Source organism: Mycobacterium simulans, from assembly GCF_900232995.1.
Classification (GTDB): Bacteria; Actinomycetota; Actinomycetes; order Mycobacteriales; family Mycobacteriaceae; genus Mycobacterium; species Mycobacterium simulans.
Genome location: NZ_OCVX01000003.1, coordinates 772,978 through 830,648, shown reverse-complemented (window position 1 = coordinate 830,648; position 57,671 = coordinate 772,978). Strand labels below are relative to the sequence as shown.

45 protein-coding genes and 3 pseudogenes (1 of these 48 running past the window's edge) are annotated in these 57,671 nt (G+C 65.1%); 31 read left to right on the top strand and 17 right to left on the bottom strand.

The window, feature by feature from the left end; genetic code table 11:
• On the bottom strand, window positions 1-1,958 hold the 5' portion of the coding sequence (locus tag MSIMFI_RS04515; protein WP_191496301.1) for a M13 family metallopeptidase. Its footprint begins 40 nt before the window's first position; the window shows 1,958 of its 1,998 coding nt (coding positions 1-1,958); the start codon lies at window positions 1,956-1,958; its stop codon lies beyond the left edge, outside the window.
• A 42-nt stretch (window positions 1,959-2,000) separates the two neighbouring features.
• On the opposite strand from MSIMFI_RS04515, the gene MSIMFI_RS04510 reads away from it, so the two are divergent.
• Window positions 2,001-2,642 carry a hypothetical protein gene (locus MSIMFI_RS04510; RefSeq protein WP_191496300.1) on the top strand — a complete coding sequence of 214 codons (642 nt, stop codon included), beginning with the start codon at window positions 2,001-2,003 and terminating at the stop codon, window positions 2,640-2,642.
• Window positions 2,639-3,328: a hypothetical protein gene (locus MSIMFI_RS04505; RefSeq protein WP_191496299.1), complete on the top strand. Its 690-nt coding sequence runs from the start codon at window positions 2,639-2,641 to the stop codon at window positions 3,326-3,328. The genes MSIMFI_RS04510 and MSIMFI_RS04505 overlap by 4 nt, the downstream gene beginning before the upstream one ends.
• Before the next feature lie 7 nt (window positions 3,329-3,335).
• On the opposite strand, the gene MSIMFI_RS04500 is transcribed toward MSIMFI_RS04505, so the two are convergent.
• Together MSIMFI_RS04500 and MSIMFI_RS04495 are read right to left on the bottom strand one after the other, a co-directional pair.
• Entirely contained in the window at window positions 3,336-3,863 is a 528-nt protein-coding gene (locus tag MSIMFI_RS04500; RefSeq protein ID WP_191496298.1) for a helix-turn-helix domain-containing protein, read from the bottom strand.
• Window positions 3,860-6,802, bottom strand: coding sequence for an MMPL family transporter (locus MSIMFI_RS04495; protein WP_191498024.1), 2,943 nt, complete (start codon window positions 6,800-6,802; stop codon window positions 3,860-3,862). The genes MSIMFI_RS04500 and MSIMFI_RS04495 overlap by 4 nt, the downstream gene beginning before the upstream one ends.
• Window positions 6,803-7,018: 216 nt before the next feature.
• On the opposite strand from MSIMFI_RS04495, the gene MSIMFI_RS04490 reads away from it, so the two are divergent.
• Entirely contained in the window at window positions 7,019-7,537 is a 519-nt protein-coding gene (locus tag MSIMFI_RS04490) for a hemophore (protein WP_191496297.1), read from the top strand.
• Here MSIMFI_RS04490 and MSIMFI_RS04485 read toward each other — a convergent pair.
• Window positions 7,534-8,740: pseudogene (locus MSIMFI_RS04485) on the bottom strand (lysylphosphatidylglycerol synthase transmembrane domain-containing protein). The gene MSIMFI_RS04490 and the pseudogene MSIMFI_RS04485 sit on opposite strands and share 4 nt — an antisense overlap.
• A gap of 138 nt (window positions 8,741-8,878) precedes the next feature.
• Between MSIMFI_RS04485 and MSIMFI_RS04480 the strand changes: the two are divergent.
• Complete coding sequence (locus MSIMFI_RS04480; RefSeq protein ID WP_191496296.1) at window positions 8,879-10,015, top strand: AI-2E family transporter; 1,137 nt, start codon at window positions 8,879-8,881, stop codon at window positions 10,013-10,015.
• 124 nt (window positions 10,016-10,139) lie between these two features.
• Here MSIMFI_RS04480 and MSIMFI_RS04475 read toward each other — a convergent pair whose 3' ends face one another.
• From MSIMFI_RS04475 to trmB, 3 genes are all read right to left on the bottom strand, one after another.
• Window positions 10,140-13,040 (bottom strand): MMPL family transporter, encoded by a 2,901-nt coding sequence (locus tag MSIMFI_RS04475; RefSeq protein ID WP_191496295.1) that lies wholly within the window; start codon window positions 13,038-13,040, stop codon window positions 10,140-10,142.
• A 66-nt stretch (window positions 13,041-13,106) separates the two neighbouring features.
• Window positions 13,107-13,835: an NYN domain-containing protein gene (locus tag MSIMFI_RS04470; RefSeq protein ID WP_191496294.1), complete on the bottom strand. Its 729-nt coding sequence runs from the start codon at window positions 13,833-13,835 to the stop codon at window positions 13,107-13,109.
• A gap of 16 nt (window positions 13,836-13,851) precedes the next feature.
• Window positions 13,852-14,646 carry a tRNA (guanosine(46)-N7)-methyltransferase TrmB gene (trmB, locus tag MSIMFI_RS04465; protein WP_191496293.1) on the bottom strand — a complete coding sequence of 265 codons (795 nt, stop codon included), beginning with the start codon at window positions 14,644-14,646 and terminating at the stop codon, window positions 13,852-13,854.
• 156 nt (window positions 14,647-14,802) lie between these two features.
• Here trmB and MSIMFI_RS04460 point away from each other — a divergent pair, with 156 nt between their 5' ends.
• The 3 genes from MSIMFI_RS04460 (at window position 14,803) to MSIMFI_RS04450 (ending at window position 19,276) form a co-directional block, all read left to right on the top strand.
• Window positions 14,803-15,795, top strand: coding sequence for a hypothetical protein (locus MSIMFI_RS04460; RefSeq protein WP_191496292.1), 993 nt, complete (start codon window positions 14,803-14,805; stop codon window positions 15,793-15,795).
• Window positions 15,792-17,270 (top strand): hypothetical protein, encoded by a 1,479-nt coding sequence (locus tag MSIMFI_RS04455; RefSeq protein WP_224770075.1) that lies wholly within the window; start codon window positions 15,792-15,794, stop codon window positions 17,268-17,270. Before MSIMFI_RS04460 ends, MSIMFI_RS04455 begins: the two co-directional genes overlap by 4 nt.
• Window positions 17,271-17,458: 188 nt before the next feature.
• Window positions 17,459-19,276, top strand: a complete 1,818-nt coding sequence (locus tag MSIMFI_RS04450; protein WP_191496291.1) for a phosphoenolpyruvate carboxykinase (GTP) — start codon at window positions 17,459-17,461, stop codon at window positions 19,274-19,276.
• A gap of 21 nt (window positions 19,277-19,297) precedes the next feature.
• On the opposite strand, the gene soxR is transcribed toward MSIMFI_RS04450, so the two are convergent.
• Entirely contained in the window at window positions 19,298-19,744 is a 447-nt protein-coding gene (gene soxR / locus MSIMFI_RS04445) for a redox-sensitive transcriptional activator SoxR (RefSeq protein WP_191496290.1), read from the bottom strand.
• A 64-nt stretch (window positions 19,745-19,808) separates the two neighbouring features.
• Between soxR and MSIMFI_RS04440 the strand changes: the two genes are divergently transcribed.
• The 4 genes from MSIMFI_RS04440 to MSIMFI_RS04425 are packed head-to-tail and all read left to right on the top strand — an operon-like array spanning window position 19,809 to window position 24,050.
• On the top strand, window positions 19,809-20,522 hold the full coding sequence (locus tag MSIMFI_RS04440) for an SDR family NAD(P)-dependent oxidoreductase (protein WP_191496289.1): 714 nt from the start codon (window positions 19,809-19,811) through the stop codon (window positions 20,520-20,522).
• Window positions 20,519-21,580, top strand: a complete 1,062-nt coding sequence (locus MSIMFI_RS04435; protein WP_191496288.1) for an S-adenosylmethionine:tRNA ribosyltransferase-isomerase — start codon at window positions 20,519-20,521, stop codon at window positions 21,578-21,580. The genes MSIMFI_RS04440 and MSIMFI_RS04435 overlap by 4 nt, the downstream gene beginning before the upstream one ends.
• A complete protein-coding gene (gene fadD4, locus MSIMFI_RS04430) occupies window positions 21,549-23,066 on the top strand; it encodes a fatty-acid--CoA ligase FadD4 (RefSeq protein WP_191496287.1) in 1,518 nt (505 codons plus the stop codon). The genes MSIMFI_RS04435 and fadD4 overlap by 32 nt, the downstream gene beginning before the upstream one ends.
• Window positions 23,067-23,069: 3 nt before the next feature.
• Complete coding sequence (locus tag MSIMFI_RS04425) at window positions 23,070-24,050, top strand: enoyl-CoA hydratase/isomerase family protein (protein ID WP_191496286.1); 981 nt, start codon at window positions 23,070-23,072, stop codon at window positions 24,048-24,050.
• Window positions 24,051-24,219: 169 nt separating this feature from the next.
• Here the strand turns inward: MSIMFI_RS04425 and MSIMFI_RS04420 are convergent, their stop codons facing one another.
• Window positions 24,220-24,657: a CD225/dispanin family protein gene (locus MSIMFI_RS04420; protein ID WP_191496285.1), complete on the bottom strand. Its 438-nt coding sequence runs from the start codon at window positions 24,655-24,657 to the stop codon at window positions 24,220-24,222.
• A 149-nt stretch (window positions 24,658-24,806) separates the two neighbouring features.
• On the opposite strand from MSIMFI_RS04420, the pseudogene MSIMFI_RS04415 reads away from it, so the two are divergent.
• From MSIMFI_RS04415 to MSIMFI_RS04400, 4 genes and pseudogenes are all read left to right on the top strand, one after another.
• A pseudogene (locus MSIMFI_RS04415) lies at window positions 24,807-25,050 on the top strand (enoyl-CoA hydratase); the annotation flags it as partial.
• A gap of 477 nt (window positions 25,051-25,527) precedes the next feature.
• A complete protein-coding gene (locus MSIMFI_RS04410; protein ID WP_191496284.1) occupies window positions 25,528-26,805 on the top strand; it encodes an MFS transporter in 1,278 nt (425 codons plus the stop codon).
• A gap of 273 nt (window positions 26,806-27,078) precedes the next feature.
• Entirely contained in the window at window positions 27,079-27,516 is a 438-nt protein-coding gene (locus MSIMFI_RS04405; protein WP_191496283.1) for a PIN domain-containing protein, read from the top strand.
• 380 nt (window positions 27,517-27,896) lie between these two features.
• The gene (locus MSIMFI_RS04400) at window positions 27,897-29,096 is read left to right on the top strand and encodes a radical SAM family protein (RefSeq protein WP_191496282.1); all 1,200 of its coding nucleotides are present in this window, start codon (window positions 27,897-27,899) and stop codon (window positions 29,094-29,096) included.
• Window positions 29,097-29,122: 26 nt separating this feature from the next.
• On the opposite strand, the gene MSIMFI_RS04395 is transcribed toward MSIMFI_RS04400, so the two are convergent.
• Window positions 29,123-30,280: an acyl-CoA dehydrogenase family protein gene (locus MSIMFI_RS04395; RefSeq protein WP_224770074.1), complete on the bottom strand. Its 1,158-nt coding sequence runs from the start codon at window positions 30,278-30,280 to the stop codon at window positions 29,123-29,125.
• Between the two features lie 48 nt (window positions 30,281-30,328).
• On the opposite strand from MSIMFI_RS04395, the gene MSIMFI_RS04390 reads away from it, so the two are divergent.
• The 3 genes from MSIMFI_RS04390 to MSIMFI_RS04380 are packed head-to-tail and all read left to right on the top strand — an operon-like array spanning window position 30,329 to window position 33,842.
• Window positions 30,329-31,354 (top strand): MaoC family dehydratase, encoded by a 1,026-nt coding sequence (locus tag MSIMFI_RS04390; RefSeq protein WP_191496281.1) that lies wholly within the window; start codon window positions 30,329-30,331, stop codon window positions 31,352-31,354.
• Window positions 31,355-31,386: 32 nt separating this feature from the next.
• Window positions 31,387-32,544, top strand: coding sequence for a CoA transferase (locus MSIMFI_RS04385; RefSeq protein ID WP_191496280.1), 1,158 nt, complete (start codon window positions 31,387-31,389; stop codon window positions 32,542-32,544).
• The gene (locus tag MSIMFI_RS04380) at window positions 32,538-33,842 is read left to right on the top strand and encodes an amidohydrolase family protein (RefSeq protein WP_191496279.1); all 1,305 of its coding nucleotides are present in this window, start codon (window positions 32,538-32,540) and stop codon (window positions 33,840-33,842) included. The genes MSIMFI_RS04385 and MSIMFI_RS04380 overlap by 7 nt, the downstream gene beginning before the upstream one ends.
• A gap of 7 nt (window positions 33,843-33,849) precedes the next feature.
• On the opposite strand, the gene MSIMFI_RS04375 is transcribed toward MSIMFI_RS04380, so the two are convergent.
• Window positions 33,850-34,743 carry an alpha/beta hydrolase gene (locus MSIMFI_RS04375; protein ID WP_191496278.1) on the bottom strand — a complete coding sequence of 298 codons (894 nt, stop codon included), beginning with the start codon at window positions 34,741-34,743 and terminating at the stop codon, window positions 33,850-33,852.
• A gap of 125 nt (window positions 34,744-34,868) precedes the next feature.
• Here MSIMFI_RS04375 and MSIMFI_RS04370 point away from each other — a divergent pair, with 125 nt between their 5' ends.
• From MSIMFI_RS04370 to MSIMFI_RS04345, 6 genes are all read left to right on the top strand, one after another.
• Entirely contained in the window at window positions 34,869-35,498 is a 630-nt protein-coding gene (locus MSIMFI_RS04370; protein WP_191496277.1) for a class I SAM-dependent methyltransferase, read from the top strand.
• Window positions 35,495-36,784 carry a molybdopterin-dependent oxidoreductase gene (locus MSIMFI_RS04365; RefSeq protein WP_224770073.1) on the top strand — a complete coding sequence of 430 codons (1,290 nt, stop codon included), beginning with the start codon at window positions 35,495-35,497 and terminating at the stop codon, window positions 36,782-36,784. The genes MSIMFI_RS04370 and MSIMFI_RS04365 overlap by 4 nt, the downstream gene beginning before the upstream one ends.
• A gap of 1 nt (window position 36,785) precedes the next feature.
• The gene (locus tag MSIMFI_RS04360; RefSeq protein WP_191496276.1) at window positions 36,786-37,289 is read left to right on the top strand and encodes a hypothetical protein; all 504 of its coding nucleotides are present in this window, start codon (window positions 36,786-36,788) and stop codon (window positions 37,287-37,289) included.
• 66 nt (window positions 37,290-37,355) lie between these two features.
• Window positions 37,356-38,558: an alpha/beta hydrolase gene (locus tag MSIMFI_RS04355; RefSeq protein ID WP_191496275.1), complete on the top strand. Its 1,203-nt coding sequence runs from the start codon at window positions 37,356-37,358 to the stop codon at window positions 38,556-38,558.
• Window positions 38,559-38,601: 43 nt separating this feature from the next.
• On the top strand, window positions 38,602-40,011 hold the full coding sequence (locus MSIMFI_RS04350) for a WS/DGAT/MGAT family O-acyltransferase (RefSeq protein ID WP_191496274.1): 1,410 nt from the start codon (window positions 38,602-38,604) through the stop codon (window positions 40,009-40,011).
• Between the two features lie 38 nt (window positions 40,012-40,049).
• A complete protein-coding gene (locus tag MSIMFI_RS04345; protein WP_191496273.1) occupies window positions 40,050-40,826 on the top strand; it encodes a crotonase/enoyl-CoA hydratase family protein in 777 nt (258 codons plus the stop codon).
• A gap of 8 nt (window positions 40,827-40,834) precedes the next feature.
• Here MSIMFI_RS04345 and MSIMFI_RS04340 read toward each other — a convergent pair whose 3' ends face one another.
• The gene (locus MSIMFI_RS04340) at window positions 40,835-41,425 is read right to left on the bottom strand and encodes a TetR/AcrR family transcriptional regulator (RefSeq protein WP_191496272.1); all 591 of its coding nucleotides are present in this window, start codon (window positions 41,423-41,425) and stop codon (window positions 40,835-40,837) included.
• An 80-nt stretch (window positions 41,426-41,505) separates the two neighbouring features.
• Between MSIMFI_RS04340 and MSIMFI_RS04335 the strand changes: the two genes are divergently transcribed.
• The 3 genes from MSIMFI_RS04335 to MSIMFI_RS04325 all read left to right on the top strand — a co-directional run bounded on the left by MSIMFI_RS04335 (window position 41,506) and on the right by MSIMFI_RS04325 (window position 43,925).
• A complete protein-coding gene (locus MSIMFI_RS04335; RefSeq protein WP_224770072.1) occupies window positions 41,506-42,033 on the top strand; it encodes a methyltransferase family protein in 528 nt (175 codons plus the stop codon).
• 69 nt (window positions 42,034-42,102) lie between these two features.
• Window positions 42,103-43,632 carry a class I adenylate-forming enzyme family protein gene (locus tag MSIMFI_RS04330; RefSeq protein ID WP_191496271.1) on the top strand — a complete coding sequence of 510 codons (1,530 nt, stop codon included), beginning with the start codon at window positions 42,103-42,105 and terminating at the stop codon, window positions 43,630-43,632.
• A complete protein-coding gene (locus tag MSIMFI_RS04325) occupies window positions 43,629-43,925 on the top strand; it encodes a hypothetical protein (protein ID WP_186241240.1) in 297 nt (98 codons plus the stop codon). The genes MSIMFI_RS04330 and MSIMFI_RS04325 overlap by 4 nt, the downstream gene beginning before the upstream one ends.
• A 1-nt stretch (window position 43,926) precedes the next feature.
• Here MSIMFI_RS04325 and MSIMFI_RS04320 read toward each other — a convergent pair whose 3' ends face one another.
• From MSIMFI_RS04320 to MSIMFI_RS04310, 3 genes are all read right to left on the bottom strand, one after another.
• The gene (locus MSIMFI_RS04320) at window positions 43,927-44,550 is read right to left on the bottom strand and encodes a TetR/AcrR family transcriptional regulator (protein WP_191496270.1); all 624 of its coding nucleotides are present in this window, start codon (window positions 44,548-44,550) and stop codon (window positions 43,927-43,929) included.
• A gap of 434 nt (window positions 44,551-44,984) precedes the next feature.
• Window positions 44,985-46,454 carry an aldehyde dehydrogenase gene (locus MSIMFI_RS04315; protein WP_191496269.1) on the bottom strand — a complete coding sequence of 490 codons (1,470 nt, stop codon included), beginning with the start codon at window positions 46,452-46,454 and terminating at the stop codon, window positions 44,985-44,987.
• 44 nt (window positions 46,455-46,498) lie between these two features.
• On the bottom strand, window positions 46,499-47,266 hold the full coding sequence (locus tag MSIMFI_RS04310) for a class I SAM-dependent methyltransferase (RefSeq protein WP_191498019.1): 768 nt from the start codon (window positions 47,264-47,266) through the stop codon (window positions 46,499-46,501).
• Window positions 47,267-47,486: 220 nt separating this feature from the next.
• On the opposite strand from MSIMFI_RS04310, the gene MSIMFI_RS04305 reads away from it, so the two are divergent.
• A complete protein-coding gene (locus tag MSIMFI_RS04305) occupies window positions 47,487-48,641 on the top strand; it encodes a glycosyltransferase family 4 protein (RefSeq protein ID WP_191496268.1) in 1,155 nt (384 codons plus the stop codon).
• Between the two features lie 69 nt (window positions 48,642-48,710).
• Here MSIMFI_RS04305 and MSIMFI_RS04300 read toward each other — a convergent pair whose 3' ends face one another.
• Both MSIMFI_RS04300 and MSIMFI_RS04295 read right to left on the bottom strand, forming a co-directional pair.
• Window positions 48,711-50,387 (bottom strand): hypothetical protein, encoded by a 1,677-nt coding sequence (locus MSIMFI_RS04300; RefSeq protein ID WP_191498018.1) that lies wholly within the window; start codon window positions 50,385-50,387, stop codon window positions 48,711-48,713.
• A gap of 16 nt (window positions 50,388-50,403) precedes the next feature.
• Window positions 50,404-51,675 carry a DUF3068 domain-containing protein gene (locus MSIMFI_RS04295; protein ID WP_191496267.1) on the bottom strand — a complete coding sequence of 424 codons (1,272 nt, stop codon included), beginning with the start codon at window positions 51,673-51,675 and terminating at the stop codon, window positions 50,404-50,406.
• 177 nt (window positions 51,676-51,852) lie between these two features.
• Here MSIMFI_RS04295 and MSIMFI_RS04290 point away from each other — a divergent pair, with 177 nt between their 5' ends.
• The 3 genes and pseudogenes from MSIMFI_RS04290 to MSIMFI_RS04280 all read left to right on the top strand — a co-directional run.
• Window positions 51,853-53,016: an acyltransferase family protein gene (locus MSIMFI_RS04290; RefSeq protein ID WP_191496266.1), complete on the top strand. Its 1,164-nt coding sequence runs from the start codon at window positions 51,853-51,855 to the stop codon at window positions 53,014-53,016.
• A gap of 229 nt (window positions 53,017-53,245) precedes the next feature.
• Window positions 53,246-53,638: pseudogene (locus tag MSIMFI_RS04285) on the top strand (PE family protein); the annotation flags it as partial.
• A 926-nt stretch (window positions 53,639-54,564) separates the two neighbouring features.
• Window positions 54,565-57,671: type I polyketide synthase (locus MSIMFI_RS04280; protein WP_191496265.1), on the top strand; the 3,107-nt coding region annotated here is incomplete at its 3' end.

The following is a 57,671-nucleotide window of genomic DNA, read 5'->3' as shown; positions in this document are numbered from 1 at the left end:
AGCGCGTCATTCTCGGCGACGTCGAAGGCCTCGTAAAACGCGTCGACGTTACGGATGACGCCGTTGCAGCGGAACTCCGGCGGGGAGTGCGGATCCACTGCGAGCCGCCGGATCGCCTCAGCATCACGCGATTTGGACCGCCACACCTGTGCCCAGCCGAAGAAGACGCGCTGCACGCCGGTGAGGCCGTCGATCACCGGAGCCGGCTCACCGTTCAGCGACAGCTGGTAGGCCAGCAACGCTATGGATAACCCACCCAGGTCGCCGATGTTTTCGCCGACGGTGAACGCGCCATTCACGTGGTGGCTCTTGTCGAGAGCCCGGGGCGTGTACGCCTCGTACTGCTCGATCAGCGCCTTGGTGCGGGCGCCGAACTCGGTGCGGTCGTCGTCGGTCCACCAGTCGACCAGGTTGCCGTCGCCGTCGTACTTGGCGCCCTGGTCGTCGAAGCCGTGCCCGATTTCGTGTCCGATCACCGCACCGATGCCGCCGTAGTTGGCGGCGTCGTCGGCCTCGGCGTCGAAGAATGGAGGCTGCAAAATCGCTGCGGGAAAGACGATTTCGTTCATACCGGGGTTGTAGTAGGCGTTCACGGTCTGCGGGGTCATGAACCACTCGTCCCGGTCCACCGGGCCACCGAGCTTGGCGAGCTCGCGGTCGTGGTTTACCGCGTGGCCGCGCTGGTAGTTGCCGTAGAGGTCGTCGCGGTCGATCACCAACTTCGAGTAGTCCCGCCACTTGGCTGGATAGCCAACCTTCGCGGTGAACTTGGCCAGCTTGGCCAGCGCGCGTTCCCGGGTCTGTGGTGTCATCCAGTCAAGTTCGCTGATGCTGATCCGGTACGCCTCTTGCAGGTTGTGTACCAGGGCGTCGATGCGAGCCTTGGCTCCCGGCGGGAAATGCCGTTGCACATAAAGCTTTCCGACGGCGTCGCCCATCAGGCCCTCCACCAGCGCCACCGCCCGCTTCCAGCGGTCACGGATCTGCTCGGCGCCGGTCAACCTGCGGCCGTAGAAGTCGAAATCCGCTGCGACGAGCTCGCGGGTCAGCCAGGGGGCGCGGACGCGGATCAACCGCCAACGGGCCCAGCGCTTCCAGTCTTCGAGATCTTCGCCGGTCCACAACTGGGCGAAAGCGGTGAGGTAATCAGGTTGGCGCACAATCAGTTCGGAGACATCTTCCGGAGCGCTGCCCAGTGCCGTCACCCAACCGGCCCAGTCGAAGCCCGCCCCTTCGGTTTGCAAATCCGCGAAGGTGCGCAGGTTGTAGGTGAGCTCGGCGTCGCGGCGCTTGACCACATCCCAGTGCGCCGCAGCGAGTTTAGACTCTAGCGCAACGATGCGGGCAGCTGTTCCGGCGTGGTCTTCGCTTTCGCCCCCGTATACGAGGCTGAACATCCGGGCGATGTGCCGAGGGTAGTCGGCCAGTATGTCGGCGTGCTGCTCGTCGCGGAAGTAGGACTCGTCCGGCAACCCGATGCCGGACTGAGAGAAGTGCACCAGGTAGCGCGTCGAGTCCTTGGCGTCGGTATCGACGTATAGTGCGATGCCGCCGCCCATTCCGGTTCGTTGCAGGGCGCCGATGGCAACCGCCAGTGCATCGTGGTCGGCGGCGGCGTCGATCGTGGCCAGTTCGTCGAGCAGCGGTTGCACGCCCGCGCGCTCGACGGCTTCCTCGTCGAGGAAGCTGGCGTAGAGGTCGCCGATGCGCTGTTCGTCGGTGCCTAGCGCGGAGTCTGAGGCATCGCTGGCCCGGCTAGCTTCAGCGATGAGCTCTCGCACCTGCTCTTCGGCACGGTCGAACAGGGCACGGAAGGCGCCGTCGATGGCGCGATCTGCAGGTATCTCGTATTCGCTGAGCCAGCGACCGTTGACATGACCGTAGAGGTCGTCTTGAGGCCGGGCGCCGGCGTCGACATGGCTCAGGTCGATGCCCGAGTGAATGGCCGCATACGTCACCCCGCCATCCTTCCATCTCGTTTCGGGTGCGACGATCGGGCCATGTCAGACGATCCAGAGCCCTCGTTAGGGCCGGCCGAGGAGTCCGATAAGGCGGAGCCGGATACGTCGGTGCCCGAATCGTCGGACGGGGCGATGTTCTCCAGTTACGGCATCGCCTCGACCGTTCTCGGTGTGGTGTCGGTGGTCGCGGTCGTGCTTGGGGTACTGATCTGGCAGGGGCATCGTGACGACGCAGGCGAGCGCGCTTATCTGACCCGGGTCATCCGGACCGCCGCCGAATGGACCGATGTGCTGATCAACATGAACGCCGGCAACGTCGACGCCAGCCTGCAGCGACTGCACGACGAAACGGTCGGACAACTCAACACCGACTTCGACGCCGCTGTACAGCCCTACCGCCAGGTGGTGGAGAAGCTGCAGACACGCAGCACGGGCCGGATCGAGGCGGTGGCGGTCGAAACGGTGCACCACGACCTGGACACCCAGCCGGGCGCCGCTCGGCCCGTGGTGATTACGAAGCTGCCGCCGTTCGCCACCCGGACGGACTCGGTGATGGTCGTGGCGACGTCGATTGCCGAAAATGCCGGCGCCAAGCCACAGACGGTGCACTGGAGCCTGCGACTCGATGTCTCCAGCGTGGACGGCAAGCTGATGATCTCCAAGCTGGAGTCAATCCGATGAGAAACGCATGGCGGCTTGTGGCCTTCGACATCCTCGCACCACTGGCCGCGATCGCGGCGCTGCTGGCGATCGGAGTCGTGCTCGGCTGGCCGCTGTGGTGGGTTTCCACGTGTTCGGTGCTGGTGCTGCTGATCGTAGAAGCGGTGGCGGTCAATTTCCTGCTGTTTCGCCGCGATGCGGTGACCGTTGGCACCGACGACGACGCGCCCGGACTGCGATTGGCCGTTGCCGTGCTGTGCGCGGCCGCAGTCTCGGCGGCCGTGATGACCGGGTACTTGCAGTGGACGACACCGGATGAAGACTTCAAACGGGATTCCCGAACGGTGGTACAGATTGCAACCGGGATGGCGGAAGCGGTGGCGTCGTTCTCTCCGACCGCCCCGACAGCCTTCGTCGACAAGGCCGCGGCGATGATGGTGCCGGAACGGGCGGGCGCGTTCAAGGAGCAGTACGCCAAGTCCAGCGCCGACCTGGCACAGCGGAAGGTGACCGCACAGGCCGCCACACTGTCAGCTGGCGTCGAGGCCCTGGGGCCGGCGGCCGCCAGTGTCGCGGTGATTCTGCGAGTTACCCAGGACACGCCCGGCCAGCCGACCAGCCAGGCGGCACCCGCAGTGCGGGTGACGCTGACCAAGCGGGGCAATGACTGGCTGGTGCTCGACGTAACGCCGATCAGCTCGCGCTAACTCACGCTTAATTGGAGTCGGCGGTGCCCGAGTTCTTTACCCGTACGAACCGGTCGGAGAGCCGGCGCATCCGGATCATCAGCGAAGCCGATGGGCTGACGCTGCCATCGAGGTAGGCGGCCAGGTCCGGCGTGGTCACGCCGATGCGCGAGGCGAATTCCTGCTGTTCGAGACCCGAACGATCCAGGAGAAGCCTCACGTGACGGGCCACCTCGGCACGCTCGTTGGCCTCTAGGTGAGCGCGGGCGCGGTCCAGCACCTCCCACAGCGCTTTGGAGATGCCATATCGTGCGCCGTCTAGGACTTCCTCGACTTGGCGCGCCGTGCGCCCGTAGGGGTCGCGTTTCAGGGCGGCGGCAATGCGTTTCCAGGTGGCGATGTCGCCGCCCTCCAGCGCGGATCGGATAGCGGCGGTGGGCCAGAACTCCACCGGTTGGTCCGGGTCGTGGGAACTCGGGTTCGCCTGGGGTCTTTGCAAGGGCCCCTGTGGCGGCGATGCGGGCGCAGGCTTTCGCTGGTCGGCTGCCAACGTCACCTCGCCTCCTCCAACATCGCCACGGCCACCGACAGGCAGCGCTGCCTGACCTCCTCCCAGTTTGCCCTGGCATCCGGTTCGATCTCCCCATTATCGAGGTCAGACGGATGTGGATCCGCCAGTCGTCGAACCAATTGGGTAGCCATCCACTGCCGCCTTGAAGACTGGCCGAGTGGTTGACAACAGTAATACCTGTCCATTCCGGCCAGCACCACTGCGACGGTCTCGGGTTCCATCGTGTCGACCATGTCAGCGAATTCGGCAAAGTCGCGGCTGCTGTTACGGCACATGATCAAGTAGCCCTTGAGACGTAGGGTTTCCGCGCCGGTCGGAATTCGGAGTCTGTCACCGGTGGGCAATTGCACCTTGGTGGTCTCAACCGGGCTGCGGCGCTCAAATGTGTCGCGAGCCGTCGCAGTGGTCTGCAATGCATCGAGGGCGACCGATAACCGGCCCCGCCAGACGGTGACCGGGTGAACCGGCCGCTCGGCCCACGACATCGCTCGGGCGATGCCGTTACGGTAGGCAAGGCCGACCTTGCTGGCCGCTGACGCGAGTGCGGCACCTTCTTGTAGAACCTGCTCCGGCTCGTCCGTGTTACGTCCACAACCGGTGAAGGCGAGCGGATCCGCCACGCAAATGGCATCGGGCGCAAGGTGTTTGAGCTTCGCCGCCGACTTGATCACCATGCGCAGGTCGGCGCTGGGCGCTATCGCCGCGGTGATGTCCTCGGGGATGACCACGACGTCGCCGAGGTCGACCTCGGGCAGCGGCCTGTCGAAGTCGACGGACGGCAAGACCCGGGCCAACCATCCTGGCAGCCACCAATTCCACTTGGCGAACATCGCCATCAACGCCGGCACCAATATCAGCCGCACAATGGTGGCGTCGACGGCAATCGCGACCGCACACGCCACACCGATCTCGGCGACCAGCGGCATGCCGGCGAACGCGAACCCACAGAACACCGCGATCATGATCAGCGCGGCGCTGGTGATCGTGCGCGCGCTGGTGCTCACGCCGTAGGCAACGGCATCCCGGGTGTGGCCGGTTTGTAGGAAGCGTTCGCGGATCCGGGTGAGCAGGAAGATCTCGTAGTCCATCGACAGCCCGAACGTCATCGCCAGCACCAATGGGGGCACCGTGCTGTCGATCGAACTCAGGTGCGGGAAGCCGAGTCGTTCTGCCCAGCCCCACTGAAAGACCATCACCAGGCTGCCGTAGGCGGCCGCAACCGACAGCAGGGTCATCAGGACGCCCTTGAGCGCCAACAAAACCGAGTGGACCGAGATCAACAGCATGAGAAACGCGATCAGTGCAACGAAGATCAGCACCAGCGGTTCGGTTGCCGACACTCGGTCGTCGAAGTCCTTGATCAGCGCTGTCGGACCGCCGACGTCGACGCGAGCGGAACCGCCGTCGGCGACCTTGGGCAGCTGGGATCGCATCCAGTCCACCGTCTGCCGGGCACCCATGTCCTCGGGATCGACCGACAGGACCGCACTGAGCAGGGCGCTGCGGTTGTTGTCGGCAAATTCGGGCGGTGCCACCGACGCGACGTTGGGTGCCTGCGCCATACGCTCGCGGATCGCGGCAAGCGTTTGGGCATGTTCGGGTGCGGAGGCTTGGATATCAGGACTGTGCGGAAATCGGACCAGCACCTGAACCGGCCCCAGGGCGCCGGGGCCGAGCGCCTGGGACGCCGCTGCCACTCCGGCGCGGATCTCGTGTGACGAGTCGAACTGGCGCAGCAAGCTATTGCCCAGCACCATCGATGTCGCCGGTAGGGCCGTGACGATCAAGACGGCCGATGCCGCCAACGCCGACATCCATGGCCGGCGCATAACCCATCCGACCCAACGCGTCCAGAACCGAGACACCGTGGTTTCAGGACGGCGCGACCAGTGCAGCAGCGCTGACCTTTTGGCCGCTGCCCTGCCGAACGTCGCCAGCGCCGCCGGCGTCAAGGTGGCCGACGTCAGCATCGCGACAGCGACCGCCAGAATCGCTCCCGTGGCCATCGACTTCAGTGCCGGGGTGTTGATCAGATAGATGCCGGTAAGGGAGGCGATGACGGTCAGGCCCGACAACACGACCGCGAGCCCCGACGTTGCCATCGCGGCGTCCACGGCATCGGCAGGCTGACGGCCGGAACGCAGCTCCTCGCGAAAGCGCATCAAGATGAATAGCGAGTAGTCGACGGCGAGCGCGATGCCGAACATGGACACCGTCGATGTCACGAACACCGACATGGTGGTGTGCATCGACAACAGGAAGACCAGGCCCATCGTGACGACGACCGTGCAAACCCCGAGCGCAAGCGGGATCGCCGCGGCCGCCAGCGAACCGAACACCGCGAGCAAGACGATCAGGATGATCGGCAGGTTCCAGCGTTCGGCGGCGGCGATGTCGTGTTTGGTGTTTGCCGCCGCCGCGGCGGACAGCGCGCCCTGCCCGATCACATAGAGCCGCACATGGCCATTCGCGGTCTGTCCGGACTGATCGCCCGTGACGCCGACTCGTTGGCGGAGCTTTTTGGCAACGTCGCTGGTGCCGGCGTTGCGCGCGTCCAAGCGTAGCGACACCACATAAGGCCGGTCGGGTCGTGGGGGCCGTTGGGTGGGGTTGGGTACCTCCGAAACGCCGGGAAACTCGCCGGCGATTTGTCGCAGCTGGGCGACGGCGTCATTGATGTCTTGATAACTGGCGTCGGCGCGGGGCGCGGCCACCAGCGCCAACGAGGAGGCTCCCAGGTCGGGATAGGCAGCGATGAGCTCGTCATGGACAAAGATCGACTGCGACCCGGCTACCTCGAAACCGCCGCCGGTGAGATTCCCCGACTGCGTTAGTGCCAAGTAGATCGCCGGTACCAGCGCGAGCAACCAGCCGGCGAAGACGAACCAGCGGAACCTGCGCAGGTTGCGGCTCAGGCGCATCATGAACTGCTGGATGTCGGTCTCCCCGTATTTGTCGCGCAACGCGTGCCCGCGAGCCTACCGCAGAGCACTGTGCATTATGTCGGCTTCTCGGTTGCTGAGCTGCAACGATTCGGCCGCGGTGAAGCCCCTGTGGCAGGATGACGGATGGCCGTGTGGGGCCTCGTCTTCGGGGGTCGGGGGGCCGCTATTGATGATCGTCGCACCAAGGAGCTATCCATGAAGCCGACCACTACAACCGTGCGCCTCGGGCTGTTGGCAGCACTGATCGCCGCTGCGCTGCCGGGCGCGGGGATCGCCGTGCCGCCGGCCAGGAGTGCGTCGGATCCATGTGCCGCCAGCGAAGTGGCCAGGACGATCGGTTCGGTCGCCAAGCAAACAGGTGACTATCTGGACTCGCATCCCGAGACCAACCAAGCGATGACCGCGGTATTGCAGCAGCCGGCAGGGCAGGGATCATTGGGATCGCTGGGATCGCTGAAAAGCTATTTCGAGGCCAATCCCAAGGCCGCCGGCGACTTGCAGTCGCTTGCGCAACCGTTGACCCATTTGTCCACGCAGTGCAAGCTGCCGGTCACGCTGCCGCAGGCGCTCGGCATCGCTCAGGCAGCTCAAGGTGCGGGTGGCCTGCCGGGTCTGCCGGCCGGCATTCCGGGCGGTACGGCCGGGACCCAGGCGACCCCGCCCGCGGCGACCGGGCCGCTTCCGGGGCCGACGCGGTCAAACCACGCGAACTAGCCGCGATCGTCGCCGTCGCGATCTCGGTCAGGCGGCAGCGGACCTTGCAGGGCGGTTTCGGCCGGGTCCTCGAAGGGCTCGAAAGGGTTGCCGAGGCTTTGGATCGGCAACCGCAGATCCGGGTCGGTGGGCGGGTCGTCGCCGGTGTCTGCGTCGGCGGCTTTCTCGGTGCGGAACATGAAGAAAAACACGACCCAGCCGATCGCGGCGATAAATAGCCAGCTGATCAGCCGGTAGATCAGCATCGCCGAGATAGCGTTCGGCAAGGCCATGCCGCTGGATACCAGGCCAGGAACCAGCACCGCCTCGACGACCAGTAGACCGCCCGGCATCAGCGGGATGGTGCCGACCGCGCGGGCTGCCGCGTAGGCCACCGTCAATCCTGCGAGTGAGGCGTGGTCGCCCGCGGCGTAGGCGGCGCAGGCAAGGCAGGCTACGTCGGCGATCCAGTTGAAAAGCGACCAACTGAACGCGAGCCCCAGGTCGCGCCGGCTCAGGCTGACCGACTCGAGTTGCATGAGTATCTGCCGCCACTTGTCCAACCCGGTGTCGACCGGCCTGCCGCGGATCGAGTTGACCCACGACAACACCCGGCTGCCGATCCCTTCGATGAGCTCCGGCCGCGACGCCACCGCCTGGGCCAACAGCAACAACGCGACGAAACCACCGAGGGTGAACAGCAGCGAGAACGGATTGTTCTTGGCGCCCAGGAAGAAGGCGCCGCCCAGCCCCAGCAGGCCCCAGCAGTGCCAACCCCACCGCCTGCAGCAGCCCCGACATCACCAGCTGCCACGACGCCACGACCGATGAGGCACCCCAGATGCGTTGTTGGCGGAGCAGGAACGTCGCCGACAACACCGGCCCGCCCGGCAGCGTGGTGCTCAGCGAGTTGGCGGCATAGAACGCGGCTTCCGACCGCAACTGTTTGACGTGCACACCGGCCGACCGCAACAACGTGCGCTGGATCTGGGCAAAGCTGTGCATCGACGCTGCCGCCGCTAGCATCGCGGCAACCAGCCACCACCAGTTGGCCTGGTACACACTCATCCAGGCCTTGGCGAGCTGGTCCCAAACCAGTGCCACCTCTACGCCGAGAACGATCGCGACGATGGATAGGACCACCCATCGCAGCCACCAGTACTTGCCGCGCGAAGCCTCCGGGCGCTGGGCGAGGAGCTTGCGGGCAGGCGCGTCGTGCGACACCTGATTAGGGTAACGGTGCAGGTGGCGCCGCCATCGCCGCACGTCGCCGACTGTGTCGGGCTCGTAACCGGATCGTGCCAGCTATGACGTGACCTCCGATGACCTCCGATCCACACGGTCCCCAGATACGCTTGCCCGATGTCGGCAAGCCTCGACGATGCTTCGGTAACACCCCTGGTTCGCAAGGCGGCGGCCTGGTCGTGGCGGTTGTTGGTCATCCTGGCCGCTGCAGTCGCGGTTTTGTGGGTCATCAAGAAGCTTGAAGTCATTGTCGTTCCGGTGTTGCTGGCGATGATGGTGAGTGCGTTGCTGGTGCCGGTGGTGGACTGGCTGGACAAGCGCGGGCTGCCGCGCGGTGCCGCTGTGTCGCTGGTCATCCTGGGTGGTTTCGCGGTCCTGGGCGGTCTGCTTACGTTCGTCGTCACCCAGTTCATCGTCGGCTTGCCCGATCTGGTGAAGCAGGTCGAGCACAGCATCGACTCAAGCCGCAGATGGCTGATCGAAGGGCCGGCGCATTTGCGCGGCGAGCAGATCGAAAACGCGCACAACGCCGCCATCCAAGCGCTGCGCAACAATCAAGCGAAGCTGACCAGTGGCGCGCTGTCCACTGCGGCCACCATCACCGAATTGGTCACCGCAGCGGTATTGACACTGTTCACGCTGATTTTCTTCCTATACGGCGGACGAAACATCTGGCAGTACGTCGCCAAGCTCGTCCCTGCCCACGTCCGGGACCGGGTTCTGCAGGCCGGGCACGCCGGATACGGGTCACTGATCGGATACGTGCGCGCCACGTTTCTCGTGGCGTTGACCGATGCGATCGGCGTCGGCACCGGGCTCGCGATCATGGGCATACCGCTGGCGCTACCGCTGTCCTCGATCGTGTTCCTTGGCGCCTTCATTCCGCTGATCGGTGCCCTAGTGTCTGGCTTGCTGGCGGTGGTGGTTGCCCTGCTCGCGAAGGGGTTGGTCTACGCGCTGCTCACCCTTGGTTTGCTAATCGCGGTGAACCAACTCGAAGCCCATTTGCTGCAGCCGCTGGTGATGGGTCGCGCGGTCTCGATTCACCCGCTGGCGGTGGTGCTGGCCATCTCCACCGGCGGGGTGCTTGCCGGCATCGTCGGTGCCTTGCTGGCCGTCCCGACGGTCGCGTTTTTGAACAACGCGGTGCAGGTATTGCTCGCCAGGGAGCCGGCCGTCGAGGCCGAAGAGCAGACCGAGGACGACGATAAGGCCATCGTGACCGCGGAACCGGATAAGCCCGACGAGGGCTAAGTGCTTTGACTGTGAATCCTGGGTTCTGAGGGTGAAACGTGGGCGGCGAAATTGCGGCAACTCGACCGTGAGCTCACGCTCGAAGCCGCCAGTTCACACTCGCGGCTAGATACGGCCCTCGCGCCTAGATGCGGCCCTCGCGACGCAGCAGATCCTGCGCGCTGACCCCGCCGCCGCCTGCGCGACGGCGCCGCGTCTGGTCGGTGCCTTTGTCGGTGCCATTGTCGGTCTGCCCACGGGAATTCAGCTTCTCGGTGGCCGCCTCGGAGTCAGCTCCTTCCGATCGCTGGATCGGGAGCGCGGCGGTCTTATCGGCCGGGTCGCCCTGGGCCGCGTCGGGCCCGTTTCCCGGAATCGGCATGGCACGGGTCTGGCCGGCAGACGGGGTCGACGGCCCCGGCGGCGGCGCCGCCGGCGGTGTCTGAGTCGACGACGGCCGTTCCCGGTTGGGCACGGGCTGCGTGCCCTGCTTGCCGGGTGCGGTCAGGCGGGTCGTCGGGGCCTCCGTGGAGGCCTGTTGACTCGAACGGGTTTGTATCTGTGTGGTTTTCGCGCCGGACGGCCCGTTGGGGTTGGGTTTGGTTTCCGGCAGGGCGGCCGGGACCGAGCGTGTCAGCCGGGGCGTCTCGGTCGTGGCAGGGTGAGTGGGGTCGTGGGGTGCGCGCGGGCCCCCAGCGGGGCTTGTGGCAACCAACCCGGCCGTGACCGGAGGCCGCGCGGTTCGCCCGTTGCCGGCGGGGCGTTTGCGCTCGTCGGGCAGGTGAATCTCACCCAGCCCGATGCGGGTCTGCACCCGTCGCATCCAGCGCGGAGCCCACCAGCAGTCGTCGCCGAGCAGCTTCATCACCGACGGCACCAGGAACATCCGCACCACGGTCGCGTCGAGCAGCAGCGCCGCCATCAAACCGAAGGCAAGGTACTTCATCATCACCAGATCGGAGAACACGAACGAACCGGCGACCACGGCTAGGACCAGCGCCGCGGCGGTGATCAAGCGACCGGTGGTCGCGGTGCCGATCCGGATCGCCTCCTGGGTCGACATGCCATGTTCTCGCGCCTCGACCATGCGGGAGACCAGGAAGACCTCGTAGTCGGTGGCCAACCCGTACCCGACGGCGACAACCAGCGCGATTACCGGCGCGGTCAACGGCGTGGCCGTGAAATTCAGCCACTTCGAGAAGTGTCCGTCGACAAATATCCACGTCAGAATGCCCATGGTGGATCCAAGGGTCAACGCGCTCATCACCGCTGCCTTGATCGGCAGCACCACCGAACCGAAGGCCAGGAACATCAACAGCGTGGTGGCGGTGAGCAGGATGACCAACATCGCCGGCATGTTGTCGAACAGGCTATGGATGGAATCCTGTTCCAGCGCGGGGGTGCCGCCGACGAACACCTCGAGCCCCTTGGGGGCTGAGATCGCGCGTAGCTCTTCGAGTTTCTTCGACGCTTCACCCGGATTCTTCAACCCGTTCTGCAGGACCCGCACCGACGGATCCTTCGATGCGCCCGGCGCGTAGCTGCGCTCCTGCCACATGTTGTCTGGGTTGTTGTCCGGTTCGATGAACCCGCTAATCGCCATCGCTTTGCTGCGGATGTCGGCGATCTGTTGATCGGTGACCGGCTGGTGGTTGGTGGTTTGAATCACCAGCGTCAGCGGATTGGTGCGGTAGCCGGGGAAGAGCTGGTCGAAATGCTCCTGCGACAGCCGAACCGCATTGTCGGGTGGCAGATACTTCTCGCTCATGCCGCCGAGTGACAGGTTGAACAACGGGATGACCAGCAGGATCATGCCGAAGACGATCGGGATCGCGAAAACCAGCGGCCGCCTCATCACCCAGTTGACGAGCTTGCCCCAGAAGCCGGCCTCGACCTCTTCGCGGGTCTTGGTCTTCTGCAGCCGGTCGGCGAGCCAGTTCAGGTAGGCCCGCGACACCTTCCAGTTCCGCAGGAACGGCACCCGGAACAGGGTCCGCACTCCGAGCGCGTCGACGTGGCGACCGAGGACACCCAGGCACGCCGGAAGCAGGGTGATGGACAGCAGGGCGGCCAACCCGACCGCTGCGAGCAGCGCGTAGGTCAGCGACTTGACGAAGCCCTGCGGCAACATCAGCAGACTCGCCCCGGAGGCCATGATCAGCACCGCCGAGAAGGCGACAGTCCGCCCGGCGGTCATGACGGTACGTCTTACCGCGGCCTCGGTGTCGTAGCCCTCCGCGATCTCTTCCCGGAACCGGCTCACCACGAAAAGTCCGTAGTCCACCGCGATGCCCAACCCGATCAGCGAGACGACGGGCTGGGCGAAGAAGTGCACCGGCCCAAACACCGCGACCAACCGCAGGATGCCCAAGGCGCCGAGGATGCTCAGGCCGCCGACCATTACCGGTAGGCAGGCCGCAATCACGCCGCCGAACACCAGGAACAGCACCACGGCCACCAACGGCAGCGCCAGCACCTCCATGCGTCGTTGGTCGGTGGCGATGGTGCCGGTCAAGGCCTCGGCCACCGGCTCGAGGCCGGCGAGTTGGACGGTGCCGCCGTCCAGCTTCTGTAGGGCCGGCTGAATGGCCTTGTAGTTATTGAGGATGGTGTCGTCGTCGTCGCCCTTGAGCGGGATGGACACGAAGGTGTACTTCTTGTCGTCGGTGGCCATGCCCTTGACGACCGCGTTGGTGGTGTCGGGCGCTCGCAGATACCCGGCCCATCCGAGCACTTCGTTGGTATGGTCGTGCTGGAATTGGTTGAGCTCATCGGTGATCTTCTTCGACCACGCCGGGTCATTGACGGTCTTGCCGTCCGGGGCTTTGAAGATCGCGACGATGTGACCGCTTCGGTCGCGGCCGTAGACCTTGTCGCCGAGCACCGACGCCTTTACCGATTGACTGCCGTCGTCATAGAAGCCGCTCTGTGTGACGTGCTTACCCAGGCTCAGCCCAAAAATGCCGCCGCCAAGGCACAGAGCGACCATGACCCCGATTACGATGAACCGGTAGCGGTACACAGTTCGACCCCACCAGGCGAACACGTAAGCTCCTTACTGGATCGTTAACGACCCGCGCATTTGCTCTTCAGTTTTAAGACGCGCCGGTCGTCACACACGCGAGGTCAGCAGCGAGGACAGCGGCCGGAACGGCTGCAGCCAAGCCCCCTGCTCAGGTAGCGAGTCGAGCCCGATTCGCGGCAGCGGCTCCCGGAAAACACCTGCGATGTCCTCCAGGTCGACAAACTCCAAGCTATCCGACGCTAGCGCCCAACTAGCGTGTTCACGAAATCCGAGGACTTGAACAGGGGTTCCGCCGCGGGCGATTTCCTCCAGCGGCTGGCGAAACGCCTGACCGTCGGCCGAAGCCACCACCAGGGCCGCCAGGCCCTCCTGGTACCGCTGGTCGATATGAGCGAGCATGTCGCGGTCGACGTCGCTGTCCTCGTCAACCTTCGGTTTGGCGAATACCGCAAACCCGACGTTGCGCAGCGCGTCCACCCAGGGCCGCACTACTTCGGCACTGCCGGGTGCGATATTGGTGAAGACGGTGGCCTCGGGTTCCACCGTGACCCCCGGGCGACCGGCCGCGACATCGGCGGTCCGGGCCAGTAGCCAGCGACCCAGCGCGTCGAAACGAGGTCGTTCCAGTGCCGTCGGCCGGCGGCCCAGGATGGAGCCCAGACCCATGTCGAGGTTCGGGGCGTCCCATACCAGCAGGACCCGTGCTACCGGTGCTGCGAAGCCGGTCAGGCCGGCCTGCGACAAATCCCCCGCCACCACCGGCGGCGGGGGCACTGGTCCGGAGGTGTGGGTGGTCACTTCTTCGGTCAGGCTCATTTACGCAATGTCTTTTCTACTTTTCTAAGTCATTTCCAGATCGCTGCCAGAGCAATTCGGTGACGGCACTGCCCGCATGCTGGGCTTTCGTTTCGTACTTGGTCGTTGGGCGAACGACGGAGATCGGCAGTGGTTCGGTGCTGGGATCGACGCGGGCCAGGCGAGGTTCGGCGTCCCCAGCAGCTGCGATGTCCTCGGCGTACCCGGGATGGTCGGTCGCGGCGTGCAGGACACCACCGGGGAGTAACCGGTCTGCGATGAGGGCAATCGTGCTCGGTTGCAGCAACCTGCGCTTGTGGTGGCGCGCTTTGGGCCACGGATCGGGAAAAAACACTCGAACACCGGTCAACGACTGCGGGGCAATCAGGTTTTGCAGCACGTCGAGCCCGTTGCCGCGGATCAATCGGATATTGGGTACCTGGTCACGGTCGATCGCGCAAAGCAGCTGCGCTAGGCCCCGGCGGTAGACCTCCACAGCTATCACGTCGATATCCGGCTCCGACCGCGCCATCGCCAGCGTCGACGCGCCGCTGCCGCAGCCGATCTCCAGCACTAGCGGCGCGTCGCGGCCGAACCAGGCACGCGTGTCCAGGGGTGTCCCGGCCCGCGGCAACGCTTCCGTGCCCAGCTCGGGCCAAAGCCGCTCCCAGGTCTGACGTTGGGCATTGGACAGAGCGGAGCGTCGCGACCGAAAGCTGGTTGCGGGCAGATAGCCCCAGGAGCCTCCCTGGTTTCCTGAGTCGAAGCTTGCCGGCGTGTCGGGAGGCACCTCCACCCCGGTTCGCGCATGCATTCGTCCATGGTGGCTCATGAACCGCGGGTGTAGCCGCCTCTGGTCCAGATTGATACCCAACAGTTGCCTTTGGCTGGTAACGCGGAGCGGTGGCTCGCGTCTCGACGGCGCAGGTGCCACCATGCGATGGGGCCAACCGATCGTCGCCAGTGAGGCGGCCGAGCAGGGCGGGATATGAGGGGACACGGGCATCAGATTTTCGTTGACGAGCTGACGCAATTCGCCGCCGGGGCTGGTGACCAGCGGGTAAAGGCGATCGCCGAGCGAGTCGCCGAACCGTTGCGGGTGGCGGTCAGGGGGCGTCGCGGCGTGGGTTGTGCGACGGCGGCGCGTGCCCTGGACCGGGTGACACCGGGCATCACGGTGACACCGCCTGAGTGTGCCGATGTGGAGCTGTATATGACGGTCGAGGTCCTCAAACCCGAAGACCGGGAGGCCCTGGCCGGCGCGCGGCGTCCCGTGGTGGTGGTGCTGAACAAGGCCGATCTGGCTGGTTTCGGCTTAGTCGCGCAGGCTCGGTGTGCGCAGCTCGTCGCCATGGTCGGAGAGCCCGTGCGGCCAATGATCGGATTGCTCGCCGACGCAGCGCTCGACGACCTCGACGCCGAATCGTGGGCCGCGCTGCGAGTGCTGGCCGGCCATCCCGGCGGCTCTAAATGCCTGGATAGCGGGCACGAGGGTTTTCTGGCGGCGCAGCTTCCGGTGCCGAACGAGGTCCGGGAGCGTTTGCTGCAAACTCTCGATCTATTCGGCACCGCGGTTGGCATTGCGGCCGCCCAGCGGGGTAGAAGCGCCGCGCAAATCAGGGCCTTGTGGCGGCGTGTCAGCGGCATCGACGCCGTCGTCGACCAGGTCATTGCCGCGGGCGCCGAAGCGTTATACCGCCGCGTGTGCTGGGCAGTCGCGGAACTGGAAGCGCTGGCCGTCTCCGACCCGGACATCAGCGAGTTCCTGTCCCGCGACGACACCGTGATCGCCAGGATGGCTACCGCCGTCGACGTAATCCGGGCGTGCGGGCAAGAGCTCGGACCGGCCGCACCACTGCCGCGGGCCCGGTACTGGCGCCGTTACAGCGGGGCCGCGGCGAGTGACCTGCAACGGGCGTGCGGCGCCGATATCACGCGGGGATCACTGCGGCTTTGGTCGCGAGCAGGGGAGGCGCTGTGACCGGTGACGATCCGGCCGCACGGGTGGACGCGCTGGTGGCGGCGATCGGCGCCCGGCTGGATTCGCCGACCATTAACCGTCGCGACGTGGTCCTCGTGATCGGTCCGTGGCTGGCCGGCGTCAGTAGTGTCGTCACCGCGCTGCGTGACCGGCTGCCGCAACACACGTTTGTCGAGGCGCCGGACCTGGCAGCCGGTACTGCGCCCCTGGCGGTGGTGTTTGTTGTTTCCGCCGCAGCTGGACTGACCGATTCCGACTGCACACTGCTGGACGCCGCGGCCGAGCACACCGATGTGGTGGTTGGTGTGGTGTCCAAGATCGACGTGCACCGCACCTGGCGTGCGGTGCTGGCCGGCAACCGCGACAAACTGGCCGCACACGCACCCCGCTACCGGCGGGTGCCCTGGGTTGGGGCGGCCGCCGCGCCTGAGGTGGGCGAGCCGTGTATGGACGAGCTGGTCGCGATCGTGCCGGAGCGGCTTGCCGACTCGGATATAGCGCGACGAAACAGGCTGCGGGCGTGGGAATCTCGGCTCCAGACGGTCGCACAGCGGTTCGATCGTGACGCGGCGAGCGCCGGCAGGCGGGCCCGGGTCGACGCATTGCGGCGGGAGCGCAGCGCCGTGTTGCGGCACCGGCGCCAGTCGAAGTCGGAACGCTTCATCACGCTGCGCGGTCGGATCCAGCAGGCTCGGGTTCAGCTGTCCTACTTCGCGCGCAACCGTTGCTCGTCGGTTCGCAACGAGCTGCAGGAGCACATCGCGAACCTGCCGCGGCGCAACGTCGCCGGGTTCGAGGCTTATGCCTGTGGCCGGGTCGGGGAGGTTGTCGCCGAGGTGGCCGCGGGAACCACCGCGCAGCTGTCCGACGTCGCACAGGTGCTGGGCGTGCGGGCGCAGCCACCACCTCTCGACAAGCTGCCGACCGTCGCGGTTCCGGCCACGCCGCTGAAGTCGCGACGGCTGGAAACCCGGCTGATGATGCTGTTGGGCGCCGGATTCGGACTGGGTACAGCGCTGACGCTGAGCCGCCTGGTGGCCGGCCTGGCTCCGGGCCTAGCTGCCGGACCAGTGGGCTTCGGCATCGTGGCATGTGTCGCGGTCGGACTGGCAGTGACCGTCTGGGTGGTCTCCACCCGTGGCCTGCTCCATGACCGTGTTTTGCTGGACCGCTGGGCGGGCGAGGTCACGGCGTCGCTGCGTTCGGTGGCGGAGCAGTTGGTTGCCAGTCGCGTGCTGATCGCCGAGTCATTGCTGAGCACTGCGCTAAGTGCACGTGATGAGGCAGAGAACGCCCGGGTTGCCGACCAGGTCAGTGCCATTGACAGCGAACTGCGCGAACACGCCATTGCGGCGGCGCGGGCCGCGGCAGTGCGGGACCGGGAGATGCCGGCGATCCAGGCCGCGCTCGATGCGGTGCGTGCAGAACTCGGGGAACCGGGTATACCCGAACGAACGATTAGCGCCGGAAACTGAACCTTCTGAATCGGTCCTGTGAGGAGGCTTATACCCGTCCAGACCTTCCGCGACAAGTAATGCACGATAATCTGTAAGAAAGCGTTAAGGGTGTTAACAGCCGCGCCTGGCACATGCACTAGTGATTCACCCGATCCGACAAGCCGAAAACCGACCGATAGCCAAGCAGCAGAATTCAGGAGAGTTCGATGACCTCAGCGACCATCCCCGGTCTGGACACCGCACCGACAAATCACCAGGGGCTGCTGTCTTGGGTAGAGGAGGTCGCCGAGCTCACTCAGCCTGACCGGGTGGTGTTTGCCGACGGCTCCGACGAGGAGTTCCAGCGCCTCTGCGACCATTTGGTCGAGGCCGGCACGTTCAAGCGGCTCAACCCGGCAAAGCACCAGAACTCCTACCTCGCATTGTCCGACCCCTCCGATGTCGCGCGGGTGGAATCTCGGACGTTCATTTGCTCTGAGCGCGAGATCGATGCCGGCTCCACCAACAATTGGATGGACCCCTTCGAGATGCGGACCGTCCTGACGTCGCTGTACCGCGGCTGTATGCGCGGCCGCACCATGTATGTGGTGCCGTTCTGCATGGGCCCACTCGGCGCCGACGACCCCAAGCTCGGGGTGGAGATCACCGACTCGGAGTACGTCGTCGTCTCCATGCGCACCATGACCCGCATGGGCAAGGCCGCGCTGGAGAAGATGGGTGACGACGGCTTCTTCGTTAAGGCGCTGCACTCGGTGGGAGCCCCCCTAGAGGAGGGCCAGTCCGACGTGCCGTGGCCATGCAACGAGACCAAGTACATCACCCACTTCCCGGAGACCCGCGAGATCTGGAGCTACGGCTCGGGGTACGGCGGCAACGCATTGCTGGGCAAGAAGTGCTACTCATTGCGGATCGCCTCGGCGATGGCCCATGACGAGGGCTGGCTGGCCGAGCACATGCTGATCCTCAAGCTGATCTCACCGGAGAACAAGGCTTACTACTTCGCTGCGGCGTTCCCGTCGGCGTGCGGTAAGACCAACCTGGCGATGCTGCAGCCGACGATCCCTGGCTGGCGCGCCGAAACCCTCGGCGACGACATCGCCTGGATGCGGTTCGGCAAGGACGGCCGCCTGTATGCGGTCAACCCAGAGTTCGGGTTCTTCGGGGTAGCGCCGGGCACCAACTGGAGTTCCAACCCGAATGCCATGCGTACCATCGCCGCCGGCAACACCGTATTCACCAACGTCGCGCTCACCGACGACGGTGACGTGTGGTGGGAGGGCTTGGAAGGCGAGCCCCAGCACCTGATCGACTGGAAGGGGCGGGATTGGACACCCGAGTCCGATGAGAAGGCGGCCCACCCGAATTCGCGGTACTGCACCCCGATGTCGCAATGCCCGATCCTGGCACCCGAGTGGGATGACCCGCAGGGCGTGCCGATTTCGGGGATCCTCTTCGGCGGCCGTCGCAAGACCACGGTCCCGCTGGTCACCGAGGCACGCGACTGGCAGCACGGCGTGTTCATCGGCGCCACCCTGGGCAGCGAGCAGACCGCCGCGGCCGAGGGCAAGGTCGGCAACGTGCGCCGCGACCCGATGGCCATGCTTCCGTTCCTGGGTTACAACGTCGGCGACTACTTCCAACACTGGATCAATCTGGGCAAGAACGCCGACGAGTCCAAGCTGCCAAAGGTGTTCTTCGTCAACTGGTTCCGCCGCGGCGACGACGGCCGCTTCCTGTGGCCGGGATTCGGCGAGAACAGCCGGGTGCTGAAGTGGATCGTCAACCGGATCGAGCACAAGGCCGGCGGCCGGACCACCCCGATCGGCACCGTTCCGGCTGTCGAGGACCTTGATCTTGAGGGCTTGGACGTTGACGCCGCCGATGTGGCCCAGGCGTTGGTGGTTGACGCCGAGGAATGGCGCCAGGAACTGCCGCTGATCGAGGAGTGGCTGCAGTTCGTCGGCGAGAAGCTGCCGACCGGAGTCAAGGACGAGTTCGACGCGCTCAAGGAACGGCTAAGTTAGGTTTGCGACTGTTCGCGCGCGTTAGCGGCGCAGCGATCTCGGTAGGTAGACGGCGCCGGGTCCGGCGACCGCTGCCGAATCGCCGGGATTAGAAATGGCACACCGCTTCAGCGATAGGCAGCCGCAGCCGATGCACGAGTCCAGGTTGTCGCGCAGCGCTATTAGCCCCGCGATCTGATCGTCGAGGCGCGCGCGCCAGCCTTTGGACAGCCGAGCCCAGTCGGCGCGGGTTGGGTTGCGGCCGTTGGGCAGTTTCTGTAGCGCGGCCGCGACCTCGTCCAGGCTTAGCCCGACGTTGCGCGCGGCCCGGATGAAGGCCAAGCGGCGCAGCATCTGTCGTTCGAACCGGCGCTGCCCGCCAGCCGTCCGGGTGGCGGTGATGAGTCCCTGGCCCTCGTAGAACCTGATTGCCGATGGCGCGAAGCCGCTGCGTTTCGCTAACTCGCTGACGGTGAACAGATCAGCCATATCCAACGAGACCCCCTTTCCGCGTACTTGACTTAAAGTTAACTTTAAGTACCAGTATGGCAGTATGTCACTATCTGAGAACACCCGTCCTGTCGCAATTGTCACCGGCGCATCACGTGGGTTTGGCCGCGCGGTGACCGCCGCTCTACTCGACCGTGGCTGGACCGTCGTTTGCGATGCCCGTCGTGTCGCCGAATTGGAATCGACTGCGCGAGAGCTCAACTCGACACGGCTGATTGCCCTACCCGGAGACGTCACCGACGCCTCGCATCGCGACGCATTGGTGGCCACCGCGAGCGAAGCCGGACCGCTTCGCTTGCTGGTCAACAACGCCAGCCGGCTCGGGCCTAGTCCACAGCCGGTACTGGCCGACTACCCGGCAAGCGAGCTGTGGGCCGTCTATGACACCAACGTGCTGGCCCCGCTTGCCCTGATCCAGGCCGCGCTGCCCGCGCTCACCGAGAACGCCGGGGTAATCGTCAACCTCACCTCGGACGCCGCCGTTGAGCCGTACCCGGGCTGGGGCGGATACGGGTCATCGAAGGCGGCGCTGGACCAGTTGTCTGCGGTGCTAGCCGCCGAGCTGACCGCGGTACCGGTGTACGCCTTCGACCCGGGCGACATGCGCACCGAGATGCATCAGGCTGCATTCCCCGGTGCGGACATCTCCGACCGCGCCGAGCCGGAGGTCATCGCGCCGGCATTGCTGAGGCTGCTCGACACCCGACCGACCGCTGGTCGGTACCGGGCAAGTGATCTGGCGGGAGTGCTGTCGTGAGAGCCGCCTCCGAGCCACCCGAAGCCCGCGGAATCGCACGTGACGAAGTCAAACTGCTGGTCGCCCGGTCGTCCGAGGTCAGCCACGTCCGATTCACCGACCTCGGCGACTTTCTACACCCCGGTGACCTTTTGGTGGTGAACAACTCCGCGACGCTGCCGGCCGCGGTCGACGGCCTGCGCAATGGGCATCCGGTCGCCATCCACTTCTCCACGGCGCGCGCCGAAAAGGTGTGGGTGGTCGAACTGCGCCCGGCGGTAAAGGCGACCGGATACTTGCCCGACATCCGGCCGGGCGAACGCATCGAGATGTCTGGTGGCGGCGCGATCGTCATCGCCTCGTCCTATCCGGAACCGGGTGTCGACAGCGGGCGGTTATGGCGGGCGCGAGTTGCGATCGAGGGTGACGTCATGTCGTACCTGGCGCGGCATGGCCGACCGATTCGTTACGCCTACGTGCCGCGGCAATGGCCACTGGCGTATTACCAGACGGTATTCGCGCGTCGACCCGGTAGCGCCGAGATGCCAAGCGCTGCGCGACCTTTCAGCAGTGAATTGGTTTCCGCGCTGGTGGCCGAAGGCATTGCGATCGCGCCGATCACCCTACACACCGGGGTGTCCTCGGCAGAGCCGGGTGAGGCACCAGCTCCCGAGCTGTTCGACGTGCCGCCCGCGACCGCGCGGTTGGTGAACGTCACCCGCCGTGCCGGCGGGCGGGTGGTGGCAGTAGGTACCACGGTGACCCGCGCGCTGGAATCGGCCGCGGACGGCAACGGCGTCGTACACCCTGCCTTCGGCTGGACAGATCTGGTGGTCGGCCCGCACCGCCCGTGCCGGGTGGTCGACGGGTTGATCACCGGATGGCACGATGCCGGGACCTCGCACCTGTCACTGCTGGAGGCGGTCGCTGGGCCGGAACTGGTCGCCATGGCGTATCGGGAAGCCGTCGAACAGGGATATTTGTGGCATGAGTTCGGCGACAGTGCCCTGCTGCTGCCGTCACGGGCCGCAGACGTACAGTCGGCCCATGCAGATTCGCGAGCACCTGGGCGCGAATAAGGCCGCCGTCATTTTGCACCCGTCGGCGACGGTGATCAGCTTCGACGAGCTGGAAGCCCGCGCGAACCGGCTGGCGCATCGGTTCCGTCAGGCGGGTTTGAGCGAAGGCGACACCGTTGCCATCCTGATGGAGAACAACGAGCACATGCATGCGGTCATGTGGGCGGCTCGCCGCAGCGGTATGTACTACGTGCCGATCAATACCCACCTGAATGCGGCCGAGGCGGCCTACATCGTGGATAACAGCAGCGCCAAAGCGATCATCGGGTCGGCGGCGTTGCGCGAGACGTGCTCGTGCTTGGCCGAACACTTACCGAGTGGGCTGCCGGGCCTGTTGGTGATGGCTGACGCGGATCTACCGGGGTGGGAGCGATACCCGGAATGCGTTTCGGATCAACCTAATACGCCAATCGACGACGAAATCGAGGGTGACCTTCTGCAGTACTCGTCGGGCACGACGGGCCGGCCCAAGGGCATCAAACGTGCATTGCCGCACGTCGCGCCGGAGGCGGCGCCGGGCATGATGTCAGCGTTGCTCGACCTTTGGATGGACGCCGATTCGGTTTACTTGAGCCCGGCGCCGCTCTACCACACCGCTCCATCGGTGTGGTCGATGAGCGTGCAGGCCGGGGGTGTCACCACGGTCGTTATGGAGAGGTTCGACCCCGAGGAAGCCCTCAACGCCATCCAGCGCTACCGAGTGACCCATGCCCAGTTCGTGCCGGCGATGTTCGTGCGGATGCTGAAACTGCCTGAAGCCGTCCGTAATTCGTACGATGTGTCCAGCCTGAAGCGGGTGATACATGCGGCGGCACCGTGCCCGGTGGAGATCAAGATGCAGATGATGGACTGGTGGGGTCCCATCATTGACGAGTACTACGCTTCCTCGGAAGCAAGCGGGTCAACACTGATCACCGCCGAGGACTGGTTGGCACATCCGGGCTCGGTCGGGAAGCCGATGCTAGGCGCGGTGCATATCCTGGACACCGATGGCGACGAACTCCCGCGGGGGCAAGCGGGTGAAATCTATTTCGAAGGCGGCTATCCCTTCGAGTACCTCAACGATCCGGCGAAAACCGCTGCGTCGCGGGACAAGCACGGCTGGGTGACCGTCGGTGATGTCGGCTACCTCGATGACGAGGGTTACCTGTACTTGACCGACCGGCGCCACCACATGATCATCTCCGGCGGGGTCAACATCTACCCGCAGGAAGCCGAAAACTTTCTCGTTATCCATCCAAAGGTGCTCGACGCGGCGGTGTTCGGGGTTCCCGACGACGAGATGGGTCAACGTGTGATGGCTGCCGTGCAGACCGTGGACCCGGCCGATGCCACCGATCGGTTCGCCGAGGAGCTGTTGGTCTGGTTGCGAGATCGCTTGTCACACTTCAAGTGTCCGCGGTCGATCGCATTCGAGGCGCACCTGCCACGCACCGACACCGGCAAGCTCTACAAGAACGACCTGGTCGAGAAGTATTCGGTGTGACCCATGCTCCGGGTGGTCGACCTGTCGAGTGCGCCGCAGGCTGGTGTCGAGACACCACCGGGCGTGATCGTCGCGTTTGGGCCGCTGTCAGATCAATCCTGGTTGGACACTGCAACTTTTACCCTGACGGAGGAGCCGTGCACGGACCGGCGGGTAGTCACGGTGGATTCGGTACCGCAGACTCTGGCCGAGCTGACCCAGCGTTGCCGACGCTGGCCACATGCCAGTGCGGTGTGTGACGACGTACTGCGCTCGGTCGACCCGGACGGTACCGCGCTGGCCGCTGTGGTGACCGAGTCGTTGGCGTACTCGACGTTGCAGGCCGGTCCGGAGTTCGCGCGCTGGCTTTCCGAGCGGGGTCCAGTGCGCATGCCTGATATCGCGAATCCGGTTCAGACGCAACGCGAAGATGGCACGCTACATGTCAGGTTCAACCGGCCGCAGCGTCACAATGCGTTTTCTACCGATGCCCGCGCCGCACTACTGGAGGCATTGACCGTTGCGCAACTGGATCCGTCGGTCACCGGAATCGTGTTGAGCGGCAACGGCCCATCGTTTTGCAGTGGTGGAGACCTCGCCGAGTTCGGCACCTTCGACGACCCGGCGAGCGCTCATCTGGCGCGCACCCGCCACAGTCCGGCGCTGGCGCTCGACGCGCTCACTGCGAGGCTAGGCCAGGCCTGCCGAGCTGAGGTGCACGGCCAGGTGGTAGGCAGCGGATTGGAGCTGGCGGCGTTTTGCGGATGGATTGAGGCAGACCAGGATTCGGTGTTCGGACTGCCGGAATTGAGCCTGGGCCTGATTCCCGGCGCCGGCGGTACGCTCAGCATCACGCGCCGGGTCGGCCGCTGGCGCACCGCGTATCTGGTGCTGTCCGGTCGGACTATCGATGGCGCTACCGCGCTGGCTTGGGGGCTGGTGGACGCCGTCTCGCCGAGCGCGAACTCAGTACCCGGCATGGGTGGGGATGTGGTTATCGACTGAGACGGCAACCGCGGACGTTTTGTGCTGGCGGCTTGTTGATTGGCAACGCTGGGGTCGGTGGCCATGGCGGCGCCGCGGGTTTGGCCGGGGTGGGCGGCGAACTTGCGCTGGGGCACCGCCGGCCTGGGGTCTGGTGGACGCCGTCAAGCCGAACGTGAGACGTGAGCGCTCAGTATCCCGAATAGGTGGTGATGGTGGACGGGGTGTTGTGATCGACGGAAACCGCGACCGCGATAAGGACGATATAGATGATGCCAATAATCACCGCGACGATCGCGCCCGTGATCGCGCCGATAATGGCCCACTTCTTGGCGCTGGCGGATGCGGCCAGGGCCTCGGCATACCGCCCCTGAGCCCACAACCCGGAGACCTTGGTGGAGTACACGATCGACACGATCCCGAATGGGAGGCAGCACAGCACCGTGACCAGAATCGCCCATACGAGGTAGTTGTCCGGCTCGGGCTGGCCATAGCCCGGCTGCTGGGCCGGCCAACCCGGCTGGCCCTGCCAACCCGGCTGCTGGCCTTGCCAACCCGGCTGGCCCTGCCACTCTGGCTGCTGGCCTTGCCACTCTGGGGAACCTCCGTACGGCCCTGGATAACTCATCGCACTGCCTTCCCTTGGGTCCCCTCGGTGCCGAAGTCAGGCAAATATACTGCACGGGGTCGGTGCGGGCCGGGGTTTCGCGGTTGAGCGAATTTTTCCAACGCGTGCCATTCCGAGGTCGAGACATTGCTGGTGTGGGCTTCAGTTCGAGTACCGAGACCGCGCTGCGCGCCGACCTAGACACCGAGGTGGTGCCGCATGGGCAACTGCTCCCCCCGCCCGCCGGGTGGCGGCGTCGGTCGTCGGCAACAACCAGAACGCGGTGCGCGCACTGTTGGCCTCCTATCACCGGATCGACGAGTCGCAGAGCCCGCGGGGCTATGGCAGGAACCCATGGCGGCCAAGCAGTTTCGGACCAGTGGTGATGACATTGCCGTAAACGGCGAGGCTGTACGGAGCGCCAGCGCTCCCAGCGCCGCCAGCAGCCCGCATCTAGGGCATACTGCCACAGCCGTCGGGGAGCGTTGGGAAATTTTGTATAAGAAGCCTGACAAATCTGTCTTTTTCGGTCCGTTTATGGGGCGGCGCGTCCCGCCACTGAGACATTGTGTCCCTTCAGCGACCGAATTCTCTGTGTGATACTCGGAATCAGTAACGCAAGGTCACCGCGGCGTGCGCATATTCCATGCGAGTCCATAAGTGGCGCTGAGCGTAATTGAACGAGTGTCGATATACGTTCCGGCGACCAACATGTCCGGTGCAGCACTGTTCAGAAGAATTGACCGTCTGCGTCCGGCAGAATGCCGCGGCGCGCGAACAGCCTGCCGGAAGGCAACGCGCAATGATAAATCTGCTGTTTGAGGCCGTACAAACCGGAGACGAGCAGAGCTCCGCGACTCTCATCTGGATCGTTTCAACCCGGGCGGTGCCATGAGGGAAATCGTCGACCAGTTTTGCAGTTTCAATCGCACCAGCCAAGTGCTGATGATTAATTACTTGGGTATCAACACAGGTTTCTTCATGCTGATGCCGTACTTGGCCGGCTACCTTGCCGGGCCGCTTGGGTTAGCAGCGTGGGCCGTCGGTTTAGTGCTCGGTGTCCGCAACTTCACCCAGCAGGGCATGTTTTTTCTTGGCGGCTCGCTCGCCGACCGGTTCGGATATAAGCCGGTGATTGTCGCTGGTTGCCTGCTGCAGACCGGCGCATTCGTGCTCCTGGGAATCGCGCAGTCGTTGCCGAGTTTGTTGATCGCTGCGACCGCAACAGGCGTGGCGGGGGCGCTATACACCCCCGCGGTACGTGCCTATGTCGCAGCCGATTCGGCGGATCGCAAATTAGAAGCCTTTGCGATGTTCAATATCTTCTTCCAAACGGGGGTCTTGCTCGGTCCGCTCTTGGGTGTGGCGCTATTGGCGCTCAATTTCACGGCTACCATCCTGGCTGCGGCTGCCGTCTTCGCAATACTGACCGTCGCCCAGTTGCTGGTACTGCCACAGTCCGCAGTGGACCCCGAACCGGCAACGATAGCGAGGAATTCGGTCCTGGAGGGCTGCTGGCTCGTCATCCGCAATCGAAGTTTCATGTGGTTCGCCGCTATTATGACGGGCCGTTACATTCTGGCGTTCCAGGTCCATTTCGTCCTGCCGCTTCAGGCCTCGTCCCTGGCGCCGCGCAACCACTCCTTCTTAGTAGCAGCAATGTTCGCAGTGTCGGGGTTGGTAACGGTCGTGGGCCAATTGCGCATCACTCAGTGGTTTGCCGCCAGATGGGGCACGGGCCGCAGTCTGGTTGTCGCAGCGATTGCCATGGCGGCTTCCTTTGTGCCACTTACGGCAGTGCCCAATGCCTCCAGGTTCGGCCTGTGGGCTGCAGTGGCCGCACTGTTATTGTCGACGGCTTTGCTGCACACCGCTTCTGCGATCATGTTTCCGTTCGAAATGCGTAAAATTGCCGCGCTGGCAGGTGACCAACTAGTCGCCACTCACTACGGTTTCTATAGCACCATCGTTGGTGTCGGGGTGCTTGTCGGCAATCTCGCTATCGGCTCACTACTGAGCGCCGCGCATCAATTCGGTGCCGACGAAGTGATCTGGGTAACGCTGATTCTTGTCGGCCTGCTGACGGCCGTCGGGCTGCATCGACTGGACACGTCGTCGGCGGTGTTACGCCCGACGGCCAAGGTCGCCAATACATGCGCCGCCGGCTAGATAATCGGGTCGCGCAGCCAATGCTCGAAGTCGCGGCGACGTGGGACCGGCTGGCTGAGCAACTGTATTCGTCGTCGACTGCCCCTTCGTCGGTGACACGCGGTGTGGCCCGTTACCACTGCCGACTTGGCCCAGGCGGCTTCCGCGATGGATATCAGCCGTCATCCGTGCGTGTGTGGCGGAATCAGTTGATCTGCAGGGTGATTGGATCGCCAGAACCCGCCGCAGTGGCGTATTGCTGGCGCCGACCACTCGAGGCGGGCGCGGGGAAGTATGGCGCTGATCGCCCGTTATCTAATCGATACCAGCGCCGCCGCGAGGATGCGCCACCCAGAGGTATCGCGGCGACTGCGGCCCCTCATCGAAGGCAGCGTGGTCGCGACAACGGCGTCGCTTGATGCCGAAGCGCTCTACAGCGCCCGCGGGCCGGCCGAATACGAACAGCTCTGGGCGGACCGTCGCACCGCCTATGAGTATCTGCCGACCAACGACGAGCATTGGCAGACCGTGCTGGGCGCACAGCAAGCTTTGGCGCGAACTGGCCAACATCGAGCTGTTGGGGTGGCCGACCTGCTTACCGCCACTCTCGCGGCTGCACACCAACTCACCGTTGTCCACTATGACGCTGACTTCGATACGGCTGCAACGGTATTGGCGTTCCAGCACCGATGGGTGCTAGCACGCGGAAGCATCTTCTGCGGTGGGTTCTGAGAACCAGATCCCGCAGGCCACCCAAAGCCTGGTGCATACTGTTCAACTTGGCGGGCTAGCCGATCCAGATGGCGCATCCTGCACCACAATTCTGGCAATTGTAGGAATTTTTTCCATTGGTATTCGCCGTGGAATCAGGCACGCTGCTTAGCGGAACAACACCTGAGTTCCGGCGTCGACAAGATATCCGTCTGAAGATTCGCGAGCAGAGAATAAAACGTTAGTTTCGGCACGATTGATTCTACAGTGAATGCAGCCGCAATCAGTTTACTCCGTCGGCCGCCGAGTGAATTCAGCCGTCGTCTCTGCTAATACGCGTCCATACAGCACGGCGGATTTCGACCGCGAACCGCACGAGATATTCCGTTTGGAGGCCGCGCGTGAGCAGATTCACCGAGACGAGGCATGCCACAGCCCAGTCAAGTCCCGAGGGCGTGGCGTGGGGTCTCGTGAATCAGCCACCGCTCGTCGCTGAACATGACAGCTGGATAAGCGTAGATCCCGTACTGGGTTGCCCGGCCACCTGCGCCTACTGCTATCTGGGCCGCATGGATCTGCGACCCAAGAAGCCTCGTGTTCGCGTGTCGCCTCGTGAGGTGGTGAATCAGCTTCTGGATGCGTGCGCTGTAGGCGGTGATGACACGCCCATCTGCATCGGAAACTACACAGACATGTTCCTCACCCGGGAGAACTTCGAGCTCTTATGCGAGATTTCGGCAGCGATCCGAAGTGCGCTGCCCGAGAGAACGCTGTGTGTCGTGACCAAGGCTCGGCAAGCTGACCGCCTAGTCAGCGATTTCGCAAACTTCGCGCCCCAGCGCACCTTCCTGTTTTTCTCGCAGTCCTTCATTCACGAAAGTGGAGGCATCTTCGAGAGCGGGGCCACTGCCGACTTTGAGCAAACGCTTCGGGCGGTACGGGTAGCCAGGCGCACTCCGAACGTGACCCCAGTCCACTTCTGGCGACCTTTCCTGTCAAAGCTGAACCCAGTTTCACAACTCGAGGAAAGACTGGCTCGCCTTAAGGATGCTGGATGCAGTTCCTCGGTTGTCGTTGGCTTGAAGCATTCGGCTACCACAACCTATTTTGAAGAAAGCATGCAGCACCTGTTCGATCCTGAAGCCGATATAGACACGTCTTCTGGTGACGAATATGCGCCGCCCGACCTTGTCGCCGAGCTGATGGGCGCTGCCCGCGAAGCTCAATATCCCATATTCCGCAATACGTCCTGCGCCATTTCACATGCCCGCCGCCAGTTCGACTACAACGGCACCGCGGTCGGACCAACTGCGCAGCAGCGCTGTCGGGAAGTGGCATGCCCCGCGACTCAGCGACATGTCTGCCAATCGCATACCTACGTTCCGCTATCGCGTTCGCAATTGGCGAAGATCGTTGATGTGTCGGAACAACATCGACTCCAGTTACGGCCCATCGAGGGAACGATCTCAATCGACGGCCAGGTCGACGAGTACGTCTACAACAAGTTGATGCACATCGCCAACGGGCCGATCGCGGTCGGTGGTGTCCGTCAGAGGAAGCATTGGTTGGGATCGGTGACAGGGTGGGCAGATGAACCCTAGGGGCTGCGGCGGGCCTCTAGATCCCGTTAGATCCCGCCCCGAGCCACCAGCTGCTGAGCGATCACATTGCGCTGAATCTCATTGGTCCCTTCGCCGACGATCATCAAAGGCGCATCGCGAAAGTAGCGCTCCACGTCGTATTCGGTGGAGTAGCCGTAGCCGCCATGGATGCGCAACGCGTTCAGGGCGATTTCCATGGCGACCTCAGACGCAAACAGCTTGGCCATGCCGGCCTCCATGTCGCAGCGCTCGCCGCTGTCGTAGCGCTCGGCCGCATAGCGGGTGAGCTGGCGGGCGGCGGTGAGCTTGGTGACCATGTCGGCCAGGTAGTTTCCGACGGATTGGTGCTTCCAAATCGGCTGGCCGAAACTCTCCCGTTGTTGGGCGTAAGCGAGTGTATCCTCGAGCGCCGCCGTCGCCACGCCCAAAGCTCTGGCGGCCACTTGGATCCGGCCCGTCTCAAGGCCCTTCATCATCTGCGAAAAGCCGTGACCCGCTTGGCCTCCCAGGACGGCAGATTCCAGCACCCGGTAATTGTCGAACGACAGCTCACACGACTCCACGCCCTTGTAGCCCAACTTGGGCAGGTCCCGCGACACCGTAAGGCCCGGCCCGTGCTCGATCAGCACGACCGAGATGCCCTTGTGCCGCGGCACCGCATTCGGATCGGTCTTGCACAGCAACGCGATCAATCCGGAACGGCGGGCGTTACTGATCCAGGTCTTGGACCCGTTGATCACCAACCGTCCGGAACCGTCGGGCAGGGCGGTGGTCGACATGTTCTGCAGGTCGGAGCCGCCGCCCGGCTCGGTCAGCGCCATGGTGGCGCGCAGCGAGCCGGTGGCCATCGGCGGCAGGTACGCCCGCTTCTGCTCCTCGGTGCCGAACAGTGTCAGCAACTTGGCGACGACGGTGTGCCCGCCCATCGCGCCGGCCAAGCTCATCCAACCACGGGCCAACTCCTGGGTGACCTGCACATAACACGGCATCGAGACCGGCGACCCGCCGTACTCGTCGGGAATGGCCAGGCCAAAAATGCCGATCCGCATCATCTGCTTGATCCACGCCTCGGGGTAGGTGTTGGCGTGTTCGACCTCGCGGACCGTGGGTTTGACGTCGCGGTCGATGAACGCCCGCACGGTCGAAACCAGCATGGATTCTTCGTCGGTTAGCTCGCTGCTCACCTACGCCATATTGACCCCTGGTCGCACCGGCTGCCAGCATGTGGCTTCATGACTGACAGGGTGACTTACGCGGATTTGCGCGACGGCGGACCGTACTTCGACGACCTGTCGGTAGGTCAGGTATTCGACTGGGCGCCGTCGACGACGTTGTCGCCGGGGCTGGCGGCCGCCCATCAGGCTATCGTGGGCGACCGGTCGCGACTGGCCCTGGACGCCGATCTGTGCGCCGCGGTCACCGGCGCATCCGCCGCCTTGGCGCATCCCGGGCTGGTATGCGATGTGGCCATCGGGCAGTCGACGTTGGTGACGCAGCGGGTCAAGGCCAACTTGTTCTACCGCGGGCTCACTTTCCACCGCTTCCCGGTGATCGGCGACACCATCTATACCCGCACCGAAGTGGTTGGGCTGCGGGCGAATTCGGCCAAGCCGGGCCGAGCGCCGACGGGAATGGCCGCGCTGCGGATGATAACGATCGATCAGGCCGATCGGTTGGTGCTCGACTTCTACCGGTGCGCCATGCTGCCCGCCAGCCCGGATTGGCGCGGACACGGGCCAGGCGATGATCTGTCGACCATCGGCGCCGACGTGGCCCCGCCTGCCATCGATCCCACCGCGGACTGGAACGGCGACGTCTTCCGGGAACGGGTGCCCGGTCCACACTTCGCAGATTTCGGGGCCGGCATCGCGGGTTCGGTAATGCACAGCACCGGCGACCTGGTCAGCAGCGCGCCCGAACTAGCCCGACTCACCCTGAATATCGCTGCCACACACCATGATTCGCGGCTCGCGGGACAACGGCTGGTCTACGGCGGGCACACCATCGGGCTGGCGTTCGCGCAGGCCTGCCGGTTGATGCCCAACCTGGTAACGGTGTTGGGCTGGGAGTCCTGCGACCACACCGGGCCGGTCCGCGAGGGCGACACCCTCTACAGCGAACTGCACGTCGAATCGGCCGAGTCGACCCCGAACGGGGGCGTGCTCGGATTGCGATCGCTGGTTTACGCGGTCAGTGCTGCGGCCGACGAGCCGGACAGGCAGGTGCTGGACTGGAGATTCAGCGCGCTGCAATTCTGAGGCCTGCGCGAGGCCGCGGGGCCGCGAGCACAATGGTGGTCGTGAGCCACGCGTCGTACAAGTGGGGGAGCAGCGGGCTGGCCTACCTGACCGGTCTACCCGACGGACCACCCGACTTCTCCCGCGCCAACGTGCTGGGTCACGCCGAGCGGATCGCCGCCGATGCGGCCACACTGCTGACCGGCCGTGCCGCGTTGCTCGAGTTGACCCGCGGCGGCCGGGTGTCCGCCGGTGGCGCCACCCGGCTGCTTCCAGCACATGACGGTTGGTGTGCGATCACGCTGTCTCGCCCCGACGACATTGCCGCCGTCCCGGCGCTGCTGCACATCGATGAAGCACCCAAAGACCCCTGGCCACTGTTGCAGCGGTGGGCCGCGACACGTCTGGTGGCCGGGATAGCTGAGGGCGCTGAACTACTCGACATCCCCGCCGCCGCACTCGGCGAGGCCACGGCCGCACCACCGCGGATACGCCGCATCGGGCCGCGGACGCCCGCGCGCGGGCTGCACGGCATGCTGGTGGCCGATCTCTCATCGATGTGGGCCGGTCCCCTGTGCGGGCACCTGCTGGCCCGGGCCGGCGCAACCGTGGTCAAGGTCGAAAGCCCGCGCCGCCCCGACGGCACCCGAGCTGGCAATCGAGCCTTCTTCGACTGGATCAACGGTGAAAAGCTGTCCTACTGCCTCGATTTCGACCGCGACGCCCACGAGCTGCGCCAGCTGCTGGCGGTCGCTGACATCGTGATCGAAGGGTCGCGGCCCGATGCACTGGCGCGGCGACGGCTCGGCCCGGAGGACATCGCATCGCGGCCGGGCAGCATCTGGCTGCGCATCACCGGGCATGGCGAGCACTCCCGACGACCAGCGTTCGGTGACGACGCCGCCGTGGCCGGCGGCCTGATCGGAGACGGGACGGTGTTCTGCGGGGACGCCATCGCCGACCCGCTGGCCGGGCTGGAGGCCAGCCTTGCGATGACCGAATCGCTGGACCGTGGCGGCGGCGAACTCATCGACGTATCCATGGCCGCCGTCGCCGCGACGTATGCGGCGCTGCCGATCCAGGCATCGGTCTCGCCGCACTCAGCCCCACCGCCGTCCAAACCCCGGGTGTCCAAACCGGCCGCCGCCCTCGGCGCCGATAACGACGCCGTGCGCCGCTTGATATCCGAAAGACAAGTCCTCCCATGCTGATTCGGCGGGCCACCTTGCTTGACGGGGCGATGGTCGACATCCGGGTGGGCGACCGGATCGAGGAGGTAGGCCAGGACCTGGCTGCCAGGCGCGGGGAGGGCGTGCTCGACGCCGGCGGCGGAACCGTGCTTCCGGGGCTACACGACCACCACGTGCACCTGCGCTCGGCGGCGTCGGCGCTGGATTCGCTTTCCGTAGGACCGCCTGGGGTGTGCACCAAAGAGCAGCTAGTGCAGGCACTTTCGAATGCCGAGCCGGGGCCCGACGGGTGGATTCGCGCCGTCGGCTATCACGAGTCGGTTGCCGGTGATCTGGACCGGAGCTCGCTGGACGCTCTGGTAACCAACAGCCCGGTGCGGATCCAGCACCGCAGCGGCGCGCTATGGATGCTCAACTCCGCAGCCTTGGGCCGGGTCGGCCTCCCCGACCATCCCGATGGGCGCCTGCACAGCTCCGACCGCGGCTGGTCGGAAGTGCTACGGCGGCGCGAAACCAATCTGGCTGAACTCAGCCGCCGCATCACCGCGACCGGCGTCACCGGCGTCACCGACGCCACACCCGATCTGGACGCCGACGACCTGGTCTCGCTGATGGTGGCGCACCGACGCGGCGAGTTCCGGCCGCGGGTGCGCCTGCTGTCACCGGGCAAGATAATCCTGCAGGATGACCGTCTCGACTTGGACGCCCTGACGACCTGGATCACCGACCACCACAGCGTCGGCCAAGCCGTCGCCGTGCACTGCGTGACCGCGGCCCAACTGGTGGTGACCATCGCGGCCCTGCGCACCGCGGGAAGCCATCCGCTCGACCGCATTGAGCACGCGGCCGTCGTGCCCGACGACACCCTGACCGACCTCGCCGAACTGGGACTCACCGTGGTAACACAGCCCAACTTCGTTGCCGAGCGCGGCGATCAGTACCTCACCGAGGTCGCGGCCCACGAGCATGGTCAGCTCTGGCGGGTCGCTTCCCTGCTGAATGCGCATGTGCCCGTTGCATTCTCGACCGATATGCCATTCGGTGCAGGTGATCCATGGGCGGCGATGCGCGCCGCGGTGCACCGGACGACACCAAGCGGCAGGATCCTCAATGGCGGCGAATGTGTCTCGGCGCGAACGGCTTTGATGATGTTTCTGGGTTGGTCGGATCGGCCGGGTCGGGCGCGGACCGTCGAGATCGGGGAGCCGGGCGACCTCTGCGTGCTCACCGAGCCACCGGCGGCGGCACTGGCCGAGCTGGACGCCGGGATGGTTGCCGCCACGATCATAGGTGGCGAGCTTGTGTACTTCGCAATGTGACCGGCGATCAACCCGCCATACCCAGTGCCGCACGCAAACTTTCACACTGCATGTCGAAAAACTGTCGCGATACCGGAGCTTTCGTAGCCACCAGGTCGAAGCCGTGGAACGCGCCCGGAATCTGTTCGACTTGGCATGGCACCCCAGCATCGACCAGCCGCGCGGCATAAGCGAGATCCTCATCGTGGAACAGGTCATGCGTACCCACGCCGATCCAGGCCGGCGCCAGCCCGCTCAGGTCGTCGTGCCTGGCCGGCACTGCGACCCTCGGGTCCGTGTCGCCGAGGTATGCCGTCCAGCCGAAGCGATTGGCCCGTGGGTCCCACAGGCGGTAGCGCGGGTCGGCCGGGGCCGCGGAACTGCGGTCATCGAGCATCGGGTAGGCCAGCAACTGAAATGCCGGTGCAATCTCGCCGCGGTCGCGGGCCAGCAGGGCCAGCGCCGCCGCGAGCCCGGCGCCGGCACTGGCACCCCCGATCGCTACCCGTGATCGGTCCACCGCTGGCAGTCCCGCCAACCAAGTCAACGCGGAGTAGCAATCTTCCAGCGGCGCGGGATAGGGATGTTCTGGTGCCAGCCGATAGTCCACCGATGCCACGGTGATGCCAAGTTTTGCGCTGAACCGGCGACAGCGCACGTCGTCCTGTTGCGCGGTGCCCAGCACATAACCGCCGCCGTGGATCCACAGCAAGGCAGGCGCCGGTTCGGCAATGCTGGTGGGCCGATAGAGCCGCACGCCGACGCCGGACGGCAGGGTGAGCACCTCGACATCGGCGCGTATTCGACGTTGGGCAAGGGCTAACAGGGCCCGCATGAGCGGCAACGTTCGAGGACCGACCAGTCGTTGCGGGGCGAAGCGCGCGATTCGGCGCAGGTCTGGGTGGACATCATCGGCCGGCATCAGGCCAGTATCCATCCGGGCGTGCATTTGCTCCGAAGGACTCGTGTGGTATCGATGGGAAAGCTGACGCAGGGATGGTGCAGGAGCAAGGCCGGTCTAGTCGGGTACGACGCGAAGGGCGTGAAATGCTGGGGCATCTCTACGACCGGGCACTTGGCGGCGAGCGGTGTTGGATCCGTCATGACAACGGCGAGTTGCGCGCGCTGCCGGCTCACCGTTGGTTGGGCGGCCGAGCCTCCGACGAGGCCTTCGATGAGGCGGTAGCGCAGATGTGCAGTGGGCCAACCATCGAGCTGGGCTGCGGACCCGGACGGGTGGTGGCACGCCTGGTCCGGCGGGGGATACCCGCGCTGGGCATCGATCGGTCTGCGGCGGCGGTCCGCCTCGCCGGGCGCGGCGGTGCGCCGGCGCTGCTGGGCGACGTGTTCGCGCCGTTGCCGGGCACGGGTCGCTGGCAGACGGTTTTGTTGATCGACGGGAACGTCGGCCTCGGCGGAGACCCGTTACGAATCTTGGGGCGCGCCGCCGAGTTGTTGAGTCGCGGCGGGCGTTGTGTGGTCGAGTTCGAGGCCGAGGCCATCGGAGTCTGCTCCCGCTGGGTACGTCTGGAGTCGGCGTGCGATGTCGGGCCGTGGTTTCGATGGGCATCGGTGGGCGCGGACAGCGCCGCCATGCTGGCCGCGCAGGCGGGTCTCACGCTCACCAGCCTCCGGCTGATCGCCGGCCGGGTTCTCGCGAGTCTGGCGGCCCGGTGAGCGGCTACGGATTTCCCGTCCGACTGTGGCGCACGCTGGAGCAACGTCGGCCGCCAGGTATCCAGCGACTAAGACAATTTCGCAGCCCGCTGCGCGGTCCGTGGCTGACATCCGTGTTCGGGCTGGTACTGCTGGTGACGCTGCCGATCGTGATACTCACCGGGCTGCTGTCCTACATCGCCTATGGGCCGCAGTTCGGCCAGGCCATCCCGGCCCACGTCGGCTGGCTACGCCTGCCCATCTTCACGTGGCCCACGCGCCCGTCCTGGCAGTACCGGCTGACGCAGGGTCTGCACGTGGGGCTGGGTCTGGTGCTCATTCCGGTGGTGCTGGCCAAGCTGTGGTCGGTGATCCCGAAGCTATTCGTCTGGCCGCCGGCGCGTTCGATCGCCCAGTTCTTGGAGCGGCTGTCGTTGCTGATGTTGGTCGGCGGGGTGCTGTTCGAGATCGTCACCGGCGTGCTCAATATCCAGTACGACTACATCTTCGGGTTCAGCTTCTACGACGCGCACTACTTCGGGGCCTGGGTGTTCATCGTCGGTTTTCTCATGCACATCGCGCTCAAGATTCCGCACATGATCAGCGGGTTGCGGTCGCTATCGCTGCGAGAAGTGCTGCGCACCAAGGTCGCTGACACCCGCCCTGAATCACCCGATGAGACCGGGTTGGTGGCCGAGAACCCAGCCGAGCCGACGATGAGTAGGCGCGGCGCGCTGGCCTTGGTCGGTTCCGGAGTGCTGCTGATCGCCGCGCTGACGGTCGGGCAGACCCTCGGTGGCCCCGCGCGCAGCGTCGCGCTACTGGTGCCGCGGGGGCGCGGCCGCGATTTCCCGGTCAACAAGACCGCCGCCGTCGCCGGCATTACGCCCGAAGCCGTCGGCGACAACTGGCGGTTGGTGCTGCGCGGCGGACCCTCGGAGGTGGTCCTGGACCGCGCGGCGCTGGCCGGCATGCCGCAACACACCGCGCGATTGCCGATCGCCTGCGTGGAGGGCTGGTCGACGGTCCAGACCTGGAGCGGGGTCCGGCTGGCCGACCTGGCCCGGATGGCGGGGGTGCCGGCACCGCGCTCGGCATTCGTCGCGTCGCTGCAACGCGGTGGTGCCTTCGGTACCGCGATCCTGGCGGCCAACCAGATCAGCGATCCCGATGCGCTGCTGGCGTTGCGGGTCAGCGGCGCAGACCTGCCCCTGGATCACGGCTATCCGGCCCGGATCATCGTTCCCGCGCTACCCGGTGTGCACAACACCAAATGGGTTGCCGCCATCAACTTCGAGCCGAGCTGAGATGTCAAGATTCGCGAAGCTTTACGGGTCGCAGCCACTGCATCTGCTGACGATGCTGTCCGGCCTCGCGCTGCTGGGCTACATCCTGGCCACCTTCAAGCCCGCCACGCTGTGGAACCCGGAGACCTGGTGGCAGTCGATCGCCGTCTGGTTCGCCGCCGCCGTCGTAGCCCACGACCTGGTCCTCTTCCCGATTTACGCGCTCGTCGACCGGATCGTGTCCGGGAATGGCCGGACACGGCACCACCTAAACGTGGTCGCCCGCAATCACATTCGGATCCCTGCCATTGGGGCCGCACTGACCCTGCTGATCTTCCTGCCCGGGATCATCGAACAGGGCGCCGCCACCTATCAGGCGGCGACGGGGCAAACCCAGCAGCCGTTTCTGGGCAGGTGGCTACTGCTCACCGCGGGCATGTTCGCCATCAGCGCTCTTGCCTACGGCGCGCGACTCGCAAGGTGGCGTTTCAGCGGTGAAAAAGTGACATCTGACCAGGAGCAATAGCGTTTTGCGAAGGCAACCGCGGGGCAATCTTGGATTCGCGCCAATTGGGAGGGGTACGCTCCCCACATGACGGCGACGAGGCCAAGTATGACCCCCTGCTTGCGATGGTTGCTGCGCGCTCGTCCCGGCGACTACATGCTGGCCCTAAGCGTCGCGGGAGCTTCCCTACCAGTGGTCGGCAAACATCTCGAACCGCTGGGCGGTTTCACCGCGATGGGTGTGTGGGGAGCCCGGCAAGCACCGGATGTGATGTCCGCTATGGCGCGGGACTGGCTGACCCCCGGTATCGACGAGATTCGCCGCCGGGACCGTGCCAGCACCAACGAGGTGTCGGTATCGGCCCTACGCGGCATCGTGTCGGCCGCCGACCTGGACGCTCAATGGCCGGCCCCAGAGCGCACCCCACCGGTGTGGCAAGCACGGCGACACCGTCGCTACCTTTATCGCCGCGCCGTCCACTATGGCGACAGCCCCGCCCAGTTACTCGACGTGTGGCGCCGCAAAGACTTGCCCACCCAACCGGCACCGGTGCTGATTTTCGTCCCGGGTGGAGCGTGGATTCACGGCAGCCGCACCATCCAGGGGTATGCGCTGATGTCACGCCTGGCCGAGCTGGGGTGGGTGTGCTTGTCCATCGACTACCGCGTTGCCCCGCACCACCGGTGGCCGCGCCACATCCTTGATGTCAAGACCGCCATCGCATGGGCCCGAGCCAACGTCGACAAGTTCGGCGGGGACCGCAATTTTGTTGCTGTGGCAGGTTGCTCGGCCGGGGGACACCTGGCCGCGCTCGCCGGGCTCACCGCCAACGACCCCGGATTCCAGGGCGAGCTGCCGGAAGGCTCGGACACCTCGGTCGACGCCGTCGTCGGGATTTACGGTCGCTACGACTGGGAAGACCGCTCCACCCCCGAACGCGCCCGGTTCGTCGAATTCCTGGAGCGGGTGGTGGTCAAGCGGAGCATCGACCGGCATCCAGAGGTGTTCCGCGATGCCTCGCCGATCGCCCGGGTACATACCAATGCGCCACCGTTCCTGGTGATTCACGGCAGTCGCGACAGTGTCATCCCGGTTGAGCAGGCGCGCAGCTTCGTCGAGCGGTTACGCGGGGTTTCGCGCTCGCTGGTTGGCTACGTGGAACTGCCCGGGGCGGGCCACGGCTTCGACCTTCTCGACGGCGCCCGCACTGGCCCGATGGCGCATGCGATTTCGTTGTTCCTCAACCATGTTCACCGCACTCGAGCCCAGTTCGCGAAAGAGGTTATCTGAGCGCCGCCCCATTGTAAGGTCGCGTCATGAGTAGGGGTTTGCGGTGAAACGACTCAGCGGCTGGGACGCGGTGCTGCTATACAGCGAGACGCCGAACGTGCACATGCACACCATCAAGGTCGCCGTGATCGAACTCGACCCGGACCGCCGCGAATTCGGCATCGAAGCGTTTCGTCGAGTCATCGGCGGCCGGATGCACAAGCTCGAACCGCTCGGCTATCAACTGGTCAACATCCCGTTCAAGTTCCACCACCCGATGTGGCGTGAGCACTGTGAGGTCGATCTCGACTATCACATCCGGCCTTGGGAACTGCCCCCGCCTGGCGGCCGGCGCGAACTCGACGAGGCGATCGGACAGATCGCCAGCACCCCACTGGATCGTTCCCATCCCCTGTGGGAGATGTATTTCGTTGAGGGCCTTGCCAATAACCGGGTCGCGGTGGCCGCCAAGATTCACCACGCGCTGGCCGATGGGGTCGCCTCGGCGAACCTGATGGCGCGCGGCATGGCCCTGCTGCCGGGCCCCGAAGGCGGTAAATATGTGTCCGCCCCCGCCCCCAGCAGGCGGGAGTTGATGAGCTCGGCGTTCGTGGCCCATCTGCGCCACGTTGCGCGGATCCCCGCCACGATCCGTTACACCGCACAGGGTTTGGGACGGGTGCGACGCAGTTCGCGCAAGCTCTCCCCGGAACTCACCATGCCGTTCACGCCTCCGCCGACTTTCATGAACCACAAGATCACTCCCGAGCGCATGTTCGCCACCGCAACCCTGGCGTTGGCCGATTTGAAGGAGACGGGAAAGAAGCTCGGGGTGACGATCAACGACATGGTGCTGGCCATGTCCACCGGGGCACTGCGCAGCTTGCTGTTGCGCTATGACGGCAAGACCGAACCGCTGCTGGCCTCCGTCCCGGTGAGTTACGACTTCTCGCCGGAGCGGATTTCCGGCAACCACTTCAGCGGAATGATGGTGGCGCTGCCAGCGGACCTCGATGATCCCCTGGAACGGGTGCAGGCCAGCCACGAAAACGCGGCCTCCGCCAAGGAGAGTCACCAGCTGATGGGGCCGGAACTGATCAGCCGCTGGGCCGCCTACTGGCCGCCGGCGGGCACGGAAGCCATGTTCCGGTGGTTGTCAGGTCGCGACGGGCAGAACAAGATCCTCAATTTGAATATCTCGAACGTCCCAGGCCCGCGCGAGCGCGGCAGGGTCGGTGGCGCGGTGGTCACCGAGATCTATTCGGTCGGGCCGTTGACCGCCGGCAGCGGTCTGAACATCACCGTCTGGAGTTATGTCGACCAGCTCAATATCTCGGTGTTGTCCGACGGTTCCACCGTCAAGGACCCACATGAGGTGACCGAGGCCATGGTCGCCGATTTTATCGAAATACGCAGGGCCGCTGGGCTTTCCGAGGAACTGACGGTTATCGAAGACGCGATGGCTCAAGCCTGATCGGGGGCCCGATACTGCGGTCGTTACGATCGGGCACTGTGAGCGAAGAAGCTACCGAACCCGCAGTCCTCGTCGAACAACGCGACCGAATCCTGATCATCACGATCAACCGTCCAACAGCCAAGAACGCGGTCAACGCCGCGGTCAGCCGGGGATTGGCCGAAGCGATGGATCGGCTCGACGACGACACCGGCCTGTCCGTGGCCATCCTGACCGGCGCGGGCGGTTCGTTCTGCGCGGGCATGGACCTCAAGGCATTCGCTCGGGGCGAGAACGTCGTCGTCGAGGGCCGCGGCCTGGGCTTCACCGAACGGCCACCCGCTAAGCCACTGATCGCGGCCGTGGAGGGTTACGCGCTGGCCGGCGGCACCGAGCTGGCGCTGGCCACCGACCTGATCGTGGCGGCCCGGGATTCGGCGTTCGGCATTCCGGAGGTCAAGCGCGGTCTGGTTGCCGGCGGAGGTGGGCTGCTGCGGCTGCCCGAGCGCATCCCCTATGCGATCGCCATGGAGCTGGCGCTGACCGGTGACAACCTGCCCGCCGAGCGCGCCCACGAGCTGGGGATGGTCAACATCTTGGCCGAGCCCGGCGGCGCACTGGACGCCGCGATCACGCTGGCGGAAAAGATCACCGCCAACGGGCCGCTCGCGGTCGCCGCCACCAAACGGATCATCACCGAATCCCGCGGCTGGAGCCTGGACACCAGGTTCGCCGAGCAGATCAAAATCCTGGGCCCGATCTTCATGTCCAACGACGCCAAGGAGGGAGCGATCGCGTTCGCCGAGAAACGCCCGCCCCGCTGGACAGGCACCTAGGTAGGGCGCTACTCAGCCAGGTACCGCTGCACCGTCGGCCCCACCCGCGCAACCAATTCTTCGATGCTGGCTGAGGCCAGTGGCTCGATCTTCAGCTGGTATCGCGCAAATGCCAGCCCGGCTAGATGGCTGGCCACCAGCTCGACGCGCAGCTCGGCGTCGACCACCCCGAAGTCGGCCGCGACCCGTTCGGCTATCGGGCCAGCAAGGCTGTCGTGCAACACCTTTCGCGCCTGAGGGTGGATCGTTGCCGAGCGCCACAGCGTCAGAAAGGGCTCGTAGCCGGCGTCTTCGTCCCAGTGCTCGAGAAAGCGGCGCACCAACCGCGGGCCGATGTCCTCTGTTCCCTCGTCCAGCAGCGTGGCCAGCTGGTGCAGCGGATGCTCGGGACCGGTCAGCGCTGACGCGGTGAACAGCCCTTCCTTGCTGTCGAAGAAGTAGTAGACCATCGCGACGTCCACACCGGCGTCGGTGGCGATCGCGCGGACGGTGGCCCGCTCGTAGCCCTCGCGCATGAAACGTTCGCGTGCCGCCTCGATGATGCGCTGCTTGTTCTGCTGACCGGTGCGCCACCGGCCGCTGCGCCGGGCTTCTGACATGCACACGAGCATACTTCAACGACCGTTGATCATTGTCCGGCTCAGGCGTACGCTGATTCTTGAACGGAGGTTGAAGTATCATGACAAACACTCGGGAACGGCAACTGTGGTGGCGACACCTGATCTCGTTTCTCATCGCTCCGGTAACGATGACGCTGGTGATACCGGCGTTGATCGTGGCCTCGACTGGGGTGCGGCCCCTGAACCTGCAGTCGCCTGCGACGGTCGGGCTGGTGACGGTCGGTGGCCTGTTGATCGCGCTCGGGCTGGGCCTGCTGGTCTGGACGGTGGTGCTGTTTGACCGATTGGGCAAGGGCACCCTCGGCGTGGGCCCGGTGCTCGGCGAGCCGGTCAAGCTCGTAGTGCGCGGCCCGTACCGGCACGTGCGCAACCCGATGATCAGCGGAGTGCTTTGCATTCTGCTCGGCGAGGCGGCCATCACCGCGTCCGGTTGGCTGCTGTTGTGGTTCGTAGCCTTTTTCACGCTGCAGGTCACCGTTATTCGGTTCTGGGAAGAGCCCCATCTCGAGGCGCGCTACGGCACCGACTACGTCGAATACCGTCGCAACGTTCCGGCGTGGATCCCCCGCATTTCGGCCTGGAGGTAAGGGCCCTCGCTGGAATGGGTTACAATATCGCCTAGATTTGTAAAGGGCCGAGATCCAGAAAGATCGAGGATGAGCGTTTCGTTGCTGCTCGAGATGGCTGCGTCTAGCAACCCGGATCGCACGGCGATTGTTTCTGGCGGGGCGTCCGAAGACGTACGCTGGACGACCCAGCAGCTCAGCGATCTCGCCGACGGCGGCGCGGGAGTTATCGCCGCAACGAATGCCCAGCACGTCGCCTACGTCGGCACTGGTGGTGCGATGCTGCCGCTGCTGGCTTTCGCCTCAGCACGCGCCGGGCTGGCCTTTACCCCGATCAATTACCGGCTATCCGGAGACGGAATCCAGGCACTGATCGAGCGGTTGCCGCAACCTCTTGTGATCGTCGACAACCGCTACCGGGAGATGCTCGGAGATGTCTTTGAGCGGGTAATCGATTCCGACGAATTCCTGGCGTCCGCTCGTAGCGCCGAGCCCACCTCGGTGTTCGCAGACCCGGACTCGGTGGCGGTTGTGTTGTTCACCTCGGGCACCACGGCGCAGCCCAAGGCCGTCGAACTCACCCACAACAACCTGACCAGCTATGTGACTGGCACCGTCGAATTCGATTCGGCCGCACCCACCGACGCCGCGCTGATCTGTGTGCCGCCGTACCACGTCGCCGGGATCGGGGCTGCGCTGTCGAACCTGTACGCCGGTCGCAAGATGGTTTATCTGCCGAACTTCGATGCCCACGAGTGGGTGCGACTGGCCAATGCCGAACAGGTCACCACCGCGACGGTGGTTCCCACCATGCTGGACCGCATCGTCACCGTGCTCGAGACCGGCGATTACAAGCTTTCGCATCTGCGGAACCTGGCCTACGGCGGTTCGAGGGTGGGTCTGCCACTGGTCCGCCGGGCGTTGGAATTGTTGCCGGATGTCGGCTTTGTCAACGCCTACGGCCTGACCGAAACGAGCTCAACGATCGCCGTGCTGACACCCGAGGACCACCGCGCGGCGCTATCGGCATCGGATGCCGCCAGCGCTAAGCGACTGGGATCGGTGGGACGGGCGGTGCCCGGTATCGAGTTGCAAATCCGTGACGACACAGGCGCGGTGCTGGGGCCGGGCCGCACCGGAGAGCTGTTTGTGCGGGGCGAGCAGGTCTCCGGCCGCTATACCGGAATCGGTTCGGTGCTCGACGAAAACGGTTGGTTTCCAACCAAGGACATCGCCACCCTGGACGAAGATGGCTATCTGTTTATCGGCGGACGCAGCGACGACACCATCATCCGCGGCGGTGAGAACATCGCGCCCGCCGAGCTGGAAGAGGTGCTGCTGGCGCACCCACACGTGCGCGACGTTGCCGTGGTTGGCGTCGACGATGCAAAGTGGGGTCAGGCGATTGTGGCCGTGGTGGTACCGGTTGCCGGTGTGGACCCCGACCCGGAGGAACTGCGCGAGCACGTCCGCAAGAGTTTGCGCGGGTCGCGTACCCCGGACCGGGTAGTGTTTCGCGACGAGCTGCCAACCACCGCGACCGGCAAGGTACTTCGCCGCGAGATCGTCGATGGCCTAGCTGGCGTAGCTGGCCAAGCGATGGAGGGAACAAGATCATGATCAAAAACGGAACCCGCCTCGCCAGCCAGGTGTGTGACACCCAGGTGATCGTCGTCCGAACCGCGGACACCCTCGACGATCTGCGATGCGGCGGTGCCCCGATGGTGGCATTTGGCGCCGAGCGTTCGGGCGAACTCGACCCAGCGTTTGCCGACGGCAGCGTGATGGGCAAGCGCTATGTCGACGAAAACGGTGCCGAAGTCCTGGTTACCAAGCCGGGTGCCGGAACGTTGAGCATCGGAGATACCAAACTGCAGCTCAAAGAGGTCAAGCCGCTGCCAGCCAGCGACTGACCTAATGCTTCGCGGGCAATCCATTCCGACGAACGAATTCCCTTGCCTTGATTAGGAATTCGAGCTGATCGCCAACTTGGCGTAGCGGGATTGCGCTGCGAGTCGAGCGGCACAGCACGATTGCGCCTTCCAGCGCGGAGATCGACATCACTGCCAGTGAAGCGGCGTCGGATTCGTCGAAGCCGTCGGCGATGAATGCACGGGTCAAGGCGGTACACCAGTGGCCCAAGATGATGCCGGCCTCCTCGGACAGCTCAAGCTCATCTTCGGCCGAGCCAATCGCGGCCGCCACCACGGGACAACCCGCGCTGAAGTCGCACTCGGTCAGCAGCCGTTCCCAGAACTCGACATATTCGCGTAGCAAGACTCGCGCACCCCGGTCGACGGCGGCATCAATGGTGGCGGTGATCGAATCGCCCGCGTATCGCAGCGCTTCGCTCAGGATCTGATTGCGTCCGTTGGGGAAGTGGTGGTACACCGAGCCGCGCGGGGCGCCGCTGCGTGCGAGCACCGCGTCGATGGTCACACCTGCGGCCCCGCGTTCGCGCATCACCTCGGCGGCGCTGATCAGCATCTTGTTGCGGGTGCCGCTGCGCTTCGTCGCAGCTGGGTTAGCTGGTGTCATGCCGCGTGCTGGTGGCCGTGTGAGTGACGAAGCGCGGGCCAGTGCAAGTCGCGCGGGCTGAACCGGAACCGCCGTCGCGGCAAGTCGGGCATCTGGCGAGTGAATCGAAGGCCGGCGACGTTGAGCTCGATGATCCACATGGTTCCTCCCGGCATGTGTGTCGCACTCATGCGCCGGGGCCACCGGCCCATGAATATGCCAAGCAGCATATAAAACGCCTGTCGGGTAAGTAACCACTTGTCGCTAACCCGTGATAATTGACCTCAAGCTTGTGGCTACGTCTCCTGATCCCAAGCTATATGTTCTATTGCATAGTTAATATTTCTCCCGTTCACTCTGCCCCTGACTAGCACTTCTACGGTGTCGCTCGAGCGCGACGGGCGCGCCGTGCTAATCGGCCTGAACCGGTCCCAAGGTCGCTAATTGCGCTCTAGCTACTCGACGGTGTAGCCCATCGGCATCAGCACGCTCTTCTGCTGGGTAAAGTGCTCGACGCCTTCGGGCCCGTTCTCCCGGCCGATCCCCGAGTTCTTGTAACCGCCGAACGGACAGCCCGGATCGAATGCGTACCAATTGATTCCGTATGTGCCGGTGCGAATCTTCTCCGAGATCCCAATGCCCTTCGGGATATCGGTGGTCCACACGCTGCCGGCGAGCCCATACACCGAGTCGTTCGCGATCTTGATCGCGTCCTCCTCGGTGTCATAGGGAATGATGCTCAGCACCGGCCCGAAGATCTCCTCCTGGGCGATTGTCATCTTGTTGTCGACGTCGGCAAAGACGGTGGGCTGCACGAAGAATCCGTTGTCTAGACCATCGGGTCTGCCGCCACCGCACACCAGCCGAGCGCCCTCGTCGATGCCCTTGGCGATGTAGCCCTCGACGCGCGTCCGCTGCTTTTCCGAGATCAGCGGCCCGACCTGTACGGCCGGATCGGACGGCAGCCCAACCGGCAGCGCCTGTACGAAATTGCTTACCGCTTCCACGATTTCGTCGTAACGCGTGCGTGGTGCCAGGATGCGCGTCTGGTTCACGCAGCCCTGCCCGGCGTTCATCACGCCGGAGAACACCATCATCGGGATCGCGGCGACAAGGTCGACATCCTCGAGGATGATGGCCGCCGACTTGCCGCCGAGCTCCAAGGTGCACGGCTTGAGCAGGTCGGCGGCGCGCTTGCCTACCTCCTTGCCGACGGCGGAACTGCCGGTGAAGGTGAACATGTCGACGTCGGGGTTTGCCGTGAGCGCTCGTCCGGTCTCCACATCGCCCGGTACCACCGACAGCACGCCCTCGGGTAGGCCTGCTTCGGCGAACACTTCAGCCAAAGCGTTTGCGCTCAAAGGTGTTTCGGCGGCTGGCTTTAGCACCACCGTGCAGCCGGCCAGCAGTGCCGGACCCAGCTTGTTGACCGCTAGGAACAGCGGCACGTTCCATGCGATGATCGCGCCCACGACGCCGACCGGCTCGCGGTGCACGATGGTCTGCCCATAGGAGCCGTTGCGGGTCTCCTTCCACTTGACTTGGTCGACAGCCCCGGTGGCGAAGAAGTTCAGCGCCCCCATCGAACCCATCCAGTGCATCGTCTCGATGATGGTCGGTGGCTGACCGGTCTCGGCGGCGAGCAGGCTCGTGAACAGGTCCTTGCGGTCCTCCATCAACTTGACCGCGGCGGCGATGACGGCGGCGCGCTCTTTCGGTGGCGTCGAGGGCCAGGGGCCGTTGTCGAATGCTTCGCGGGCCGCGGCGACCGCGGCGTCAACGTCGGCCGCCGCCGCCAGCGGCACCTTGCCGACGTACTCGCCGGTGGCTGGGCAATGCACCTCGATGACTTCCGAGGTCGACGGCTCCGTCCACTTGCCGCCGATGAAAAGCTTGTCGTACTCCGTTGTCTGACTGTGGCTCATGGCGCCACCCTACCCAAGCCGAAGCAAAACGAGAACATGTTCCATTATTGGGGACGGAGCACCAGCACCAGATTGCTCACCAGGAACTCGCGCAGCATTGGAACGTACGTCAGCCACCATGCCCATCGTGGGTGGTAGCGGGGAAATGCGGCGATGGCCGCTCCGGTGCTCACGGCCCAGTTCAGACCTTCGGAGGCGGACACCGCAAACAACGACGACCCGTAGTTGTTTTTTGCCGGATGGCCGTGTTTGCGGGCATAGCGCGCGGCGGCGCGGGCGCCACCGAGGTAGTGGCTCAGACCCATCTCGTGTCCACCGAATGGGCCCAGCCAGACGGTGTACGACAGCACCGCCAGGCCGCCCGGCTTGGTAACCCGGAGCATCTCGTTGCCGAGTTGCCAGGGCCGCGGCACGTGCTCGGCGACGTTGGATGACAAGCAGATATCGACGGAGTTGTCGGCGAAGGGCAGGGCCATGCCCGAAGCCCGGACGAACGTGGCCGGCTCATGAGCGAAACCAGCTGCGGCCGAATGCATTTCATTAGGGTCCGGTTCGACGCCGATGTAGCGGACTTTCGCCTCGGCAAATGCCGAGGCGAAGTACCCGGGTCCGCCACCGACGTCGAGCAGCGTGCGGCCCACTGGCGGCTCGCCGTGGCTGGCCAGCCACAGGTCGCCGACCATCGCCACCGTGTCGGTCGCCAGCGCGCGGTAGAACCGTGCCGGGTCCGGCTGCTCGTATCGGAACTCTGACAACAGCCGAACCGAGCGCCGCAGTGTCGCTCGCCGCGCGAAAATATCGGTTATCACCAGGTGTTGCCCCCTGGGGGCACGTGCCACTCCCTCCGATCGGCTGGTCGCGTGGCCACATTTGCCACATAAGTCCCTGCGTCATGAGGCACCCGCTAGGAGGTAGGCACAACGAACGTGCCTACCGCCAGAGGCCAGTGTGGCGCATGTGACGAGATCCCGTGCTGGTCGGGGATCCGGCGGCCCAGCTCGCCCTGCCCGCACCAGGCTAAGCTAGCGACCGATGTCTGCCCTGCGCTCCGTCCTCCTGCTGTGCTGGCGCGACACGGGTCACCCCCAGGGCGGTGGCAGCGAAACGTACTTGCAGCGCATCGGCTCCCGGCTCGCGGCATCAGGCATTGACGTCACGCTGCGTACCGCTCGTTATCCCGGCGCTCCGCGCCAAGAAATGGTCGACGGTGTTCGGATCAGCCGTGCCGGCGGGCGCTACTCGGTATACATCTGGGCGTTGCTGGCGATGGCCCTCGCGAAACTACGCCTTGGACCGCTGCGCCGAGTCCGCCCTGACATCGTCGTCGATACCCAGAACGGCCTGCCGTTTCTCGCCCGGCTTCTGTATGGCCGGCGCGCGGTTGTGCTGGTCCACCACTGTCATCGCGAGCAGTGGCCGGTGGCCGGTCCGGTGATTTCCAAGCTGGGCTGGTACGTCGAGTCGACGCTGTCGCCGTGGCTGCACCGGCGCAACCAGTACGTAACGGTGTCGCTGCCGTCGGCACGGGATCTGGTCGCTCTCGGTGTCGACCACCAGCGGATCGCGCTAGTACGGAACGGCCTCGACGAGGCGCCGGCAGCATCCTTGTCCGCCTCCCGCGCCGACGCACCGCGAGTCGTGGTGCTGTCCCGGCTGGTACCCCACAAGCAGATTGAGGACGCGCTGGATGCAGTCGCGCAGCTGCGGCCACAAGTCCCGGGTTTGCACCTCGACATCGTCGGCGGCGGGTGGTGGCGACAGCGGCTCGTTGACCGCGTGCACCAGCTCGGCATTTCCGACGCCGTGACCTTCCACGGCCATGTCGACGATGTGACGAAACACCATGTGCTGCAAAGCTCGTGGGTGCACCTGCTGCCCTCCCGCAAGGAGGGATGGGGTCTCGCGGTGGTCGAGGCGGCCCAGCACAAGGTGCCCACCATTGGGTACCGGTCCTCGGGCGGTCTGTCCGACTCGATCATCGACGGGGTGACCGGCATGTTGGTTGACAGCCGCGCCGAGCTGGTGGATCGACTCGAACAACTGCTGTCCGACCCGGTGCTGCGTGATCAGCTTGGCGCCAAGGCTCAAGCACGCAGCGTCGAATTCTCGTGGCAACAAAGCGCCGATGCACTGCGCATCGTTCTGGAAGAGGTCCAGGCGGGCAACCGTGTCAGCGGCATGATCTGACTAACCGCGCGCCGCGCACCTCCAGACTCAACCCTTGGCGACGCCCGCCGGCGTGTCTTGTGCGTGGTGTCAATGTCGGCGCGCCCAACAGCACGCCGAGCCGAATGCCCCGACAACCAGCAAAGCCAGCCACGCCAGGTGTGCGAGCATCACCGCTCGCAGGTGGGCGGCAGGCGCACCGCCCGTCTGGCCCCCAATCCGGTAAACAGCGATTTCGTCGTCACGAAAGGCCGGCGTCAGCCCGGCGACGGTGCGTGCGCCGGCACCCATGTCGCCGGCGCTATCTGATTCGACAACCAGCCACGCCACGCCGGCAGAGGCCAGCACGGACGGATCGGGCCCGGTCAGCAGCAACTCCTGTATAGCTCGCGCGTGCACGCCCTCCCCGGGAACTGTGACACCGGAAATGACCAGGTCACCGGTGGTCAGCACGTCGGCGCGCACCCAACGGGGCAGCGGATCGAGTACGGGAGCCGGGCCGGACCAGGAAAAGCGGCGCATGGTGCCGGCGGGCAGCACCGCGACGGTCCCAGGTGCGGCGTTGATCGCCGACGCCACCGCGGCCCACCCGGACGGGTACCGCACCGGCGCAACCTTGCCCCCAACGCCCCAGGCCAGATCGGGCAACGCCAGGATCAGCGCCAGGCTGCAGATCAACGCCGTCACCGCCGCAGGCAGCCACCGTCGCAGCGTCACCACCGCGCCCGCGCCGGCCAGCGCATATCCGGGCATGGCCAGCGCCACCCATTTTTGACCGTCGCGTAGCACCCCCAAGCCCGGCGCGGCGTCAACCACCGCGCGCAGCGCGTGCAGGCCCGGGTCGGTCGCCAAGACCGTGGGCACCAATACCGAAGCCGCCGCCAGCACCAATAACGGCACCACGGCCGGCCGGCGCACCACTGCCGGTACTCCGGCCGCCACCACACCAAGTAACACCGCGGCCGACAACAACGCGAAAAGAGTTGTCCGCGAGCCGGGTACGGCCTCACCGTTCCAGATGCCACCAAGGCTGGCCAAACTAACGAATGTGCCCAGGCCTGGCTCGGCGCGAGGCGCGAACGCGGTAACGCCGAGCAGGTTCGCCGGAGTATGGCTGGTCAACGACGAGCCCACCACCGACGCCGTCAACCAAGGCAGCGCACCGACCGTCGCAAAGCCCAATGCCGTTGCGGCACACATCCAACGCGGCCGGCCCGCACCGGGTGCGATCACGCATACCAGCGCAACGGTTGCGGCCAGCATCAACCCGGTAGGGGTCAACCCGGCCAGCGCGGTCCAGCAGGCCAGTCCAAAGAACCGCCCGGCTCCACCCGACGAACGGAGCCCGAGCATCGTAGTCGCCACCCAAGGCAGGCAGCCGTAGCCGACCAACAGACTCCAATGGCCCTGCAGTAGCCGTTCGGCGACATAGGGATTCCAGACGGCCAGCGTGCCCGCGACCAACTGACCACCGACCCCCGCCTCCGGCAGCGCGGTGTCGACCAGTACGGCCGCGCCCCACCCCGCCAGCCACAGGCCCAGGATTAGCAACGCCTTCACCACGATTCCGCCGTCGACCAGATGCGAGGCGAGCGCTATCGCGAAATCCTGCGGCGTGGCCCGCGGCGCAGCCGACAACCCCAGGGCACTTTCGGACAGATACGACCGGGGGGTGGACACAGCATCGCGCAGCAGCAGGTACCCAGGCTTCAGCAGCGGCGCAACAACTAACAGCGCCAACCCCAACGCGAACCCTGGCCGGGCCATGCTGGCCCGCATCGAGCTAGGCCTGTTCGGGTGGTTCTGGAGGTCCCGACTCCGCCTGCGGCTTGGAGTCCGGCGGCAGATCGGCGCTGGGCGAACCCGGCTCCTTCGGCGCATCCGGGCGCTGCGTAGGCAGCTTCTCGGTCTCGGCTTCCGCCCCGGGTACCGGTGGCTCCAGCCCCGCTCGTCGTAGGAAATCGGTATCGTCGCGGTCCAGGCCGGGGTCGGTCAACGCACTCTCGGTCCGAAGGCTGAACGAGGCAAGCACCGCGCCGCCAATCAGCGCGATCAAGCCGGTCGCGGTGAACGTGATCGGCAGTACTCGCGACCACAGCGCCAGTCGGTCGCGCTCGTCGCGAGCCGCATTGACCTGGGACTCGATCGTCTCTTCGGTGGAAGTGACCTTGTAGTCGGCCAGCGTCACCTCGGGCTTGAGCGCGTCGCGGGCGAAATAGTGATTGGCGTGTTCGGTTTCCTTGACGATGGTTCCCGACACCGGGTCCACCCAGAATGTTCGCTGCGCGGCGTAATAACGGGTCATGGTGATCTGTTCGTTCGGCTCACCGGGAACTCCCCACATCGCCGCTGACGTGGTTACCTTGCCGTCCTCATCCCCGGCGTACAGCGACGGGTACCGGATGGGAGCCACCAACTTGCCCTCGGAGTTGTAGCCGACGGTCTGGGAGAACCGGTACGTGGTTAGGCCGTTGACGTCCTCTTCGCCTTCATAGTTGGCGTCAAATGCCTTCTGCGCGATCGGGTCGAAATATGGATATGACTTCTTCTCGGTGTGGAACGGGAAGCGATAGGCCAGCCCGTCGTGTCGCAACGGGATTGCGGTCGGCGGACTCTCGTCGTTGATGCCTCGCGGCTTCTGGACCGCGCCGCCGGTGTGCGTGTCGTCCGAAACGGCCATCGCCGTCTTCCGGTTAAGGGTGACGGTGTCGACGATTGCCAGCAGCAGGCCGGTGTCCTTCTGCTTATCGGTGCGCCGGACCGAGGTTCCCACCTGCAGCGTTACCACATCGGCATTGGCCGGGGATTCGACGCTGAACTGCTGTTGCGACACCAGCGGCACATTCTGGTTGGTGACGACGTGATCACCGGACAGCGACGCCGAGTCAAGTGCCGACCCGGTGCCCTCGCTTATCAGCGTGGCGTCGATATCGAGCGGGATTTTGGTGATCCTGCTGCTGGTATAGGTCGATAGCAGCAGCGCGGCGATCAGCAAGGCGGCTCCGAGCCCGATCGTTCCGCATGCGGCGAATCGCAACATGACTGCTCGGTTCACGTGCGCGGCTCCTCCTCATCGCTTCGCTCTGCATCGTCGCCGGCGGGGGTCACGTTGCTCCGACCTGACCAAGCAGTGTGGCAGAACCCGTTTGACCCTAACAGCAGAACGTAGCGGCCTGGCGGACGAACCTTTCGGGCATACCCAATTCGGCCGACAACACATGCCAGGCAAACTGTGATCGTGACCGACGCCCAGCAGGTAGGTGGTACCCGCAGCTTCTTGCCCGCGGTAGAGGGCATGCGCGCCTGCGCGGCTATGGGTGTGGTGGTCACACATGTCGCGTTCCAGACCGGGCACTCCAGCGGCGTGACGGGCCGGCTGTTCGGCCGCTTCGATCTAGCCGTGGCAGTGTTCTTTGCGTTGTCGGGTTTCCTGTTGTGGCGCGGACACGCCGCGGCGGCACGAGGATTTGGGACGCGTCCGCAGACCGGCCACTATTTGCGCTCGCGGGTAGTTCGGATCATGCCAGCCTATCTCGCGGCGGTGTTCGTGATCCTCAGTTTGTTGCCCGATGCCGACCACGCCAGCCTGACCGTGTGGTTGGCCAACCTGACGCTCACTCAGATCTACGTGCCGCTTACTCTGACCGGCGGCCTGACCCAGATGTGGAGCCTGTCCGTGGAGGTCAGCTTCTACCTGGCGCTGCCAGTTTTCGCGTTGCTGGCCCGACGGCTCCCGGTGCCCGCCCGCGTACCGGTGATCGCCGCCGTCGGCGCCCTCAGCTGGGCGTGGGCCTGGATCCCGCTGCACGGCGGCCCGGGAGCCAACCCAATGACCTGGCCGCCGGCATTCTTCTCCTGGTTCGCCGCGGGAATGTTGTTGGCGGAGTGGGCTTATCACCCGATTGGGTGGCCGCACCGGTGGGCGCGTCGCCGGGTGCCGATGGCCGTCATCGCGGTACTGGCCTATCTGGTGGCGGCCTCGCCGGTGGCCGGTCCGGCGGGCCTGGTCCAGGGCACGTCTGCGCAGTTCGCGGTGAAGACCGCGATGGGTGCGCTGCTGGCGTTCGCGCTGGTTGCGCCGCTGGTGCTGGATCGGCCCGATACACCGCACCGCCTGCTGGGCAGCACCGGCATGGTGACGCTGGGGCGCTGGTCCTATGGCCTTTTCATCTGGCACTTGGCGGCCCTTGACATGGTGTTCCCGGTGGTCGGAATCTTCCCGTTTACCGGGCACATGCCGACGGTGTTGGTGTTTACGCTGATCTTCGGCTGGGCGATTGCCGCGGTGAGCTATGCGCTTGTCGAGTCGCCCTGCCGGGAAGCGTTGCGCCGCTGGGAGAAACGCGAGAAGTCGCCCGAGCCGCAGGACCGCGAGGCCGATGCCATCGCGCCGTAGCGCCTTCAGTGTCGTCGTTGACAACACGCCGCCGCTTGTTCAAATGCGTTAAAAACGCTGGTCAACCGGTTCTTACAGGCTCTAGGCTCTGGACGCAGGTAGGTTTTCTACCGGTTCGGGCGGGTTAAGAGGAGTGTCGATGTCCTTCGTGTTGGTAGTTACCGAATCGGTGGAGTCGGCAGTCAGCGAGCTGGGTCGGATCGGGACGTCGTAAGGCGCTGCGAGCGCCGCGGCAGCGGCACCTACGACCCAGCTGATCGCTGCCGCCGAGGATGAGGTGTCGGCGGCGATCGCGGCATTGTTCTCTGAGCAAGCCCAGCAATTCCAAGCGGTCAACGGACAGATCGCCGTGTTCCACGACCGGTTTGTGCAGGGCTTGCGAAGTGCCGGGGGCGCCTATGCGGTTGCCGAGGCAGCCAACGCATCACCCCTGCAGGTCCTCGAGCGAGCCGTGTTGGAGGTTATCAATGCGCACCGACTTGTCGCATTCCGCTTACCAGGACGAGCGCTGATTTGGGGTTCCGGCCGACGAGATCCGCGATTCAGGATGTTTGCCAGGGCCCGATCTGCAGGCCACCGTTCGGGAATAGCTCAGCGCATGCAATACCTGATCCCAACCTGAAGGGTGAACGCCCACCATAGAATTAAGTGCCGCCATCTCTGCCTGCGGGGTGTAAAACTCGAGCACGTACCTAACGCGAATTGCAACCGCCGCTGCGGGATTTGCATGAGCCTAGCCAGCTTGCCCGTTTCGCGACTCTGACATGGAACACCGAACGTGGTTCGCAACCATCTTGACTTCGCGCATACGCTGCGTGGCGGCGGCGGGCAACGGCTGAGATAGAAGGCGCTGTCTTCGCTCGGCCGGGCCGGCTGCTGAGGCTGCGTTGCCATTGCCATTGCGCTTGCCCGAGTTTGGGGGCCGGCGTTGTCGATCCTGAGACGAAACTATGCACTAGATTCACCCGTTTCGCGCACACACTTTGCGTGATGCTGCCGCATCTTGTGCGCGCTGCCGCACTGAGGTAGATTGATTATCTGTCATACACATGACGAATAATTGTCATACCTCACCGAGTGATGATGCGCGACCCAAGGCGGAAAAGCGGTCGGGCAGGACTCCAATTCGCCGTTCGCGCGGGAGCTGTTTTCGCTCCCCTGCATCGGGTTTGTGGTCACACCTGACGACGTGCGCACGAAAGGCGGGATCCTCAGATTTTGGGAGCGCTGGTGACTGGCTGTGTTGCCTGAGAGAGGAGTGATTGACGGTTGCGATGCCGGATTGCAGTTTGGCCGATAGTCGCTAAACGGCATAACCGATGAGCGAAACTAGGCGCTTATTCTCAGGTTAGTTTGGTTGTGAACATCGGTGTTGGGCGCTTAGCTCACAACTACTCAATAGTAGGTGTGCTGCGCTCTGCTCTACCAATAATTTGAGCTTAATTATTGCGTGATTTGTTCGCTATGAGGTTGGGCGCTGGCGAATTGTGTTGGGTCGAACGGCGCGGATGCTGAACGCGATTCTCGGAAGATTAGGTGGGTTAATTTATGAGCGCTGACATGGGAATTGCTGTTGTCGGGTTGTCGTGTCGGGTGCCGGGGGCGGCGGGGGCGGGCGAATTTTGGCGGTTGATCAGTCAGGGTGGCTGCAGTGCGGGCGCGCAAGTACCGCAGCGGTGGGGTTTGGGAGATGTCGAGGGTGAGAGTGGGTTGGGGTTTGGTGCGGTGCTGGGTGAGGCGTTGGGTTTTGATGCGCCGTTTTTCGGGATTTCTGATGGTGAGGCAGAGCGGATGGATCCTCATCAGCGGCTGGCGTTGGAGTTGGTGTGGGCTGCGGTGGAGGATGCCGGGGCTGTGGTGGAGAAGTTGGCTGGCCGTTCGGTTGGGGTGTTTGTGGGGGCGATGCGTGATGATTTCGCGTCGTTGATTTCGGGACGGGTGGCTGCCGGGGTGCGCAGCGTGGTGGGGTCGTTGCGGTCGGTTATTGCGGGGCGGGTGTCGCACTTTTTCGGGTTTAACGGCCCGAGTTTGGTTGTCGATACCGGTCAGTCGTCATCGTTGGCGGCAATCGCGTTGGCGGTGGACAGTCTGCGCCGGGGTGACTGTGCGGTGGCGGTTGCCGGTGGGGTGCACCTGAACTTGGACCCGTATGCGGGGGTTGCGATCTCGCAGTTGGGAGTGTTGTCGGCTGACGGGGTGTGTCGTCCATTTGATCGGACGGCGAATGGATATGTGCGCGGGGAGGGTGGGGGTTTTGTTGTCCTGAAAAGGGTTTCCGATGCGCTGGCGGATGGCGATCGGATCTATTGCCAGATTCTTGATGGGGCGGTGATCAATGAGGGGGCGCGGGCGGGGTTGACCGCGCCGTCGGCGGAGGGCCATCAGCGGTTGCTGCAGGCGGCGTTGGCTGGTGCGGGAGTGGGGCCCGATCAGGTGCAGTACATCGAGGCGCATGGCACGGGGACGCCGGTGGGTGATCGCACCGAGGCCCAGTCGTTGGTGTCGGTGTTTGGTGGTGGGCATCAGGGTGATCAGCCGCTGTTGATTGGGTCGGTGAAGGCCAATGTGGGGCATTTGGAGGCCGCTGCAGGCGTGATCGGGTTGATCAAGGTGGCTTTGGCAGTGGCGCACCGGGAGTTGCCGGGCAGTTTGAATTGTGGTGCCCCACTTGAGGTGTTGGGTCCGGAGTCGGGGGTGCAGGTCATCTCGGCGACCGGGTCGTGGCCCGTGCCGCAGCGGCCGTTGTTGGCGGGGGTGTCCTCGTTCGGGATAAGCGGCACCAACGCGCATCTGATTGTGGGTCAGGCCCCGGCGTCGGCGGTGCCGGCGGTGCCGGGGGCGCCCGTGACCGCGTCGGGGTCGGGGGCTCCGCTGGTGGGGGTATGGCCCGTCTCGGGGCGCACACGAGCAGCGGTGGCGGCCGCGGCGGCGCGGCTGGTGGGGTACTTGGGTGAGCATCCCGAGGTTGATTTGGGGGATCTGGCTTACAGTTTGGGCGCTACGCGGCGGCATCATTGCTGGCGGGCTGCGGTCGCGGTGGGTGGTGATGCCCAGGATGCCCGGGGGCAGCTGGTGCAGGCGCTACGGGCCCTTGCTGCAGGTGAACCTTATCCGCGGCTCGTGGAGCCACACTGTGTGGATTCGGCGGGCGGGCAGACGGGGTTCGTCTTCCCCGGACAGGGGGCCCAGTACCTGGGGATGGGTCAGCGGTTGTATCAGCAGCATCGGGTGTTTGCTGCCGCGGTGGATGACTGTGATGAGGTAATGCGGCCGTGGACCGGGTGGTCGGTGCGGGATGCGTTGTGTCACGGGCCTGGGGCGGCATCCTTGGATCGGGTGGATGTCGTACAGCCGGTGCTGTTTTCGGTGATGGTCGCCTTGGCGCGGGTGTTGGGCTCTTACGGGGTGGTCCCCGATGCGGTGATCGGGCATTCGCAGGGAGAGATCGCCGCGGCTCATGTCGCTGGGGTGTTTTCGTTATCTGATGCCGCCAAGATTGTTGCGCTGCGCAGTCAAGCGGTTGGGGGCATGGCCGGCCAAGGGGCGATGGCTTCGGTGTTGATGCCGGCACCGCAGGTGGCCGCCCGCGTGCAGTCATGGGGTGACGCGTTGAGCGTCGGCGCGGTCAACGGCCCCTCGTCCACCATTGTCAGTGGTGGTCGGCTGGCTGTGGAACAGTTTGCCGAGAGCTGCGAGCGTGACGGTGTGCGGGTGCGCGTTTTGGCGGTCGATTATGCATCGCATTCGGTGCAGGTGCAGGGGCTGCGTGAGCGACTAATTGCCGATCTGGGCGGGCTGGATCCGCAGGCGTCAGGTATCCGGCTGTATTCAACGGTCGATGGTGTGTTCTCGGGCCAGCCGTTAGATACCACCACCATGGACGGCGAGTATTGGTATCGCAATCTGCGTGAACCGGTGCGCTTTTATGATGCCCTCACCGCCGCGCTGGCTCACGGCGAGTCCGTGATTGTAGAGCTGTCTCCACATCCTGTGTTGACCCCGGCGATCACCGAGACCTTAGTGCACAGTGAGCGTGGCGACTCGGCGGTGATTCCTACGTTGTATCGGGATCGCCCGGATTTGGATGCGCTGGCCGCGACGTTGGGTCGGCTGCATACCCATGGGCGGAGCCTTTCGTGGCGGGGGCTGTGTCCCCAGGCACGCCGGGTGGGTTTGCCGACTTACCCGTTTGAGCACCGCACTTATTGGCTGGCGCCGGCCGGGGATGGTGTTGGCGGCGAGACGGGGGATGGCCTGTCGCCGGTGGTCGGTGAGCTAGGCGGTGAGGCTGCTGCGCCTGACGTTGGCGGTTGGGCGGGGCGATTGGCCGCTCAACCCCTCGAGCAGCGGTTGAACACGTTGGCCGCAATGGTAACCGCGGCGACGGCGGCGTTATTACGTGATGGCGATAGGGCTGGGGTGGAGGCCCAGCGCCCATTTCAAGACCTGGGTCTCGATTCGGTCAGTGGGCTGGACCTGCGTAACAGTTTGAGCCACCAAACGGGGCTGCAGTTGCCGGCCACGTTGATATTTGACTACCCCACCCCGGCGGCGGTGGCCGGGTATATGGCGGATTTGGTGGGCCAGACGACGGTGCCGGTGCGGCAGGCTACGCGGGCGGCGCGTACGGATGAGCCGGTGGCGGTGGTGGGGAT

Excerpts from the sequence above, each read along its gene's own strand:
- MSIMFI_RS04505 (WP_191496299.1), top strand. The coding sequence starts at position 2,639 with ATGAGAAACGCATGGCGGCTTGTGGCCTTCGACATCCTCGCACCACTG.
- soxR (WP_191496290.1), bottom strand. The coding sequence starts at position 19,744 with ATGGCTGATCTGTTCACCGTCAGCGAGTTAGCGAAACGCAGCGGCTTC.
- MSIMFI_RS04385 (WP_191496280.1), top strand. The coding sequence starts at position 31,387 with ATGGTGGTCGTGAGCCACGCGTCGTACAAGTGGGGGAGCAGCGGGCTG.
- MSIMFI_RS04450 (WP_191496291.1), top strand. The coding sequence starts at position 17,459 with ATGACCTCAGCGACCATCCCCGGTCTGGACACCGCACCGACAAATCAC.
- MSIMFI_RS04420 (WP_191496285.1), bottom strand. The coding sequence starts at position 24,657 with ATGAGTTATCCAGGGCCGTACGGAGGTTCCCCAGAGTGGCAAGGCCAG.
- MSIMFI_RS04340 (WP_191496272.1), bottom strand. The coding sequence starts at position 41,425 with ATGTCAGAAGCCCGGCGCAGCGGCCGGTGGCGCACCGGTCAGCAGAAC.
- MSIMFI_RS04410 (WP_191496284.1), top strand. The coding sequence starts at position 25,528 with ATGAGGGAAATCGTCGACCAGTTTTGCAGTTTCAATCGCACCAGCCAA.
- MSIMFI_RS04355 (WP_191496275.1), top strand. The coding sequence starts at position 37,356 with ATGACGGCGACGAGGCCAAGTATGACCCCCTGCTTGCGATGGTTGCTG.
- MSIMFI_RS04490 (WP_191496297.1), top strand. The coding sequence starts at position 7,019 with ATGAAGCCGACCACTACAACCGTGCGCCTCGGGCTGTTGGCAGCACTG.
- MSIMFI_RS04375 (WP_191496278.1), bottom strand. The coding sequence starts at position 34,743 with ATGCCGGCCGATGATGTCCACCCAGACCTGCGCCGAATCGCGCGCTTC.
- MSIMFI_RS04495 (WP_191498024.1), bottom strand. The coding sequence starts at position 6,802 with ATGATGCGCCTGAGCCGCAACCTGCGCAGGTTCCGCTGGTTCGTCTTC.
- MSIMFI_RS04470 (WP_191496294.1), bottom strand. The coding sequence starts at position 13,835 with ATGAGCCTGACCGAAGAAGTGACCACCCACACCTCCGGACCAGTGCCC.
- MSIMFI_RS04425 (WP_191496286.1), top strand. The coding sequence starts at position 23,070 with ATGCTCCGGGTGGTCGACCTGTCGAGTGCGCCGCAGGCTGGTGTCGAG.
- MSIMFI_RS04380 (WP_191496279.1), top strand. The coding sequence starts at position 32,538 with ATGCTGATTCGGCGGGCCACCTTGCTTGACGGGGCGATGGTCGACATC.
- trmB (WP_191496293.1), bottom strand. The coding sequence starts at position 14,646 with ATGAGCCACCATGGACGAATGCATGCGCGAACCGGGGTGGAGGTGCCT.
- MSIMFI_RS04300 (WP_191498018.1), bottom strand. The coding sequence starts at position 50,387 with ATGGCCCGGCCAGGGTTCGCGTTGGGGTTGGCGCTGTTAGTTGTTGCG.
- MSIMFI_RS04335 (WP_224770072.1), top strand. The coding sequence starts at position 41,506 with ATGACAAACACTCGGGAACGGCAACTGTGGTGGCGACACCTGATCTCG.
- fadD4 (WP_191496287.1), top strand. The coding sequence starts at position 21,549 with ATGCAGATTCGCGAGCACCTGGGCGCGAATAAGGCCGCCGTCATTTTG.
- MSIMFI_RS04325 (WP_186241240.1), top strand. The coding sequence starts at position 43,629 with ATGATCAAAAACGGAACCCGCCTCGCCAGCCAGGTGTGTGACACCCAG.
- MSIMFI_RS04390 (WP_191496281.1), top strand. The coding sequence starts at position 30,329 with ATGACTGACAGGGTGACTTACGCGGATTTGCGCGACGGCGGACCGTAC.
- MSIMFI_RS04305 (WP_191496268.1), top strand. The coding sequence starts at position 47,487 with ATGTCTGCCCTGCGCTCCGTCCTCCTGCTGTGCTGGCGCGACACGGGT.
- MSIMFI_RS04320 (WP_191496270.1), bottom strand. The coding sequence starts at position 44,550 with ATGACACCAGCTAACCCAGCTGCGACGAAGCGCAGCGGCACCCGCAAC.
- MSIMFI_RS04405 (WP_191496283.1), top strand. The coding sequence starts at position 27,079 with ATGGCGCTGATCGCCCGTTATCTAATCGATACCAGCGCCGCCGCGAGG.
- MSIMFI_RS04370 (WP_191496277.1), top strand. The coding sequence starts at position 34,869 with ATGCTGGGGCATCTCTACGACCGGGCACTTGGCGGCGAGCGGTGTTGG.
- MSIMFI_RS04360 (WP_191496276.1), top strand. The coding sequence starts at position 36,786 with ATGTCAAGATTCGCGAAGCTTTACGGGTCGCAGCCACTGCATCTGCTG.
- MSIMFI_RS04510 (WP_191496300.1), top strand. The coding sequence starts at position 2,001 with ATGTCAGACGATCCAGAGCCCTCGTTAGGGCCGGCCGAGGAGTCCGAT.
- MSIMFI_RS04330 (WP_191496271.1), top strand. The coding sequence starts at position 42,103 with ATGAGCGTTTCGTTGCTGCTCGAGATGGCTGCGTCTAGCAACCCGGAT.
- MSIMFI_RS04460 (WP_191496292.1), top strand. The coding sequence starts at position 14,803 with ATGAGGGGACACGGGCATCAGATTTTCGTTGACGAGCTGACGCAATTC.
- MSIMFI_RS04315 (WP_191496269.1), bottom strand. The coding sequence starts at position 46,454 with ATGAGCCACAGTCAGACAACGGAGTACGACAAGCTTTTCATCGGCGGC.
- MSIMFI_RS04480 (WP_191496296.1), top strand. The coding sequence starts at position 8,879 with ATGTCGGCAAGCCTCGACGATGCTTCGGTAACACCCCTGGTTCGCAAG.
- MSIMFI_RS04440 (WP_191496289.1), top strand. The coding sequence starts at position 19,809 with ATGTCACTATCTGAGAACACCCGTCCTGTCGCAATTGTCACCGGCGCA.